The sequence below is a fragment of the Shimia thalassica genome, from assembly GCF_001458215.1.
Classification (GTDB): Bacteria; Pseudomonadota; Alphaproteobacteria; order Rhodobacterales; family Rhodobacteraceae; genus Shimia; species Shimia thalassica.
The window spans coordinates 1,317,722-1,375,392 of the sequence record NZ_CYTW01000001.1; the positions used below are offsets into that span (position 1 = coordinate 1,317,722).

Annotated in this window: 36 protein-coding genes (2 of these 36 running past the window's edge); 25 read left to right on the plus strand and 11 right to left on the minus strand. The window is 55.2% G+C overall.

The window, feature by feature from the left end; all coding sequences use genetic code 11:
- From PH7735_RS06105 to PH7735_RS06130, 6 genes are all read left to right on the plus strand, one after another.
- A protein-coding gene (locus PH7735_RS06105) for an efflux RND transporter periplasmic adaptor subunit (protein WP_158503186.1) crosses the window boundary here: on the plus strand, positions 1 to 801 show its 3' portion. The gene continues 30 nt to the left of window position 1, outside the view; 801 of the gene's 831 nt are visible here — the last part of the coding sequence; its start codon lies beyond the left edge, outside the window; the stop codon is at positions 799 to 801.
- 185 nt (positions 802 to 986) lie between these two features.
- Entirely contained in the window at positions 987 to 2,123 is a 1,137-nt protein-coding gene (locus tag PH7735_RS06110) for an ABC transporter substrate-binding protein (RefSeq protein ID WP_058310392.1), read from the plus strand.
- A gap of 51 nt (positions 2,124 to 2,174) precedes the next feature.
- Entirely contained in the window at positions 2,175 to 3,092 is a 918-nt protein-coding gene (locus tag PH7735_RS06115) for a branched-chain amino acid ABC transporter permease (RefSeq protein WP_058310393.1), read from the plus strand.
- A 1-nt stretch (position 3,093) separates the two neighbouring features.
- Positions 3,094 to 4,077 (plus strand): branched-chain amino acid ABC transporter permease, encoded by a 984-nt coding sequence (locus tag PH7735_RS06120; protein ID WP_058310394.1) that lies wholly within the window; start codon positions 3,094 to 3,096, stop codon positions 4,075 to 4,077.
- A complete protein-coding gene (locus PH7735_RS06125; RefSeq protein ID WP_058310395.1) occupies positions 4,070 to 4,819 on the plus strand; it encodes an ABC transporter ATP-binding protein in 750 nt (249 codons plus the stop codon). The genes PH7735_RS06120 and PH7735_RS06125 overlap by 8 nt, the downstream gene beginning before the upstream one ends.
- Complete coding sequence (locus PH7735_RS06130) at positions 4,816 to 5,505, plus strand: ABC transporter ATP-binding protein (protein ID WP_058310396.1); 690 nt, start codon at positions 4,816 to 4,818, stop codon at positions 5,503 to 5,505. The genes PH7735_RS06125 and PH7735_RS06130 overlap by 4 nt, the downstream gene beginning before the upstream one ends.
- A gap of 3 nt (positions 5,506 to 5,508) precedes the next feature.
- Here PH7735_RS06130 and PH7735_RS06135 read toward each other — a convergent pair whose 3' ends face one another.
- A complete protein-coding gene (locus tag PH7735_RS06135; protein ID WP_058311170.1) occupies positions 5,509 to 5,967 on the minus strand; it encodes an Lrp/AsnC family transcriptional regulator in 459 nt (152 codons plus the stop codon).
- 138 nt (positions 5,968 to 6,105) lie between these two features.
- Here PH7735_RS06135 and PH7735_RS06140 point away from each other — a divergent pair, with 138 nt between their 5' ends.
- Together PH7735_RS06140 and PH7735_RS06145 are read left to right on the plus strand one after the other, a co-directional pair.
- On the plus strand, positions 6,106 to 9,531 hold the full coding sequence (locus tag PH7735_RS06140; RefSeq protein ID WP_058310397.1) for an indolepyruvate ferredoxin oxidoreductase family protein: 3,426 nt from the start codon (positions 6,106 to 6,108) through the stop codon (positions 9,529 to 9,531).
- Positions 9,532 to 9,703: 172 nt separating this feature from the next.
- Positions 9,704 to 11,383 (plus strand): mechanosensitive ion channel family protein, encoded by a 1,680-nt coding sequence (locus tag PH7735_RS06145; protein WP_233488271.1) that lies wholly within the window; start codon positions 9,704 to 9,706, stop codon positions 11,381 to 11,383.
- Here PH7735_RS06145 and PH7735_RS06150 read toward each other — a convergent pair.
- Together PH7735_RS06150 and PH7735_RS06155 are read right to left on the minus strand one after the other, a co-directional pair.
- Positions 11,380 to 11,745, minus strand: coding sequence for a DMT family transporter (locus PH7735_RS06150; RefSeq protein ID WP_058310398.1), 366 nt, complete (start codon positions 11,743 to 11,745; stop codon positions 11,380 to 11,382). The two genes, PH7735_RS06145 and PH7735_RS06150, sit on opposite strands and share 4 nt — an antisense overlap.
- Positions 11,742 to 13,196 carry a UbiA family prenyltransferase gene (locus tag PH7735_RS06155; protein WP_058310399.1) on the minus strand — a complete coding sequence of 485 codons (1,455 nt, stop codon included), beginning with the start codon at positions 13,194 to 13,196 and terminating at the stop codon, positions 11,742 to 11,744. Before PH7735_RS06155 ends, PH7735_RS06150 begins: the two co-directional genes overlap by 4 nt.
- 146 nt (positions 13,197 to 13,342) lie before the next feature.
- Here PH7735_RS06155 and PH7735_RS06160 point away from each other — a divergent pair, with 146 nt between their 5' ends.
- Both PH7735_RS06160 and PH7735_RS06165 read left to right on the plus strand, forming a co-directional pair.
- On the plus strand, positions 13,343 to 15,043 hold the full coding sequence (locus PH7735_RS06160; RefSeq protein ID WP_058310400.1) for a phospholipid carrier-dependent glycosyltransferase: 1,701 nt from the start codon (positions 13,343 to 13,345) through the stop codon (positions 15,041 to 15,043).
- Positions 15,044 to 15,346: 303 nt separating this feature from the next.
- The gene (locus PH7735_RS06165) at positions 15,347 to 16,441 is read left to right on the plus strand and encodes a response regulator (RefSeq protein ID WP_058310401.1); all 1,095 of its coding nucleotides are present in this window, start codon (positions 15,347 to 15,349) and stop codon (positions 16,439 to 16,441) included.
- A gap of 52 nt (positions 16,442 to 16,493) precedes the next feature.
- On the opposite strand, the gene PH7735_RS06170 is transcribed toward PH7735_RS06165, so the two are convergent.
- Entirely contained in the window at positions 16,494 to 17,081 is a 588-nt protein-coding gene (locus PH7735_RS06170) for an acyl-homoserine-lactone synthase (protein ID WP_058310402.1), read from the minus strand.
- Between the two features lie 556 nt (positions 17,082 to 17,637).
- Between PH7735_RS06170 and PH7735_RS06175 the strand changes: the two genes are divergently transcribed.
- The 3 genes from PH7735_RS06175 to PH7735_RS06185 are packed head-to-tail and all read left to right on the plus strand — an operon-like array spanning position 17,638 to position 19,871.
- Positions 17,638 to 18,018 carry a hypothetical protein gene (locus PH7735_RS06175; RefSeq protein WP_058310403.1) on the plus strand — a complete coding sequence of 127 codons (381 nt, stop codon included), beginning with the start codon at positions 17,638 to 17,640 and terminating at the stop codon, positions 18,016 to 18,018.
- A 24-nt stretch (positions 18,019 to 18,042) separates the two neighbouring features.
- Entirely contained in the window at positions 18,043 to 19,500 is a 1,458-nt protein-coding gene (locus PH7735_RS06180) for a sensor histidine kinase (protein ID WP_058310404.1), read from the plus strand.
- A complete protein-coding gene (locus tag PH7735_RS06185; RefSeq protein WP_058310405.1) occupies positions 19,497 to 19,871 on the plus strand; it encodes a hypothetical protein in 375 nt (124 codons plus the stop codon). The genes PH7735_RS06180 and PH7735_RS06185 overlap by 4 nt, the downstream gene beginning before the upstream one ends.
- 7 nt (positions 19,872 to 19,878) lie before the next feature.
- Here the strand turns inward: PH7735_RS06185 and PH7735_RS06190 are convergent, their stop codons facing one another.
- Positions 19,879 to 20,265, minus strand: a complete 387-nt coding sequence (locus tag PH7735_RS06190) for a response regulator (RefSeq protein ID WP_058310406.1) — start codon at positions 20,263 to 20,265, stop codon at positions 19,879 to 19,881.
- Positions 20,266 to 20,641: 376 nt separating this feature from the next.
- On the opposite strand from PH7735_RS06190, the gene PH7735_RS06195 reads away from it, so the two are divergent.
- The 5 genes from PH7735_RS06195 (at position 20,642) to PH7735_RS21265 (ending at position 32,067) form a co-directional block, all read left to right on the plus strand.
- On the plus strand, positions 20,642 to 22,585 hold the full coding sequence (locus PH7735_RS06195; protein WP_058310407.1) for a matrixin family metalloprotease: 1,944 nt from the start codon (positions 20,642 to 20,644) through the stop codon (positions 22,583 to 22,585).
- A 156-nt stretch (positions 22,586 to 22,741) separates the two neighbouring features.
- Positions 22,742 to 25,222 carry a calcium-binding protein gene (locus PH7735_RS20515; protein ID WP_058310408.1) on the plus strand — a complete coding sequence of 827 codons (2,481 nt, stop codon included), beginning with the start codon at positions 22,742 to 22,744 and terminating at the stop codon, positions 25,220 to 25,222.
- Between the two features lie 113 nt (positions 25,223 to 25,335).
- Positions 25,336 to 27,555 carry a calcium-binding protein gene (locus PH7735_RS20965; RefSeq protein ID WP_058310409.1) on the plus strand — a complete coding sequence of 740 codons (2,220 nt, stop codon included), beginning with the start codon at positions 25,336 to 25,338 and terminating at the stop codon, positions 27,553 to 27,555.
- A 162-nt stretch (positions 27,556 to 27,717) separates the two neighbouring features.
- Entirely contained in the window at positions 27,718 to 30,288 is a 2,571-nt protein-coding gene (locus PH7735_RS06210; RefSeq protein WP_058310410.1) for a calcium-binding protein, read from the plus strand.
- Between the two features lie 237 nt (positions 30,289 to 30,525).
- Positions 30,526 to 32,067, plus strand: a complete 1,542-nt coding sequence (locus PH7735_RS21265) for a BspA family leucine-rich repeat surface protein (protein ID WP_503167626.1) — start codon at positions 30,526 to 30,528, stop codon at positions 32,065 to 32,067.
- A 69-nt stretch (positions 32,068 to 32,136) separates the two neighbouring features.
- Here PH7735_RS21265 and PH7735_RS06220 read toward each other — a convergent pair whose 3' ends face one another.
- The gene (locus PH7735_RS06220) at positions 32,137 to 34,287 is read right to left on the minus strand and encodes a choice-of-anchor I family protein (RefSeq protein ID WP_058310412.1); all 2,151 of its coding nucleotides are present in this window, start codon (positions 34,285 to 34,287) and stop codon (positions 32,137 to 32,139) included.
- 143 nt (positions 34,288 to 34,430) lie between these two features.
- Entirely contained in the window at positions 34,431 to 34,901 is a 471-nt protein-coding gene (locus PH7735_RS06225) for a MaoC family dehydratase (protein WP_082645196.1), read from the minus strand.
- Positions 34,902 to 35,224: 323 nt separating this feature from the next.
- Here PH7735_RS06225 and PH7735_RS06230 point away from each other — a divergent pair, with 323 nt between their 5' ends.
- Positions 35,225 to 36,502 carry an NAD(P)/FAD-dependent oxidoreductase gene (locus PH7735_RS06230; protein ID WP_058310413.1) on the plus strand — a complete coding sequence of 426 codons (1,278 nt, stop codon included), beginning with the start codon at positions 35,225 to 35,227 and terminating at the stop codon, positions 36,500 to 36,502.
- On the opposite strand, the gene pdxR is transcribed toward PH7735_RS06230, so the two are convergent.
- From pdxR to PH7735_RS06245, 3 genes are all read right to left on the minus strand, one after another.
- Positions 36,486 to 37,931: a MocR-like pyridoxine biosynthesis transcription factor PdxR gene (gene pdxR, locus PH7735_RS06235; protein WP_058310414.1), complete on the minus strand. Its 1,446-nt coding sequence runs from the start codon at positions 37,929 to 37,931 to the stop codon at positions 36,486 to 36,488. The genes PH7735_RS06230 and pdxR overlap by 17 nt on opposite strands.
- A 70-nt stretch (positions 37,932 to 38,001) precedes the next feature.
- Positions 38,002 to 38,385 (minus strand): nuclear transport factor 2 family protein, encoded by a 384-nt coding sequence (locus PH7735_RS06240; protein WP_058310415.1) that lies wholly within the window; start codon positions 38,383 to 38,385, stop codon positions 38,002 to 38,004.
- A gap of 88 nt (positions 38,386 to 38,473) precedes the next feature.
- Positions 38,474 to 40,144, minus strand: a complete 1,671-nt coding sequence (locus tag PH7735_RS06245; protein WP_058310416.1) for an amidohydrolase — start codon at positions 40,142 to 40,144, stop codon at positions 38,474 to 38,476.
- Between the two features lie 481 nt (positions 40,145 to 40,625).
- Here PH7735_RS06245 and PH7735_RS06255 point away from each other — a divergent pair, with 481 nt between their 5' ends.
- The 3 genes from PH7735_RS06255 to PH7735_RS06265 all read left to right on the plus strand — a co-directional run bounded on the left by PH7735_RS06255 (position 40,626) and on the right by PH7735_RS06265 (position 45,967).
- Positions 40,626 to 42,809: a dehydrogenase E1 component subunit alpha/beta gene (locus PH7735_RS06255; RefSeq protein ID WP_058310418.1), complete on the plus strand. Its 2,184-nt coding sequence runs from the start codon at positions 40,626 to 40,628 to the stop codon at positions 42,807 to 42,809.
- The gene (locus PH7735_RS06260; RefSeq protein WP_058310419.1) at positions 42,806 to 43,843 is read left to right on the plus strand and encodes an ACP S-malonyltransferase; all 1,038 of its coding nucleotides are present in this window, start codon (positions 42,806 to 42,808) and stop codon (positions 43,841 to 43,843) included. The genes PH7735_RS06255 and PH7735_RS06260 overlap by 4 nt, the downstream gene beginning before the upstream one ends.
- Before the next feature lie 231 nt (positions 43,844 to 44,074).
- Positions 44,075 to 45,967: a calcium-binding protein gene (locus PH7735_RS06265; RefSeq protein ID WP_058310420.1), complete on the plus strand. Its 1,893-nt coding sequence runs from the start codon at positions 44,075 to 44,077 to the stop codon at positions 45,965 to 45,967.
- Positions 45,968 to 46,047: 80 nt separating this feature from the next.
- Here PH7735_RS06265 and PH7735_RS06270 read toward each other — a convergent pair whose 3' ends face one another.
- Entirely contained in the window at positions 46,048 to 48,093 is a 2,046-nt protein-coding gene (locus PH7735_RS06270; RefSeq protein ID WP_058310421.1) for an FAD-dependent oxidoreductase, read from the minus strand.
- 121 nt (positions 48,094 to 48,214) lie between these two features.
- On the opposite strand from PH7735_RS06270, the gene PH7735_RS06275 reads away from it, so the two are divergent.
- The 3 genes from PH7735_RS06275 to PH7735_RS21195 all read left to right on the plus strand — a co-directional run.
- Complete coding sequence (locus tag PH7735_RS06275; protein WP_058310422.1) at positions 48,215 to 48,832, plus strand: TetR/AcrR family transcriptional regulator; 618 nt, start codon at positions 48,215 to 48,217, stop codon at positions 48,830 to 48,832.
- Positions 48,833 to 48,997: 165 nt separating this feature from the next.
- On the plus strand, positions 48,998 to 50,221 hold the full coding sequence (locus PH7735_RS06280) for a calcium-binding protein (RefSeq protein ID WP_058310423.1): 1,224 nt from the start codon (positions 48,998 to 49,000) through the stop codon (positions 50,219 to 50,221).
- 255 nt (positions 50,222 to 50,476) lie between these two features.
- On the plus strand, positions 50,477 to 57,671 hold the 5' portion of the coding sequence (locus PH7735_RS21195; protein ID WP_058310424.1) for a calcium-binding protein. Its footprint extends 5,141 nt past the window's final position; only the first 7,195 of its 12,336 coding nucleotides appear in the window; its start codon is at positions 50,477 to 50,479; its stop codon lies off the right edge, out of view.

Here is a 57,671-nt window from a genome sequence, read left to right on the forward strand (position 1 = left end):
GCCATCCTTGTGGGCGGGCTTGCTTTTGTCTCGCCAAACAATGCCGCCGCCCAGAACGAGACCAGAGTTGCCAAAGGTGTCGTGACCGCGGCACGAACGTGGGAGGTGTCCTCGGCAATTGACGGGCGCATATCCGCCATACACTTTTCGGAAGGCATGTATGTTCAGGAAGGCACGTTGCTTGTCGAAATAGACGACACCCAAAGCCAGCTTGAGCTTGCCCTCGCAAGAGCAGAGTTGAAACGCGCCGAGGCCGTTCTTGCCCAAAGTCTTGAAGATCTGCAACGGCACGAGGAACTGATCAAACGGAATGCCGTTTCCGAAGCCGTTTACAGTGACGTGAAATTTGCGCACGAGATGGCGGTTCTTGGTCTTGAAGCGGAAAAGCTCGAACTGGGCATCGCCGAGAAACGCCAGTCTTTCCACAGCATTCACGCCGGATTGTCGGGCATGATTTCCGCCCCCAAGGTCCATTCCGGCACAAACTTTAGCGTGGCACTGAGCGGCGCAATTGCAAGTATTGTGCAGCTGGATCCCATTCATGTGCGTATGAAAGTGGCGCTTGATACAGCTTTGGCGCGGCTTCAGGCCGGAAACTATTCTCTGGAAGATGTGCGCAACCTCAAGTTCGAGTTGTCTTTGCCAGACGGCGCAACCTTCGAACATCTGGGCAAACCTGTTGCGGTTGGATACGAGCTGAACCCCGAAACGGGCGAAGGCTCTGTTCTGATCGAATTCGCAAATCCATCTGGCGTTTTGCGTCCCGGACTGCCTGTCAGTCTCAAGATTGCAGGGAACTGAGGCAAAAACTGTGCAACGCCCCAAGGCAATCCCATTGCGGGGCTTCTCGCGTTGTGAATCAAATCGAAATGTTTAACAGTGTCGGCGATACCCCCGCCCGATGTGCCATGGCACAGCGGGATTGGGACATACGACAAGAACAATGCGAAAACGCATGTACTAATAAGACAATTGGGAGACAAAGAATGAAGCTAAAATCCATTGCATTGGCAGCCGCCATGTCTGCGCTGGCTATTGGGGCCCACGCCGAAGGTCTCAAGGTTGGTATGATCACGACGCTTTCTGGTGGCGGGGCCGGTCTGGGCATTGATGTGCGCGACGGGTTCATGCTGGCGATGAAGCAATCGGGCCGCGACGACATCGAAGTTGTTATCGAAGACGACCAGCGCAAACCCGATATCGCGGTGCAACTGGCCGACAAGATGATCCAGTCCGAAAAGGTTGATGTGCTGACCGGTATTATCTGGTCAAACCTCGCCATGGCCGTTGTGCCTGCGGCGACGGCTCAGAACAAATTCTATCTGTCGCCGAACGCAGGGCCATCCGCGTTGGCCGGCAAACGCTGTCACAAGAACTATTTCAACGTGGCATGGCAGAACGACAACCTGCACGAAGCAGCCGGCGCCTATGCCAAAGGGGCAGGGTACAAAAATACCTTTATCCTCGCGCCAAACTATCCTGCAGGCAAAGATGCGCTGACCGGATACAAACGCATGTATGGCGGCGATCTGGCGGGTGAAACGTATACAAAGCTGGGACAGACAGACTATGCCGCCGAGATTGCGCAAATCCGTGCATCCGGCGCAGATAGCGTGTTCTTCTTCCTGCCCGGCGGCATGGGGATCGCCTTCCTGAAGCAATATGCAGACAGCGGTGTTGACCTGCCGGTTGTGGGGCCTGCGTTCAGCTTTGATCAGGGTATCCTGCAAGCCGTTGGCGAGGCCGCTTTAGGTGTGATCAACACCAGCCAGTGGAATAAAGACATCGACAATGCCGCCAACAGCGCTTTTGTCGACAGCTTTCAGGCGGAATACGGGCGCCTGCCTTCGCTTTATGCCTCGCAAGGGTTTGATACGGCCAATCTTTTGATCTCGGCCGCCGGCAAGGCAGACGTCAAGGATCAGGACGCATTCCGTGCGGCACTGGAAGCCGCCGAGTTCGACTCGGTACGTGGTGATTTTGCCTTTGGGCCCAACCACCATCCCGTGCAAAACATCTATGTGCGCGAGGTCATCAAGGAAGGTGACGTCTATACCAACAAAATCGTTGGTACTGCTTTGGAAAACCATGCGGATGCCTATGCAGGCGACTGCAAGATGTAATGCGAAACGCCGCTGCGCCTTTTGGGGCGCGGCGGCAACCGGAAGATCCCCATGCCAACTTATCTGATTGTTGAACAGCTTCTGAACGGGCTGCAATTCGGCGTGATGCTTTTTCTGTCCGCTGCAGGGCTGACGCTGATTTTCGGCGTGATGGGGCTTATCAATCTGGCGCATGGATCGCTTTATATGATCGGCGCCTTTGCGGCGGCTGCGGTTGCCGGTGCGACAGGATCGTTTGTGATGGCGCTCGCGGCCAGTCTTGCAGCAGCGGCTGCAGCAGGGGCTCTTGTCGAAATACTGGTGATCCGGCGCCTTTATGATCGCGACCATCTGGATCAGGTTCTGGCGACTTTTGCGCTTATCCTTATTTTTTCCGAAGGCACACGCTGGATGTTCGGGTCTTTCCCGCTGTTTCTTGATGTGCCGTCATATCTGTCTGGTCCGGTGACATTGCCCGGTGGCATCCAGTATCCTTTGTATCGATTGACCATCATTGGCATTGGTCTTGCGATTGCTGCGGGTCTGTTCCTGTTGATTGCCCGCACACGCATCGGCATCCGCATTCGCGCAGGTGAAGCTGACCGGGAAATGATTGCGGCGCTGGGCGTTGATATTTCAAAGCTTTATACGTTGGTTTTTGCGCTTGGCGCGGCGCTGGCTGGTCTGTCGGGCGCGCTTGTGGGTGCCATCCAGTCGGTGCAGGTCGGTATGGGCGAGCCTGTTTTGATCCTGGCCTTTGTGGTGATCGTGATCGGTGGTATCGGGTCCATCAAGGGAGCCTTGGTCGGCTCGCTTCTGGTGGGATTGACAGACACCTTTGGCCGCATCCTGTTACCCGTCGCCTTTGGCACCTTTATGGAGCCTTCGGCCGCAAATTCGGTTGGGGCGGCTTTGGCCTCTATGTCGATCTATCTGTTGATGGCGGTTGTTTTGATTGTCCGGCCCACCGGCCTTTATGGGAGAGCCTGAGATGCGGCGCGAGACTTTCGTCAATATCGCGGCCCTTGCTGCCCTGTTTGTTTTGCCGGTCTGGGCAAATGCCACGGGCGAGACTTACTGGGTAACACTCACCACCAAGGTTGTGATCCTTGCGATTGCTGGTGTCGGGCTTAACCTTGCGCTTGGGCTTGGGGGATTGGTCAGCTTTGGACATGCGGCGTTTTTCGGGGTGGGGGGCTATGTCATGGGCATTCTGGCCTCGCACTTGCAAGACTATGTCCCGCTGTTGACGTGGCCGTTCCTGTTCGAAGGCAGCAACCAGATGCCGGTTATCTGGCTGGTGGCGTTGGTGTTTGGCGCGCTGACGGCTTTGTCGATAGGCTTGCTCAGCCTGAGAACATCCGGCGTCTATTTCATTATGATCACGCTCGCCTTTGGGCAGATGCTTTTCTACTTTGCCATCAGCTGGCCCGCTTATGGCGGAGAGGATGGCCTTTCGATTTATGTGCGCAACGAATTTCCGGGGCTGAATACGTTGGTGCCCATTGAGTTTTACGGACTTTGCCTGACTGTGCTGGTTGCGGTGTTGTTCCTTGTTTGGCGCATCAGCCTGTCGTCCTTTGGTCTTGCGCTTGGTGCGGCGCGCCAGAACGCGGAACGCCTTCAGGCCGTCGGGATCGAACCCTTTCGGATCCGTTTGACGGCATTTGTGATTTCAGGCGCGATCACGGCACTGGCAGGGGCGATGTACGCAGATCTCAACCGTTTTGTGAGTCCGAACATGTTTAGCTGGCAAACCAGCGGAGAAATCATGGTGTTCGTGATCCTTGGCGGCGTTGGCCGACTGTTTGGTCCGGTTCTGGGGGCTGCCCTGTTTATCCTTATGGAACATATTCTGGGGGGCATGTCCGAGTTTTGGCATATCTACCTCGGGTTCGTTTTGTTGGGGGTGGTTCTGTTTGCGCGTGGCGGCCTTATGGGGCTGCTGGCAGGACGCGAGGTGTCCCATGACTGAGGTTGTTCTGGGCATCAACGGGATTTCCAAAGCCTATGGCGCGCTGCAGGCCAACAACGACATCACGCTTGACCTGCGTGCAGGTGAAATTCACGCCTTGATCGGGCCGAACGGTGCTGGAAAGTCCACATTCATCAAACAGGTTTCAGGCGCGGAACAACCTGACCAAGGTGCGGTGACTCTTCTTGGCGATGACATCACGCCGCTCGGGGCGGTGGCGCGGGCGCAAAAAGGGCTGGGCCGTACCTTTCAGATATCTTCACTGGCCATGGAGTACACGGTTCTTCAAAACGTTGTTCTTGGGGCAATGGGGCGGCGTGGTCGCGTGATGCGGTTTTTCGCACCGGTCCTGAAAGACGCCGCGCTTTTGAATGCTGCCATGCGGGCGCTTGAACGTGTTGGATTGCAGGATGTCGCCCACGTCGAGACAGCGGTTCTGTCGCATGGTCAGCGGCGCCAGCTTGAGGTGGCGGTCGCCTTGACCCTTGAGCCAAAAGTGTTCCTGATGGATGAGCCCATGGCAGGGCTTGGCGCGGAAGGGTCGCAGGATTTGATCCGTGTCCTCGACGCGTTGCGTCATGAGGCGCCGATCTTGCTAGTCGAACATGACATGGATGCGGTCTTTGCCCTGGCCGACCGGATCAGCGTTCTGGTCTATGGGCAGATCATTGCAACGGGGGCACCCGAAGATATCCGTCACAACGCCGATGTGCGCACCGCGTATCTGGGGGATGATGCATGAGCCTGTTAAACCTCTCTGGAATTTCTGCCTTTTACGGCACATCCCAGGCCCTGTTTGATGTGTCCCTTGAATTGGAAGCAGGAGAAGGTCTTGCGTTGATGGGGCGCAACGGGATGGGGAAATCCACAACGGTCAAAGTCATCTGCCGGATGTTGCCCCACAAGGATGGCACGATCCATTTCGACGGACAGGACATGGCGCGCGTGCCCAGCTACAAGGCCGCGCAGGCCGGGATTGGTCTGGTGCCAGAGGGGCGTCGCTGTTTTGCCAATCTAACGGTTTACGAAAACCTGATCGCCGCGGCGCGCAAGGGCCATTGGACATTTGCCACTGTGACAGATCTGTTTCCGCGATTGGCCGAACGGCATGATCAACTGGCAGCATCACTGTCTGGCGGGGAACAGCAAATGCTGGCAATTGGCCGTGCGCTGATGACCAACCCACGTTTGTTGATCCTTGACGAAGCCACCGAAGGCCTTGCACCGGTGGTGCGACAGGAAATCTGGCAGGCCATTGCCACCCTGCGACGGGAAAGCGGACTGTCCATCCTCGTGGTGGACAAATCCCTGAAGGAACTTGCCACCGTTGCAGATCGGGCCGTCATTCTGGAAAAGGGGCGCACGGTGTGGGCGGACCGCTTTGATGCCTTGGACGAGGCTACGACGACGCGGTATTTGGGCATATAACCGTTACGGAATGATGGCCGCTTCTTTCTTGATCGCGCGCAGGATCACATTTGTTTGCGCGCTTTCGACGGCGGCCATGCGAAACAAGAAGTTCTCGAGAAAATCGTTATAAGCTTTCAGATCAGTGCAGATGACCCGCATGTGATAATCGGCTTGACCCGTTGTCGCAAAACACTCGAGCACTTCTTTTCTTGACTGGATGGCCTGAACAAATTCATCGAGCTTTTCCGAGTCATGGCGTGTCAGTTGCACGTGAACGATAGCCTGAAAGCTGAGACCAGCGACTTCGGGATCAAGCACGGCACCATATCGGGCAATCAATCCCTGATCCTCAAAGGTGCGCACACGCCGCCACAGAGCCGAAGCCGACATGTCGACCTTCTCGGCGAGATCTGCGTTGGAAATACGGGAGTCGCGCTGGAGGCTTTCGAGAATTTTGCGGTCACGGTCATCAAATCGCATGGTCATTGGTTTCACCAAGTTGAATTATTCTGGATAATGTATTCGATATTTAGGCTCATCGCCACAAGATTAGGTCAAATTTGTCACCATAATTGGTTCAGACTTGCACAAAGCCCGCCATAACTCACGAGCAAGCACATGACCGACCAGACCCACGACTTTCAAACCTACCAACTGTCGCACCGGTATTCGCAGGAAACCGGACGTGTGTTTCTAACCGGTACCCAAGCGCTTGTTCGGATCATGTTTGACCAGTCGCGTCGGGATCGTCAGGCGCAAATGAATACGGGCGGTTTCATTTCGGGGTATCGCGGTTCACCTCTGGGGGGGCTCGATCTCGAATTGTGGCGCGCACGAGGAGAGACCGAAAAAAACAACATCACCTTTATGCCGGCGGTCAACGAAGACCTTGGCGCCACAGCGGTATTGGGCGCACAACAAGCCAGCCTTGATCCGCATTGCGAGGTCGAAGGCGTGTTTTCCATGTGGTACGGCAAAGGGCCGGGCGTGGACCGTTCGGGCGATGCCTTGAAACACGGGAATGCCTATGGATCGGCCCCTAAGGGGGGCGTTTTGGTTGTGGCGGGCGATGACCATGGCTGTGTCTCGTCCTCTATGCCGCACCAATCCGATGTGGCGTTCATGTCCTGGTTTATGCCGACGCTCAATCCCGCTTCTGTGGGCGAGTATCTGGAGTTCGGGGAATACGGCTTTGCACTGTCGCGCTTTAGCGGAACGTGGGTCGGGTTCAAGGCTATTTCGGAAACGGTTGAGTCCGGTCAGTCCATTGAGCTGCCTCGCGACAGAACCTTTGTTCAGCCGGATTTCACGGGTCCTGCGGGTGGGCTGCACGTGCGCAGCGCCGATTTGCCAAGCCCCGAAATTGAAACGCGGATCGAACACAAATTGCGCGCGGTCGAGGCCTTTGTCGAGGCCAACCCGATCGACAAGCGCATCTATGATGTGCCCGAAGCCAGCTTTGGGATTGTCACCACAGGCAAGGGGCATCTGGATCTCATGGAAGCCTTGCGTCTTCTGGATCTGGACGAGACCAAGTGTCGGGCGCTGGGCATCGATGTTTACAAGGTGGGCATGGTCTGGCCCTTGGCACGCCGCGACGCGCTGGCGTTTGTGCGTGGCAAAAAGGAAGTGCTGGTCATTGAGGAAAAGCGCGGCATCATTGAAAGCCAGTTCAAGGAATACTTCTATGACTGGCCGGGCGACAAGCCGGAAAAAATGGTGGGAAAACACCGCGCCGCAGGCGATGCGCTGATCCCGTGGACCGGAGAATTGACGCCTTTGTCTTTGGTGCCCGTTGTAGCCGAGCGTCTGAGCGGTTTCTTTCCCGAAGAAAACCTGTTGGTCAAATCAAAGGCATTGACGGAGAAACCACCCGTTTTGCTGCAAGTAGACGGCGCAACGCGGACCCCGTATTTCTGCTCTGGGTGTCCGCATAATACCTCGACAAAAGTGCCCGAAGGATCAAAGGCCGCAAGCGGCATCGGCTGCCATGTCATGGCCAGCTGGATGGATCGGGAAACCGTTGGATATGCCCAGATGGGCGGCGAGGGCGTGCCGTGGGTCGTAGCCTCCAAGTTCAACGGCGGCAAACACATTTTCCAGAACCTTGGTGAGGGCACATGGTACCACTCCGGTTCTCTTGCAATCCGGCAGGCGGTCGCGGCAAAAACGAACATCACCTACAAAATCCTGTATAACGACGCGGTTGCGATGACGGGCGGACAGCCGGTGGATGGCCCCGTTAGCGTCGATGGAATTGCACAGACCTGTGCCGCAGAAGGTGTGGGGCGTATCGCATTGGTCTCGGATGATATTTTCAAGTTCAACAAGGCAGACTTTCCCGCCGGTACAACGTTTCATCCGCGTGAAAGCATGGATGCGGTTCAACGCGAATTGCGCGACATTCCGGGTGTGACGGTTCTGATCTATGAGCAGACCTGCGCCACGGAAAAACGCCGCCGGCGCAAACGCGGCAAGATGGATGATCCGCAAAAGTTCGCGGTGATCAATCCTTTGGTCTGTGAAGGCTGCGGTGATTGTTCGGTGGAAAGCAATTGTCTTAGCATCGAGCCGGTTGAGACCGAATTCGGTCGCAAACGCATGGTGAACCTGTCGAACTGCAACAAGGATTTCTCGTGTCTGAATGGGTTCTGCCCGAGTTTTGTGACCGTGGAAGGGGCCGCGCGAAAGGCAAAATCGGTGCGCGACCTGAATGTCGCGGCGCTTCTATCGGATGTCCCTGCACCCGATCTTCCGGCACTGTCCCAACCTTATGATTTGTTGGTCACAGGGGTCGGGGGCACAGGGGTTGTCACGGTCGGGGCCTTGATCACAATGGCTGCCCACCTTGAGGGCAAAGGTGCGAGTGTGCTGGACTTTACCGGATTTGCGCAAAAGTTCGGAACGGTTCTCAGCTATATCCGGCTGGGTGCGGACCCTGACAGTATTCATCAGGTCCGGATCGATACCGGATCTGCCGATGCGGTTGTCGGTTGCGATATTGTCGTGTCGTCATCGCCCAAAGCGTCGCTGCATTATCGCAAGGGAACACAGGTGGTGTTGAACCGCGCGGAAATGCCGACCGGTGATCTGGTCTTGCGGCGTGATGCACAGCTGCATGTGGACCAACGCGAAGAGGTCATCCGGCGCGCCGTTGGAGACGCCTGTGTCAATGGGTTTGATGCAAATAAGCTGGCCGAAGACCTGTTGGGGGATGCCGTTTTCGCCAACGTGATGATGCTCGGGTATGCCTGGCAAAAAGGGTTGGTTCCGGTTAGCGAGGTTGCCTTGAAACAGGCGATCCTGCTCAATGCGGTCGCGATCGAAGCCAATGGACGGGCCTTTGATCTTGGGCGGTTGATGGCCGCGTCTCCGGAAAAAGTACCGGGCATGAGCGTGCCCGAAGATCTGGCCGAAACATTCAAGCAGGTTCGGAGCCATCGCGCCGAATTCCTGACCGGCTATCAAAACGCGGCCTATGCACAGCGCTATACCGATCAATTGAACCGCTTTGTCTATGCCGTGCCTGTGCATCTTCAAGAAACTGCAGGGATCGCAGCCGCGAAATCCCTGTTTAAACTCATGGCCTATAAAGACGAATACGAAGTTGCGCGCCTGTTCACGCAAACCGGTTTCGATGAAGGTTTGAAAGAGCAGTTCGAGGGGCCGTTTTCGGTGAACTATCACATGGCGCCTCCGGTTCTGAGCGTGGGGCAGGATGCCCGCGGGCGTCCGCGCAAACGCCGATTTGGCCCATGGATGCGCCCGATGTTATCCGGTCTGGCGCGGCTCAAGGGGCTGCGGGGAACTGTGTTTGATCCATTTGGCTATGCACAGGAACGCAAAGACGAAATTGCACTTATCGTTTGGTTTGAATCTCTGTTGGATCAGCTTGCATCACTGTCTCATGACATGTCGCCAGAACTGCTGCTTGAAATCCTGAAGGCCCCGATGGATATCAGGGGATACGGCCCTGTAAAAGACAAGGCCCGCCAAGAGGTTATGGAAGACATTGCAGGTAAACTGAACACGGTTTCCGCTTAAATCCTAGCAAGCCAGAGTTTGGCCCCGTTTGAAAATCGGGAAAGCCACAGGTGTCGTCCCGTGACACCTGTGGTCTTTTCAGTGTTGTCTTTGACTTACGGGGCTTTGTGAAACCCGTTTGACCATGTAGCATCCCTTGAAAACCGGTTTTCAAAAGTGGGCAGGGGCGTAAATGGGGATGTTTATGGACAGGGTGCGCTGGCTTGGCCTGATGCTCGTCTTAACGCTTGGTGTTCTTGCCGCGCCCGTGTTGGCACAAGAAGCCAAAGAAGGCGCTGCGCAACGCACCGAGGAAGAAGAAGAGATTTATGCACATCCGGTGAGTGTGGATGGGCAGGAATTATTCAAGGTGCGCGGGTCCAGTGCGCTTCCTGCTACGGACCGCGCGGCCCATGTTGCCCAACGCATTATCGAAGTTGCGGAAAAATCCGACGACCGGAAAGTCTTCATGGAAATCAGGCCCGGTGAATTGGGCCTCAACATTTACGCCGATGGTGAACTGGTATCTGTGACAACGCAGGCGGACTCGGATTTTGAAGAATTTGATCTCGAAATTCTGACGCAACTCCAGCTCGAAGCGATTGAGCGTGCCATCAACACCTACCGGACAAGCAGAACAGATGAGGCGTTTACCGCGAATGCCATCACAGCCGCAGTCTGGACCTTGGTTTTTGCAGGGTACTGCGCCTTGTTCTTGTTTTGCCGAAAGCTTTTCCCGAATTGGGTAGCGGGTCTTGCGCGGCAACGCACGCGTGGGGTTGGACAGGCCACCGGGGATGTTCTGAAAAGTGATGCGATTGCAAGCGTGGTCCGGTTTGCCGTGCGTGGTCTGTTTAACCTCGTGTTGCTTGTCGGTTTCTATTATTACCTCTCGCTTGTTCTGCTGTCTTTTCCCCAAACCAAACTGTTTGCGCAAATCCTGATCCAGTATGTCACCGATCCCGTGATTTCGGTGCTCAAGGCCTTTGTCAGCTATTTGCCAAACCTGCTGACTATTGCGGTTTTGGCTTTCCTCGCTCGGGCCCTTCTCAAGACGATCAGGTTGTTCTTTGAAAACCTCGAGGCCGGGGTGATCAAATGGTCCAACTTTGAAAAGGAATGGATTTGGCCGACCTATAACCTCATCCAGATCACGGTCATTTTGATGACGATGGTGATTTGTTTCCCCTATGTGCCCGGTGCAAAGTCCGCCGCGTTTCAGGGGCTGACGATCTTTTTGGGTGTGGTCCTGTCACTTGGGTCAAACACGGTTGTCGCCAACGCGCTTGCCGGTCTGTTTGTACTTTATAAACGCAGCATGCGGGTTGGTGACCGCATTCGCGTCGGGGAACACTATGGGGATGTGATCGAGATCAAGCTGATGGAAACCTATATCAAATCCATCAAAAACGAATTGATCTCCATTCCGAACTCGACCCTGATTTCTTCCGAGGTGCTGAACTATAGCAGCAAGATCGACGGGCGGGGGCTTCTGCTGCACTCGACTGTGGGGATCGGATACGAGGAACCCCGTGAAAAGATCGAGGCGATGCTGATCGAAGCGTCGCGGCGCACCAGCGGTCTCAAGAAAAATCCGCCCCCGTTTGTTTTGATGGAAGGCTTGGGAGATTTCGGGATCAACTATCAGATCAACGCGTTTACCACGCGCGGGTCCAGCTTGCCCTTGTTGCGATCACAGCTTCACAAGAACATTGTGGATGTGTTCAACGAAAACAAAGTTGCAATTATGACGCCGGCATATGAAGGGGATACAGAAGACCCCAAAGTTGCCCCCGCCATTTGGGAGGGCGAACTGGCGCCGAACTCTCGCGCGGGCGATACATCTGGCGACGCCAAAGACAAAAAAGACTAGGCGCGTGCCAAAACCAGTGTTCCCAGAATGATGATCGCCAGCCCCGCGATTTTCGTCGCGTTCACGCTTTCGCCAAGGCCAATGACTCCGACCAGAAACACAATCACAAAGCTGAGGGCCACAAAAGGATAGGCCAGAGACAGTTCGGTCTGGCGTAGGGCCAAAAGCCACACAAAAGCGCCGACGCCATAAAAGCCAAACCCCAAAAGGATTGTGGGCGACAATGCGAACCCCAGCAATTTGTCCGTGACCGTGCTTCCGTCTTCAAAGCTGAGTTTATCAACCCCGATCTTGAACGCTGTCTGACCCAGGGCCGACAGGGTAATGCTGATCACAATCAGGATAAATCCGTTCAGGGTCATTGGAACCATGCTCCGATATCAAGGTATTTTGCTCCGATCACGATGGCACAGGTCAAAAGCAAGGTGGATCGGCTCACGCTGTCTTTGAGGGCAAAGACAACCGGATCGCTGTGAATGAGGCCGCGCAAGGCCCGTATCCAGGCCCTTTGCACCCAAAACAGGATCAGCGGAGCCACCAGCCACAACAGCATGGGGCTGGTGTAGGTGTCTTTCACGTAATCGCTATTGAGATAGAGCGTCAGTGTGAGAACGGCCAAGCTTCCATTGGCAATACCCGCAGCAAGGATTGCAGGCAGATCGGTCACCAGATACCCGCGAGAATGATCCCGACCTTGTTCCTTCACATCATTCAATTCGACATATCGTTTCATCAACGCGAGGCTCAGGAAGAAGAACAGGGAAAAGTTCAAAAGCCATGGCGATGGAAGAATATCGATTGCCACACCCCCGATGAAGATGCGCAACGTATAAAGACAGGTCAGCACGATCACATCGATGGTTGAATAGTGTTTGAGCCATCCCGAATAGAGGAATGTGATCGCCAGGTAGAGCAACAAAAGAACCGTGATCGGGGCGCCAAGGCAGACAGCAGACAGCGACAAGGCCACAATCATCAGAAAGCCTGCGCTCATCAGACCTTGTTTTGGTGACAGGGTTCCGGCGGCAAAGGGGCGGTTTCTTTTGGTTTGATGGGCGCGATCGGCTTTGAGATCCTGAAGGTCGTTGACCAGATAGACCGACGAGGCGAGCAAGCTGAATGCGACAAAGGTCAACATCGCTTGGGTCACCAAAGCGCCGTCTGAATAGCTGTGCGAGAAGAACAGAGGCAGGAAAATAAGGGCGTTCTTGACCCACTGATGCGGCCGCATGGCCCGAAGCAGGGCAGACCCCCATGAGGGTTTGTTGTTGACCTCGAGGGCGACGGTCGTCCCAGAGGAGACCTGCGCGCGCACGGCAGATGGAACATTTACATAACCAACACGTTCCGCGTCTTGCCAGATCGGAATGTCCGCCGCGCAGTCCCCCAGATATTCAAAGGGGCCCTGTGCCAGTTCCTTGATTTTGGCAAGCTTTGCCGTGCCCTTGAGGTTTTGCCCCGGTGTAGAGGCGATAATGTCATCAAACAGGCCCAGATGCGCTGCCACTGCATTGGCAACGGTGATGTCTGCGGCCGTTGCCAGAATAATCCGTCGCCCCAAAACCTTCTGCGCCTCGAGATAAGAAACAACTTCTGCATTATAGGGCAGGTGAGTGGCATCAATCGAAACCTGATCAGACAAATACCGCTTCAGGTGCGACCGCCCTTCACGCCCCGATGAGATCAGGCCACCATAATGGTCTGGCCGAAACACGAGGCGGGTCAGCTGCTCAAGAGCGAGGTCAGTCTTGACCAATGTCTCATCCAGATCGACAAAGACCGGAATGCGGGTTGGGTTTGTACCTGATGTCATTCGATAAGGTTTTTTGAACTGTGCTTGTTGGTCTATTCTGACTAGATTGCAGGGCAAGACATCAAAAATATGGTCGAATTGTGCAGGTTTAAGCTCTTTTCGCGGCGCTGTTGCGCCAATACGCATAAATCCAACGGGGCAGGGCGTTGAACAAGACGGATTTTCTCATTCTGGCTCTTTTGTTTGCGGTGGGGTTTGCCCTGCGTACGGTGGGCCTGGATTGGGGATACTTTCACGGGGACGAGCGTATCAACGATGCCGCCCGGGTGCTGACAGGTGATCTTGTTCCCGGACAACATTTTTACCCGCCGTTGTTCAACTATATCAACGGTGTGGCCTTCGCAGGTTTGTTTCTGGTTGGGAAAGTCGCGGGATGGTGGGCAGACAGCAGTGCGTTTCGAGATGCCTATTTCACGGATCCGACCGTCTTTTATCTGACGGCGCGGGGCGTAACCGCAGCGTTCGGGGCGGCAATGTCTCCTTTGTTCTATTTGTTAGCCCGCACCTTTTCCCAACCCAGATTAATGGCAGGTGTGACGGCTGTTTTGGCGGGTATCGCGGCCCCCGCGATCACGTTTTCCTATATTGCGAAAGGGGATACGCCCCTTGCCGCGGCGACGGTCCTGACCATTCTCGCGTTCAGCTTACGAGTTCTGCACGGCCAGAAACGCTATGATGTGCTGCTGGGGGTGGCGGCCTGTCTGGCGCTGAGTTTCAAGCAATCCATCGTGTTTCTTCTGGTGCCGTTGCTTGTGGCGCACATCGTTGTTTTGGCGCCCAAAATGGGTTGGAAAGGGTATCTGGTCAGCCTTGGGCGCAGCCTGGCCGTTATCGTCGTGCTGTGGCCAATTTTGAACATTGGCATTGTTCTCGATCTGGAGAATTTCATCGGATACCAGAAAATCCAGATGGTGATGTCCATCCAGAATGATGCCTCTTGGCAGGGAGGGCTGCGCCAATGGTTGGCTTTGGCGACGCACCCGCATTGGGGCATCGGATGGGTGATGTTGCTTGGCTTTCTGCTTTATCCGGCGGTTGTGTTCAGCCCGATCTTTCGCAGCCAAGAGCGTCAGCTTCACATTGCGCTTTGGGCCGTAGTGCTGGTCGGCATGGCGATCACGCTTTTTGTGGTTCGTGAACGCCAACCTGAACATCTTTGGATCAGTTTCTTTGTTTTGATGCAGTTTTTTGCGGTGTTCGGTTTGACCGAGATCGCTGGTCATGCGCGCAATCCTCTCCGGTTGGGGGCAGCCGGGGTTCTGGCTGCAAGCGGGATCGTTTCGGTGGTCGCGTTGATCGGCCTGTGGGAGCAGGCCCGCGCCGTGCCCATGTCACATAAGGTGTCTGACATCCTGCACAGGCATTTTGCAGATGACCGCATATTGTCGTTGCCTGCGCTCGACATCCCTAAGCACCCGATGGCCCAAGAGATTGAACGTAAGCGGATCGATCGATTGGCAAAAAAGTATGAAGTTGTCATGCCGCAAGAAGCCACGCCTCGTCCCGACGAGACGGAGGAGGACGCCCTTTTCTGGATGTCCACGCCAGCGGTGATGTTTGGTCTGGAAAATGCCACGGAGGATGAGCTTCGCGAGGTGATAAAGCCACATGCCTGGCCGCTTCAACCCGAAGAATGGACGTTGGAATACTGGGCCAATCAGGGCGTTACGGTGTTTGTTGTCGCGGATTTGCCTTACCTGTTGAATGAAACACCGTCGCGTTTGTTCCGGTCCTTCTATGCCGAGATCAACAACACCTGTGAGCGTGCATATTCAGTTCCCGCGGTCAAACCACTGTTCCTTGAACGTGATGTCGTCGTTTTCAAATGTCCGGCACATCCAGAATAGCTGAGAAATCAACTCACCAATAAATCTCTCCCGATTTGATGCAGTTTTTCCGAAAAAATTAACCTTTTGGGCACATTTTGCGTGGATTATAAAATGAAATAATACACCAATTCATATTTAACTATCTGAAATTATTTAATTAAAGTCAAATACCTAAAAAAACTAAAAATTTCCTAACTTCGCCCCTTTCTCGTCGCAATGCATTCGTAGCCTTGAACGTGGGATGATCCGAAGCGTCACTCGATTTTTGGGTGAATGGTTCGAACAACGAACGGAGCCCAGACATTTGTTGGGGGTAGTGAAATGAAAATTCTTGCGGTAGACGACGACGAAAACATCAGAGACCTTTTGGAAGCTTCGATGGCGGCCGAGACTAAGCATGTTCTCACCACAGCCTCATCTGGTCCTTCAGCGCTCAAGATTGTGTCGGAAGAAAGCACGCCTTTCGATTGCTTCCTTCTGGATATCCAGATGCCGGTTATGAACGGTATCACGCTTTGCGAGAAGTTGCGCCGGACGAAAGGGCACGCCCGTGTGCCCATCATCATGCTGACAGCGATGTCGCAAAAGAAATACATCGACCGCGCGTTCAAAGCGGGCGCAACGGATTATGTGACCAAGCCTTTCGATTTTCTTGAACTGTTTAGCCGCATCAGCAACGCCGAACGTTTGTCGAAAGAACAGGTTCTTTCAAAAGAGGGACGGTCAGAAGTGGCCACCCTGAAACGCGACCTGGAACGCAGCTTTGCCCACAGCCTGAGCGAGCCGGTTGAAATTGGCGGCGTCGAAGGTGTGGTTGGCTATGTGACGTTTGAAAACTATATCATGCAGCTTTCACGCACGAAGCTGATGCGCAGTCATGTGTTTGCCGTGAAAATTGTGAATGTTGAAAAGGTACACCGTTCGCTGAGCCACATCGCGTTTCACCAGTTGCTGACGGATATTGCTACGACATTGTCGGTGACGATGAGTCAGAGCGAAAACCTGATCACCTATCGTGGCAATGGTGTGTTCCTGTGCACGACCAATGCAAAGTCTGACCATTCCCAGCACAGCTTCGAGATGATGCTGAATGGACAGATGGCCGAAACGGTGGCCGCCCGTTTCAACAATGAACGCGTCAACCTGAGCGTGGGTGAAGCGGTGTCATTGATGTCACTAACCCGGGCCGGTGCGTTGTTCTCGCTGCAAACCGCCGCGACAAGTGCGGAGAACCGGGCGACAGACCGAAAAGAAGTGCTGCAAAAGATGCAGCGACTGGTTCGGACCCGCAAACGCAGCGGGCTGCAAAACGACATGGAGCGGCGCGCGTATGAAGTGCTGTTGCGTGATGCGATGAAAGACGAACCAAAGAAAGGACTCTTCGGTTTATCCGGTGTCGGACTTCGGTTGCGGTAAGTCTCTGTTGGTAAGAAAAAAGGCCCTCAAGCGAGGGCCTTTTTCTGTTTAATCAGTGAACTGCGTCGTTCAGATCCATCATGGCAACCTGGACTTTCATCCCCTCGATTTCCATGACCGGCCCTGCGGGTTCTGCCCGAAGTCCCAGCCTTCGGATCCAGCGCGGCCATAGGGACGGGACCATACCCAAAAGCTGTTCAGCGCCCTGATCACGGGCAGCTTTGATCAGCTCTTGCATCAATTGCACCTGAACCTGAAAGCGTTTGTCAGCCGGAATGTCCCGGGACACAAACACCCGCGAGCTTTCCCAGATTTTCTGGTCCACGGGGGCTTCGAAGTTCAAAAGGTTATCTGGAATGTCTTCCAACATCCCTTTTTGGGCATCCCTGATCATATAGGAATACATCCCGCAACGCGCTGTTGTCGGGGTAAGGCGAATGCCAGCCAGCACTTCGCCATCTTCATGGATTGCAATCCATCGGCTCGCAGGAGTGTCATACTGATCGTATTCCATCCCTTCCGCTTCGGGCAAGTCCCACTTGCGCTCGACTATGAAGGTCTGTCGCCTGGCCTTGAGGAGTTTGACGAGTAAATCCCCATGGATATGCATGTTTCCAAAGGAAAGTGTCGTTGCATGCATTTATTCTGTCCTGCTCGAATTTCTATTTACCAGATACCGATACGACTCTTTAAAACGCGGCCCTTTTTACAAGCCATACACCAGAAAAAGACCTCTTTGCCTCACGACGTGGCGTTGCGAAAACGTTTTTCACACTACTCAAAAAGAGTGGCTGAAAACCCGGTTTCTTGGCGTGGTTTGCCCACTGTTGAACAACGTTCCTTCGTGAAAACAAGTCTGCTCTCATCCTTTTCAATAATAGACTCATACAACTACACATCGTTCCACAAAAATCTTTGTTCTATCTCAAATAATTTTGGATGTGTTGTTAAAGCATCGCATTAAATAGTGGATAACCTTAGGTAAGCTCATGTTATTTTGACATAAAATTTTCACGTGACGTAAAAATAGGCGAATTCCCCCGTGGTCTGTGGCGCTTCTTCAAGGAAAGACCTTGGTGAGGACAAGATTTTGCCAGTTTGCGGGATCATCACTGTTTACGAAGTTTCAGTCTTTGCCTGTCACGGAAATTCTGCCGCGAGACAGAGCGGACCACGCTGCCACGAGGTGAAACAAGATGACCTACTTTATGCGTTTCCAAGTTGTTGGAGAAGTTGCCGAAATGTTGCTGTTGGAAAAACCCGAAAGACGTCTTTTGGTTGATATTTCAACAGACGCAATCACCGGGGATCACGGAATTGGTCGACGTTACGAAAACCGGACGTCGTTTTCGATCCGTTGCCCCTTGCTGATTGATGTCTTCCGCTGCGAAGTGTCTGTTGGCGATGTTATTCAGGCCGCGGGAACCTTTTCCCAGACCGACTATGTGCCTCATAAAACCAGTTATATCGATACGACGTTCCTGATGCAGGACTTCTCGAAGTTCCATCAGGAAACGGCGCGCTTCCGCGAGAGCCACTCTGTGCATTCGGGATCCCCCTCAACCTTCTTACACTAGACGCTGCGGCGAAAGGCCAAGCTGATGATGAAATCCGATCCAGATTCCAACCTGACAGAAAGCCGGATGGCTTTGTTTTCGTTGGCGCCTCGGGCTTTGTTCGAGAAGATTTCATCGCGTCGCGACTCTCCACCCAAAATGACGGTTACCGAAGCCAAGCGTCTGCAAAAGCAAATCAAGGACTTTGCAGGCGGCGGCATTGCCCTGCTGCCCCAGCGGCAGGCCATCTATATCGGTGCGTTTGTTTTGTGTGCGTTCTTTTACAGTTTCTGGATCGCACTGTTTTGCTATCTGTTCTGCCAGTTCACCGAAGTTCTGGATTACGTGGTGTCGAAACGTGTGATGGAGTGGAAAGACGCCTCGCCACGCAAGGCGCGCCGGTTTCACTTTCAACTTTTGGCGACATCAACATTAAGCAGTATCGCGGTTGCGATCTTTGTGCTGTTGGTCGCCAAGATTGAAGGACCTTCGGAACATCTGGCCTCATTGTTCTTCTTGTTTGCGGCTGGCCTGTTTGCTGCGGTCAACAATCACCAGTTGCCCAAAGTGCTTTCTGTCCGGCTTTTGATCTATAGCGCGGCCTTCGTGTATGTGCCGATCAGCGATATCCTGGAGGTGCGTCCACCCCTGCGGTCCGAGTTGTATCTCAACCTTGCGACAGCTGTTTTCGTGCTGTTCTTCGTTTTGGAATGTTCGATGATCTTCTTACGGCTGTATCAAAAGGGGTTGGATCAGTTTGAAGAGCTTCGCATCGAGCGGGACCGGGCAAATGAAGTTGCCGAGCTGAAGTCGCAGTTTGTTTCGATCGTGAGCCACGAGCTGCGCACGCCTTTGACGTCGATCATCGGTGCACTGGGCCTGATGAAAACGATCGATAGCGCAGAAAACCCCGAAGGGTTCGAGAAAATCCTCGGTATCGCGAGCAAGAATGGCGCTCGTCTGTCGGCCTTGATCAATGATCTTCTGGACTTGCAAAAGCTCGAGTCCAACCAGATGACCTATGGCTTTACGGCGCTGGACCCGACAGATGTTGTTCAGGACTCGGTCGAGGCGATCTCGGCCCATGCAGACAGCCGCGGTGTCAAAGTGAAGATGGAAAAGTCAGACCATGATTTGTGCGTATCTGCAGATTATGACCGGCTTATTCAGGTGGTGGACAATCTGCTGTCGAATGCGGTCAAGTTTTCGGACAGCGGGGACGTGGTCACGGCAAATGTGGTCGCAAAAGGCACGCAAGCCCACATTTCGGTGAATGACGAAGGAACAGGAATTCCAGAGGGATCAAACGATCTTGTCTTTGGTAAGTTTGCTCAAGTTGATGGGTCGGACCATCGCGCGCATGAAGGCACGGGGCTTGGCTTGAATATCGTCAAGCAGATTGTTCAGGCGCACGGTGGCACGGTCAGCTATGAGAGTGAATTTGGTGTTGGTACGACATTTTTAGTCACGCTGCCTTTGTGCAGCTCTGAGGAGTGCTCATGATGGATGGGTCCAAAGTTTCACAAGACGGCGCGGGAGCGCTTGAAAAACATCTGATGGCGTTGCGCTCGCGTTTTCTGGGCACGCTGGTCGAGAAAGAGCAAACGCTCGAAGATGCAATCTCGTCGCTGGCGGCATATGGTCAGGACAGACAGATCATGTCCAAAGTGTATTATGTGGCGCATAACCTTGTCGGGATTGCGCCGATGCATCGGCTCAACTCTCTAGCCGAAGCTGCGAGACTTACGGAGGTTCTGTTGGCCAAGGCCATCTTCCCGCCACATGAAGTTGTCGAACTGGATGATGTGCTGATTGCAATCGATGATCTTGTTGAAGAGATCAGAACAAACCTCGAAACACATTTAGACGGTTAAAGCCGACCTAGCTCTGCGTCGTTGCCCAGAGGTCATTGACCTGCTGGGGCAGGCTTGTTGGGTCGAAAGGTTTCTGGATCGCACCAATGGCCAGTTCTTCGATCGAGGCGCGGTAGCGTTCGGCTGTGTCCACAGAGGTGACGAAAATCGCTGGTGTATCGGCTTGGGACTCTTGTGCGCGCAGCGCTTCCAAAGTCTCAAGTCCGTTCATCCCGGGCATCATCATATCAAGCATAAAAAGATCCGCCCCGAAAGACGGAGCCGCGTCCAATGCGACCTGGCCGGACTCGCATTGCAAAAGCGTAAACCCGCCAAGGGTTTCCAGACAAATCTTGACGATTTCACGGATGTCAGGATCATCTTCGACGTGAAGGATTTTCTGTAGGTTGCTCATTGGCCAACTCCGGTAGTGCCAGTCAAATATCGTACAACCCAAACGGTCGAGATTGGTTTATTCTGACTATCTTTGGAACGAAGGTCGAGCCGGAATGCCCTTAAATGAGCATTTAGCAAGCCAAAGTGGTGGTGTAATTTGGACAAACACCCATAACATGTGAAATGTATCAAAGTGCTGCAATAATCAGAAAAATTGGCCGATATTGTAGGCATCATAGCACAAATCAACCTACATTCATAGGTTGAATGAGATCACCCTAAAGGCGATCAGGTGCGGTTTGCCAGAGTTGCCCGGAATCGCCAAACATGAAACCATTAAGTCAGTTCGGAATTGAGTTGCGATGACGGCGGTCTCATCGCGAAAGGAGGATAACATGAGTTTCAATATTACGTTTGACTATCGGTTTGACTCTACCGGTTTCTTTGACACCCAAGACGTGCGTGATGCGCTGGAACGTGCCGGCGAAATTTGGGAAGGCGTGATCCTTGACGAATTCGATGATGTCGCGCCGGGGCTGGAATTTTCGATCACGAACCCCTCAAATTCAAGCGTGCGCGAAACCGTGGTTCTGGAGACGCCCATTGATGATCTTTTGATCTTTGTGGGGGCCGAGGAATTGGGCGGTCCCTTGGGCCGTGGCGGATATTCCGCAACGGACATCGGGGGCGATCTGTTTTCAGCGCGGATCGACAATGATTTTCGTGGCACAGGGCCGGTAACCGATTTCGAACCTTGGGTCGGTGTCATGCGCTTTGACCCCACCGTGAACTGGAGCTTTTCTCTTGGCGATCCGGCCAGTGACGAGTTTGATTTCATTTCGGTCGCGCTGCATGAAATTGGCCATGTTCTGGGAATTGGAACATCAGAGATTTTTGACCAGATTGCACAAGGCGACTTTGATGGGCCCAATGCTCTGGCTGCAAATGGCGGCACGCCTGTTCCGATCGAGTCCGATCACAGCCATGTCGAAGACGGACACAGCGGCAACACGGTGCTGATGGACCCGACAACGTCACGAGGCGTAAGGACCCTGCCGTCACAGATCGACCTCGCTCTGTTGGCGGACATTGGATATCAAACCGTCGGCTTTACCGCCCAAGGGACGACCCCGCCGATTGCAACAGAAGGGGCTGACGTGACCATTTTTGGCACGGGGCTCGCTGATGTGATTGACGGGTTGGGGGGCAATGACCAGATTCAGGGCGAAGAAGGCGCAGACATCCTTTTTGGCGGCGCAGGCAACGATACCCTGTTTGGACAAATCGGGGATGACCGGCTCGAAGGGGGCACCGGCGATGATCAGCTTCAAGGCGGCGATGGGGCCGACACCATCGTTAGCACGGGCGGCGCCGACAACGTGTTTGGTGGCGATGGCATCGATGTCTTTGAATTACAGGTCGGGGGCGGCAGCATGCGTGTGTCCGATTTTGACCTTGGGACAGAAGTGATCCATTTGGTGGGCTCTCAATTTGCTTCGGAAGCAGAAGCCGTTGCAGCCATCACCAAACCGTTTAGCAATGTGTCGCGTATTACCCTTTCGGATGGATCGTTTGTCGATGTGTTCCATAGTTCGCAATCCGGATCACCCTTGACCGAAGCCAATTTGCGTCTGGGTGCGACCGCGCCCCATCAGACCCTCTATGGTCAAAGCGGCAATGACACATTGTTGGGCGGCGACGGTAATGACACGCTCTATGGGTTTGACGGAAGCGATACGTTGAACGGGAGCAGTGGCAATGACGTTATTCTTGGCGGCGCAACCAGTGATGACCGCCGCGACGTCGTGTTTGCCGGAGCGGGGGATGACTCGATTGATGGCGGATATGGCAACGACGAACTGCGTGGAGACGCCGGCAATGACACGATTGCGGGCAATTTCGGCGCAGACACCATCATCGGCGGAGCGGGCAATGATACACTGACCGGTAGCGCGTTTTCGGACATCGTTTTCGGAAGTGATGGCGATGACTTTGTGAATGGTGGCTTTGGCCATGACCGTGTGAATGGCGGAAACGGTGCTGACCGCTTTTTCCATATCGGATTGTTTGATCACGGTTCGGACTGGATTCAGGACTATAACGCCGCTGAAGGTGATCGGCTGATGTTTGGCAACACCTCTGCCACCTCGGATCAGTTTCAGGTCAACACGACACATACTTCAAGCTCTGAAGGCGAACGGTCAGGCGATGACAATGTGGAAGAAGCCTTTGTCATTTACCGACCTACCGGACAAATCATGTGGGCGCTTGTGGATGGTGCCGGAGAAAGCTCGATCAACCTGCAAATTGGAACGCAGGTGTTTGATCTATTGGCGTAATTGGGCGTTTTTTCGGGGCAATGACCAAGGCCTTTGCAGGATTTGACGTATGATCAATCTCGGTCGGGATTGATCCTAAAGTCTTTGACTAAACACGACTAACCGTTAACCTGTCGCCTAATCGCAAGAACAAAAGAGTACTGGGGAGCACTGTCTATGACATATTATACTCTGCTAGGATATCAGGTCGTCTATGACCTTGATGACAATGTAATTTCGGTAACGGACACATCGCTGTCTATTGAGATGCCGGACGGCACGCTGCCGAATTTGACCTACACATTCGAAACACCCGGAAACCCTGTTCCCAATCCGGATGACGAAGGCCTTCCACTGGTGAACCCCGACATTCCGGGCAATCTGGACGTCGAGCTTTTGACACTGGATCTCGATCTGGTGGACGAAATGTACCTCGGATATGTCGATTGGGATGGCAACACATCTTACATACTGAGCTTCTATTACGGTCCCCCCGGGATCGCAGCACAAGACTGGTATTTTGTGATCGGCGGGGATGCCTTGCCCGAGTTTACAAACAGCACCGATCCGATTGCTGAATGGAACGAGTTCGCAGAAACCGATGACCACATCACAGACGTCGGGCATGTGACAAGCGGACCCTATGCGCCCAACAGGTCGATCCCGCTGGCAAACCTGCCAGACATGGTCGCTCATACGGGGCAAATTATTGAAAGCCACGATGCCGCCGATAACGAGATCACAACAGGCGCGGGCAACGATGCGGTTGATGTGGGCGGCGGTGGCTTTGATGTCGTGCGTACCCTTGGCGGCGATGACTTTGTGATCGTAAACGGCGACCACGGCTATACCGAGGCCAGTGTTGATCTGGGAAGCGGCAACGACATCCTTGATTTTGCGGACGCTGGGCAGGGCAGCAACGGCGGCCCTTACGCGCAACTTGTTCATTTCGATCAACTGACATCCGGCATCACCGCAATTGTGAACGGCCAGCAAAACATCGGGCGGGTCGACAAGGGCGCGTCGGGTGAAACGGTCATTCTGGAAGTGACCAACGTCATGACCAGCGATGGTTTCGGCTTGTACGGCACGGCCTTTGACGACGTTATCCATGCGACATTGGTCGAAGGCGGCTTTTTCCAAGTGCGCGGCTTGGGCGGCGATGATGAACTTCATCTCACTCAGGTTGAAGGCGGGACGCTTCGTCTGGACTATCGCGGCGATGCTGCGGGTATCAACGCCAACCTTGAAACCAACGTTGTTCTGGACGGCTTTGGTGGCACTGACACCCTGATCGGGAGCGCGGACGAATTGCGCGGCTCGATGTTCAGCGACACAATTCTTGGGTCGGATGCGGACGAGCGGTTCATTCTGATGGCGGGTTCCGACACGCTGGACGGGGGCGACGGTGTTGATCTGCTGCGCTATGACCGTTCGGGTGTTGAGGCCGTCACGGTTGACCTTCAAAGCGGAACCGCATCAGGTGTTTGGCGCACCGAAAGCTTTACCCACACTATCAGTGGTATTGAAGATGTTCGCGGGTCGCGTGATGACAACGATATGCTGGCCGGTAACGGTGGCGGGAATAATCTGCGCGGGAATGGCGGGAATGACACCCTGTTAGGCCGGGCAGGCGAAGACACCTTGGAGGGTGGGCTCGGAAACGACTCTCTGGATGGGGGCGACGGGTTTGATGTTGCGGTGCTGTCAGGTGTTTTTGAAGCAGATACAACCATTACCGAAGTGTCGCCGGGCGTGATTCAAGTGGTTTCGGCGCTGGGAACAGATACGCTCACCAATATTGAAGAGATCTGGTTTGATCATGATGTTCCCTTTGTGATCAGCGACTGGTTCCCCGTCGACAACCAGCTTATTGGCACCTCTGGACCAGACAATTTGGCCGGTGGCGAGAATGCAGACACCATTGTCTCCGGCGCTGGCAATGACAACGTAAATGGCAATGGCGGCAATGACTCGATCGACGGCGGCACGGGCAATGACATCCTGCGAGGTGGCGTGGGCCATGACACGTTGATGGGCGGCGATGGCACCGACACGCTTATTGGGGGCGAAGGCAATGACTCGATCATTGGCGGAGACTCTGAAGATGACCGTCGCGACGTGGTCTATGCCGGTGACGGCAACGACAACATTGCGGGGGGCTATGGCAACGACGAATTGCGCGGCGATGCAGGCAATGACACGATTGCAGGGGGCTTTGGCGCTGACACCGTGATCGGTGGCACCGGCAATGACACGCTGACCGGCAGCGCGTGGGCGGATCAGATCTTTGGCAGCGACGGGGACGATTTCGTCAATGGCGGCTTTGGACATGATCTGTTGAACGGCGGCACCGGCGCAGACCGTTTCTTCCACATCGGGATTTTTGACCACGGTTCGGACTGGGTGCAGGATTATAATGCGGCCGATGGGGATATCCTCCACTTTGGCAACGGCAGTGCCACCGCCAGCCAGTTTCAGGTCAACACGACCCACACCGCAACGGCGGCCGGCGAACGTTCGGGCGACGATGATACCGAAGAGGCCTTTGTGATCTATCGTCCCACCGGACAGATCATGTGGGCGCTTGTCGACGGCGGCGGTCAAAGTGAGATCAACTTGCAGATTGGCTCTCAGGTGTATGATTTACTTGCATAAAGCACTTAAGGGCTGCCCGCTTCCGAGGAATTGGGCAGCCCTTTTTTTGTTGACGTAGGGTCATCTCGGGGTAAACTTTTTCTCAATTGCTTAAGGAATTGGGGGGAAGAACATTGGCGACAGGTTTAGGGGGGACTGTCTTTTACGGCCCGGAGGGGCTGGCGCAATTTGGCCGTCAGATCCGCTCGGTCGGAGATGTTAACAATGATGGCTTAGCTGATTTTGCAGTTTCGACGCTGAATGCGGGAAATGGCTATGGAAATCCGGATGACAGCGTTGATCGCGTTGGTATCACCTTTGTTATCTATGGCCGGCAGGGTGATTATGCCGCGACCACTGACTTTGCCTTTGACACAGGAACACAGCCGGACGGAGCGCTATACTCTGTCTTTCAGGGCGATATTGCGACTGGATTGCTGGGCGAAGCGCTGAATGCGGCGGGCGATATCAACGGTGATGGCATCGATGATATTATCATTGGGTCAGACCGGTATGATGGCACAAATGGTGGCGCGTTTGTTGTTTATGGTCAGCAAGGTGGCCTTGCCCCGATCCTTGAACCCGGAGATTTGACCACGGCCACCGGCGCGGCACTGACAGGTGCCAGTGGGGTTCAGTTTTCAATCATTGTTGATGGCATTGGCGACTTTAACGGGGACGGTTTTGACGACCTCTATGTCGGAAGCCAGAATGACAATATAACCTACATTTTATTCGGTGATGGCAACCCTTTACCAGCGGCTGTTGACCTGACCAGCGACCTTGCGGGTCGTGTTCATACCTTTACGAATACCGATACCCGTGGCGAGGGCATCGGGGATATCAACGGCGATGGCTTGGGTGATATTCTGATCCGTAACGGGGCCGGTAACGGGCTGACCGTAATTTTCGGAGACGCAACCCTGACCGGCGGCACAACGGATCTGGCGACCTTTGTGCCGGATGGCACCGACGGGTTTGTCATGGATTTCGGCGGCATCTGGCGCGCGACGGAAGCGGGCGATGTGAATGGCGACGGCCTCGATGATTTCATCGTGCTTGGCTATAGCAGTGCACATATCGTCTTTGGACAGACCTCGGGCTTTGCCGCGTCGTTTGATCCAACCACTTTGGATGGGACAAACGGCTTTAGCCTTGCGGGCGGTGTTTCGTTCAACATCGGCGGTGTCGGCGACATGAACGGCGATGGTATCGACGACTTCGTTTTGGCAGATCGAAACGCCAACACGGGGCGTGGTCTGACCTATGTTGTCTTTGGCCAAAGCGATCCGTTTTCGGCGAATGTCGACGTTACAACATTGGATGGCAGCAACGGTTACCGCCTGACGGGCACAGCGGATTATGACAATCTGGGCGGTGGTACGCTGTCCGATGTCAACAATGACGGCTTTGCCGATCTGATCACCGCGGCGCAACGGTATGATGTGCCAAGAGAGGGCAGCTTCCCCATCTATGATGTCGGCGCCACCTTTGTGGTTTATGGCGGACCGGGGCGACTTGCAGCGTTTGATGCACAGGATGGCGCAACAGACGGGGCACTTGATCTCACGCTCATTGGTGAGTCACTGACCTTTGACGACAGTCTGTCTGGCGTTGACCTTGTGGGCACGGTTGGCGCGGACACTCTGGAGGGCGGCGCGCGTGGTGATACGCTGGACGGCGGGGATGGCAACGATGTGTTGCGCGGCAAAGGGGGCGATGACAACCTGCTTGGCGGGGATGGTGTTGATACCCTTGTTGGCGGTGACGGCGATGACACGCTTTTGGGCGGCACCAGCGAAGACGATCTGCGCGACGTGATCTACGCGGGCGCGGGCAATGACCGAATCGACGGTGGCTATGGCAACGACGAGCTGCGCGGTGACGCGGGCAATGACACGATTGCGGGCGGCTTTGGTGCGGATACCGTGATCGGCGGCACCGGAGATGATACGCTCACCGGTTCGGCCTTTGCGGATCAGATTTTTGGCGGCGATGGCAATGATTTTGTCAACGGCGGTTTCGGGCATGACCTTTTGAACGGCGGAGCGGGCGCGGATCGTTTTTTTCACATCGGCATTGCCGACCACGGATCGGACTGGGTTCAGGATTATGACGCCACCGAAGGCGACATCCTGCAGTTCGGCATCGCCTCGGCGACCCGCAGCCAGTTCCAGATCAACACCACACATACCGCAACGGCAGCCGGAGAGCGGTCAGGCGACGATGTTACAGAAGAGGCTTTCGTGATCTATCGCCCCACTGGACAGATCATGTGGGCGCTGGTGGATGGCGCAGGGCAGTCGTCGATCAACCTGCAGATCGGCGGCGATGTGTTTGATCTGTTGGCTTGAGTAGAATTTCTCTTCTCGGGATAACAGCGTTTGCAAGGTGAAGACGGCTGCATAGCCGTCGTGCGATGACGCCTTTTGACGATTGATTTGGCCGTGAAGGCGGAAATAATTGGCGCGAGACCAAGGCAATTTTTACGTATTTCATTTTAGACGGAGTATACGATGACAAATTTCGATTTTTTTGGCCCAAATAGTCTTGTGTTTACAAATGCCTTCTTCGGCACGTCCGGGCTTGATGTTGTGTACGAAGTCACGACACCGACGAGTGTCGTTACCCGTCAGGTCGAAACGGGCCATCGCACAACCATTTCCGGAACCGGAATGTCCCTGAACAGTCAGACGGGTGCGGCGACAGGCACCGTCACGGGGATGAGTTTCGAGGATAATTCAGGCAATGTCATTGCCACGCTGACGGACTTAAACTGGCCCACCCAGTCGTTGTTCAATTCTCTCGTCGAGATCGATACAACGGGAGACTTTTCCTCCTTTGCCACACTTTTGTCGGCGGCACCGATAACCATTGATGCCTCGGATGCCGTAGAACGCTTCACGATGAGTGAGTGGTGGGACTTCATTGCGCAGATCACAAGCCGCATGAGTATCACCGGTTCGCCATTCAGCGATATCCTGTATAGCGGAGCAGGAAACGATACGATCGTGCCCGGGCAGAACTCCGACTATGACTTTATCGTTGGCTCCCGAGGCAATGATACACTTGATTTTACAGGGGCGAGCGGGAGTAGCTTTTACGAAATCAGCTACGGCTATGTGCCGGGTTTGGGCAATGCGCAACCATCCATAGCCGTTGATATCGATGTCGACCAGAATACGGGTACGGTCACGGGGCCGGGGTTCGTGGACACGCTAGTGAACATTCAGGACGCGGTGCATGATGCCTATGGGTTCTATTTGACTGGAACTGTTGGACGAGACACGTTCAACTTTAATGCCAGTGAAGGGTCTTGGTGGAACTTCCGTGGGGGTGAAGGTGTTGATACCTATACTATTCAGACCGATGTCAACGGGCGGTTGAGCTTTCATCGCGGTGTTGAGGACAATCCGTCTCAAGGTTTGGTCGTCAACATGAACACTGGTGTGGTGTCCAATGATGGGTATGGCAACCGCGAGCAGATCAATTTCCTTGGGGGCACCGGGCGTGTCGAAATCCGCGCCACCGATTTTGCAGACAGCCTTACGGGAAGTGACGCGCGCGAGAGCTTTATTGGCGAGCAAGGCAATGACACGATTGACGGAGGCGGGGGCGTTGATCGCGTCCGGTATGATCGCAGCGGCGTGGGGGCGGTTGAGGTCGACCTGGCCGCCGGTCGCGTTACCGGAACGTGGGACGGGCATAGCTTTACCGACACACTTTTGAACATCGAAAATGTCTCGGGGTCCTATTTCGCGGATACCATGATTGGCAGCAGTGGCGAAGACACGCTTTATGGATCAAGCGGCAATGACAATATCGTTGGCGGGGAAGGGCGTGACCATCTCTATGGGGGTACGGGCGATGACACGCTTGATGGATCTCAAGGTGGCGGCTATGGCGATTACATCAGCCCCTATACCGGTGCAAACACGATCATAGGCAACGCTCAGTTGTGGATGGACGGCAATGGCATCGATATCAGCTATTACAACGTCAATGGCTCTGGTGGGCTGGTGATCACACAAGGCGCGGACGGTTCGGGCACCGTGACCAGCAACGTTCTTGGGGTCGTGAACGATACCTACACCTATGGCCATGTTCTGTCGGGTACACACGATGACGATGCGTTCGTCGGGGCCGCAACGGACAGCGGGCAAATCTCGCTCTGGAATGGTCACGGTGGCAATGACACGTTCACTGGCAGTGCCGGCATTGATGGGTTGTTTTATCGTGATGATGACAGCAGGGATGGTGAAACCGGTGTTGAAATCATTTTCTCTGGTGTTGGCGCGGGCACGGCCATCGATCCGCACGGGGATACAGATAGTTTCACAGGGATCGAAGGCGCCATTGCAAGCGACTTTAACGATGTTGTGCGCGGCTCGTCGGCGGATGAACGGTTCGTCGGAGAAGCGGGCAACGACCTTCTTGTGGGCAATGGTGGACGCGACACCCTCGAAGGGGGGGATGGCAACGATACCTTGAATGGCGGTGATGGCGATGACGAAATCATTGGCGGCACCAGCGAAGACGATATTCGCGATGTGGTGTATGCTGGTGCAGGCAATGACGACATTGACGGCGGCTATGGCAACGACGAGTTGCGGGGCGACGCAGGCAACGACACGATTGCGGGCGGTTTTGGCGCGGATACCGTGATTGGTGGCGCCGGAAATGACACCCTCACCGGATCGGCCTTTGCGGACCAGATGTTCGGCAGCGACGGTGACGATTTTGTGAACGGTGGCTTTGGGCATGACCTTTTGAACGGTGGCGCGGGTGCGGATCGCTTTTATCACATCGGCATTGCCGACCACGGATCGGACTGGGTGCAGGACTACAACGCCACCGAGGGCGACATCCTTCAGTTTGGCATCGCCTCAGCAACCCGCAGCCAGTTCCAGATCAACACCACACACACCGCTACCGCAGCCGGAGAGCGGTCCGGCGACGATGCCACGGAAGAGGCTTTCGTCATCTACCGCCCGACGGGCCAGATCATGTGGGCATTGGTGGACGGTGGTGGTCAGTCGTCGATCAACCTTCAGATTGGCGGCGATGTGTTTGACCTGCTCGCCTGACGCGCGCTTTGTTATTTTGAACGTCTGCACACCCGGCACTGCCCCAAGGCAAGGTCGGGTGTCGGCGTTTTATAGCCGTCCGGAAATGCGCGCATAGGGAATATCGTTGAACAACGCACAACCCTAGGGGATGGTGGGTGTAGTGGTTTTACCGCGAATCTCGGGAAGTGTTAGGTGGGCCTGCCTCTGATGCGCCCGAGCCCTGCCCAAGAATATGAATACAGGATTGAACTGCAAATGATTCCCGCACCAAGCACCTCTTTAGATGGCTACTTCTACGTCTTTGAATACTATCCTCATCTACCGATTCCGAGTGAAATTATTTATTGGGACACAAGTTCTGTAACTGATATGGATCGCACATTCGGTGCTCCGACCGGTTTCTCTAATCAAATGAACTGGGATATCGGAAATTGGGATACCAGTAGCGTCCTTACTATGAATAGCACGTTTGACCGCGCAACTGTGTTTAACCAGGATATTGGGAATTGGGACACCAGTAGTGTGGTCTCATTCACTAATACATTCCACGAAGCCTTTTCCTTTAATCAGGATATTGGCGACTGGGATGTTAGCAGTGTGGTCTATATTAGTGCTATGTTCTTCAAGGCCTCTTCCTTTAACCAGGATATTGGGAATTGGGACACTAGTAGTGTGGTCTCATTCAGTAGTATGTTCTACGGGGCCTCTTCCTTTGATCAGGATATTGGCGACTGGGATGTTAGCAGTGCGCGAAATATGAATAGCATGTTTGAGTCTGCCTCTTCCTTTGATCAAAGCCTTGAGGATTGGGACATCTCTTCATTGACCCGTGCAAGTTCTATGTTTAACGAATCTGGAATGAGTATGGAGAATTTTGACGCTACTCTATCTGGGTGGTCGACTTTAGACCCGTCAGAGACACGCATTCCAACAGATATCACCCTTGGAGCACGTGGTGTCGTTTATTCAAACGTTGAAGCATTTGACACTCTTCAAAACGCCTATGACTGGAGTATTGAGGGTGCTCGCTACTATTTAGACGGAACAAATGAAGATGACGTTCTGGATGGATCGCAAGAGGTTTCAGGTGCAACTTCAAACGGATACCTTGGCGACGATTATATCATCGGTAGTAATTTCGCAGATCGTCTTCTTGGCCATGAAGGTTCTGATACGATTTTAGGAGGCCTGGGGCCTGACGTTTTGGTTGGTGGTGAAGGAGATGATTTCCTTTACGGGAACCAAGTCGTCGAAGGGGTTGAAGCGGATCTCGCCGACCGGATTTACGCAGGCGGTGGCAATGATCTCGCGCGCGGCGGCTATGGCAATGACGAGCTGCGCGGCGATGCGGGCCACGATACGTTGGTGGGCGAGCAAGGCTCGGACAGCCTCTATGGCGGCACTGGCGACGACGTGTTGACCGGCGCGGCGCTGTCCGACCTGATTTTTGGCGGCGACGGGGATGACTTCCTGAACGGCGGTTTCGGCTATGATCGCCTGAACGGCGGCACCGGTGCAGATCGGTTCTTTCACAGCGGCGACACGGGCCACGGCACCGACTGGGTGCGGGATTATGCTGCGACAGAAGGCGACGTGCTGCACTGTGGCGGGTCAGCCACAGCCGACGACTTCCGCGTCCGCTTGGCCAGCACAGACGGCGCAGGCGCCGGCGACACCGCCGAAGCTTTTGTCATCCACCAGCCCACCGGCCAGATCCTCTGGGCCTTGGTCGATGGTGGGGGGCAGTCTTCGATCAATCTACAGATTGGCGGCGAGGTCTTTGATCTGCTCGCCTGATGGAGAAACGGCGCGAAATGAAAAACGGCCCCGCAAAGTGCAGGGCCGTTCTTTTGGTCTGATGCGGTGTTATGCCAAGAGGTCGAAGCTTTCGCCAGTTGCGGCGATTGTCATGTTCAACTCGGTCACGTTTGAACCGTCAACAAGCGCAAACAGAACCTGACCTGTTGGGGCATAGGTCACAAAGGCCTCGTCAACGCCTGCATCGCCAGCACCATCAACCGATGCCATCTGGACGATGAAGTCGTCAGAAGTTGCGATGCCGCCACCGAAGACAAGGCTGTCTTCAACAGAGAAATCCGCAACCCAGTCTGTGCCGTGACCTTCGTCGCCTGCGTGATAGAAGCGGTCGGCGCCAGCCCCACCAATCAACTGGTCAAAACCGTAGCCGCCATTCAGCAGGTCATCCCCGTCGTTGCCATACAGAATGTCAGCGTTGCTGCCGCCAGACACGGTGTCATCGCCATTTTGGCCAGCGATCATGTCGTTTCCGGCATCACCTGTCAGCTGGTCGTCGCCGTCCATGCCATAGATCAGGTCATCACCTTCGCCACCAGTTGCGGTGTCATTGCCCGCTCCGGCAAAGATCACGTCGTCTCCGTCGGCAGCACTTGTTCCGCCAACCAGAAGGTCATCTCCGTCGTTGCCGTTCAAGGTATCCGCACCGTCACCACCGTTCAGCTGGTCGCCTGCGCTGGTGCCTGTCAGACGGTCATCCGCGTCCGTGCCGGACAGGTCCAGCGCTTCTTCCAGATCATAGACCGCAGTGTTGCCGTCGCCTTCGTAAGCGATCAGGATCTGTGCGTTGCCTGAAGTGCTTTCTTCTGCTGGAATAAAGGCGATTGTTTCGGGGCTGATGTTGCCTTGAAGCGAGCCATCGATGTAGTTGACATAGGTCGGGTTTGCCGGATCGGTGGCATCCAGAACAACCACGCCGCTGTCACGCTCGAGGCCGACAAACAGCAATGTACGGCCATTGACTTCGCCCACGGCAACCGCCTCAGGCTCGACGCCCTTGTCGTCAGAGCGGTCGTCAAAGTCGCCATCATCGTGGTTGAACAGCTCGGGACGGATTTGCGCGATCAAACGCGAGAACATCGAGCCGCTTTCGAAAACGATGTCGCCTGCGTCGTTATAGATGGTGAAGCTGCGGCCACCATAGACATACAGCATGTCATAATCGCCGTCGCCATCGATGTCGCCAAGGTCCGTGCGCACCTTCAGGCGGCCAAGAACGTCGTCTTCCTGCAGGGCCTCTGCATCGGGGAAGATGGTTGGGTCCAGATCCAGATCCTTGATGCGGCCTTCTGTGGCGTCGCGCGCGTCGCCTTCGTTGGCGGTCACGAAATAGGTGTTTCCGTCCACTTCGAAAGAGGTGATCGCGTCGGGCTGGCGCATGCCATAGACGTTGTCATAGTTGACCATGTTGATGGCATCGTCACGGTTTGAGGCGTCAATCTCGAAACCTTCGAGGCTGCGGTCGATCAGGCCCAGACCCATGATATCGGTCACGGTGTTTGTGCTCAGGTCCAGAATGGCAACGGCGTTGGCTTCCTGCAAGGTGACCCATGCGGTGGTGCCGTCGGGCGAAACCGAAATGTACTCAGGCTCAAGATCCTGGCTGACGCTGCGGCCCGGCTCGATCAGAACACCCTGTGCGCGCAACGCGTCTTCCTGACCGTCAAACGCGGTGAAATCAAGAATGGTGGCTTCGTTGCCGATCACGCCATTGGACAGGTCAAAGATGCTGATGGTGCCAATCGGGTCGCCGTTATCGGTTTGCTCGCCTTCGCCAGCAACCAGAATAGTGTTTCCATCAGGTGTGAACGTCACCATGTCGGGCAAATTGCCGACTTCGAAAGTGCCAAGATACGTGCCTTCGTCCGTGAACAGCGCGATCACGCCATTGGTCGGGGCAAGTACACCGTCCTGAACCGAGTCTTCGATCGAAACGGCCGCAGCAATAATGCCGTTTCCAACGGCAACAGATTGAACGCCATCGAACCCTTCGATCCCGCCGAGGTCCAGCGTGTTGATCAGGGTTTGTGTGGCAACATCAAACACGTCGATGCGGTCTTGGGCACCGTTAGTGACATAGGCAATGCCGTTTTCGGTGCTAACAACTTCGGAACCGCCTGTGAACAGTTCGGTTTCGCCGCTCTGCAGCTGGCCTACTGCCGAAATGCCAATGCTGGTGTCGGGTGTGAAAATAGTGGTCATGGAACATCCTGCCTCTGGGAAATGGGTCTGAGGCAGCGGCTAACAATCCGATGTATCGGAAAGATAACGGACAGGTGTCGAATTTGTAACGGTGCAGCCCGCGATCTGCGACGTGTAGACGCCGCAGCAGCCTTCGATGTCTTTTAGCTTTGCGAACGGGGGAAAATGCCCTTGCTGACAAAGCTCATGACCGGCTCGTCCTTCTGGTTGTTGACGGTGACTTTGTTCACGACAAATCCGATGGTCGGACGGCTTTTCGAAGGCAACAGATCCATGACTTCCATTTGGACGCTCAAGATATCACCGGGAAAGACAGGCTTAAGCCAGCGCAATTCATCAAGCCCCGGAGACCCGAGACCCCGGCCGGTTTTGTCCATGTTTTCGACAAGCATTGCCATCGTCATCGAGCAGGTGTGCCAGCCACTTGCACAGAGCCCGCCGAACAAAGATTGTTTTGCGGCTTCTTCATCGAGATGGAAAAACTGTGCGTCGTATTTTGATGCAAACTCGATGATCTCTTCTTTGGTCACCTCATATGCGCCAAAGTTCTGTATCTGGCCGATCTCGAAGCTTTCAAAAGGAATAAACGGGGGCTGTTTGGCGGCGCTTGTCATGAAAGGGGTCCTGATAAAATTGAGGCTAACACCAGACTGAAGTGTCGAACGGCCCGTGAGCAACGGAAAACGGTTGTAACCTTGCGTTACCAACGGGGCAAAGCCACGCCAGTTTGCAGCACGACTCATTCCGCAATGACACAGAAGGTAGGCGTGCTGGGCAGGTGCCGTGACGTGCGCCCGCATCATGAATCTGTGACGAAAAATTGGCCAAATTGATTTGTCAGAACGGGAACATTTCACGTTGCATCAAATCTGTATTTACAGTTTCCCAACAAGGCGCGAAAACAATGCCAGAGATTGACCGTCAGGGGTAAGTAAATATGACCGAAGATCTGGACAAAAGCCTTTGGTATCATAGCTGTGCAGAGAGTGTGACCGCGCCGTCCCTGATGGGGGAGGTCGTGGCGGATCTTGCAATCATCGGCGGTGGATTTACGGGATTGTCTGCAGCCCTTCATGCGGCAGAGGCCGGAGCATCGGTGTGCCTGATCGAGGCGCATACCTTTGGCGCCGGAGGGTCCGGGCGCAACGTGGGTTTGGCCAATGCCGGACTTTGGTTGCCACCCGAGGATATCAACAGCCATTTGGGCGCGCGTGTCGGTAGCCGCCTTTCGGGGCTTTTGGCCAACGGGCCAAATATGGTTTTTGACTTGATCAACAAGCACCAGATCGCGTGCGAGCCCGTGCGGAACGGTACGCTGCATTGCGCCCATGCGCCCTCGGGTATGAAGGATCTGAAACGTCGCCATGCCCAGATGACGGCCATCGGGGCGCCGGTGACGTTGCTGGATCGTGATGCGGCTGTCGCACGCGTTGGATCGGATCAGGTTCACGGGGCCTTGTTCGACCCGCGTGCGGGGACCATCCAACCGCTGGCCTATGCCAAGGGACTTGCGCGGACCGCTCTAGCGCAGGGGGCCAATCTGTTTGAAAACACGCCGGCAACCTCTCTCGCACGCGAGGGCGACCGCTGGATCATCGAAACACCACAGGGGCGGATTTCTGCACCTGCGATGATCGTGGCCACGGGGGGCTACACCCGAAAGATGGCCGGACTGGACACACCGAAGGTGGTGCCGGTGCATTATTTCCAATCGGCCACCGCGCCATTGTCCGAAGAACAACGCAGCAAGATTCTTCCGGGTCTCGAGGGATGCTGGGATACGGCTTTGGTGATGTCATCCTGGCGTCTTGATCAGGCGGGCCGTCTGATTATCGGCGCTATGGGCGAGTTGGGCCACATTGGCAGTTTTGTCCATCAAGGCTGGCTGCAACGTAAATTGGTGCGGATGTTTCCAGAGCTTGCGGATGTGTCGCTTGAGCATACGTGGCACGGACGGATCGCCATGACAGTCGAGCATTTGCCCAAAATTCTGCAACCGGACCCGTCGGCGATGGTGTGCTTTGGGTACTCTGGCCGGGGCATCGCACCGGGCACCTTGTTCGGAAAACACATGGCTGAGGCATTGCTCACAGGGGGCACAGATGGATTGCCGGTTCCCCCCGTCACATCACATTCCCTGCCTTTTGCGGGTCTTCGCGGAGGATACTACGAAACGGGCGCGACGTTGATGCATTTGGTCAAAGATCAGCTTTAACTGCGTCATGGCCATTGGCCGAATGGCTTGCCCTTTGAAAGCAGGTTAGCAACGCATCCAGTGCGGGGCCTGTTTCTTCTTCGGAAAAGGCGCAATACCCAAGGATCAAACCGTTGTGGTGGCTCGCGTTCTGGCAGAGGCGGGACAGGGCCTGCGCGTGCAGACCCGCGCGATTCATTTCTTTTGCGATATCAATGTCTTTGAGGCCTTCATGCAGGTGGAACACAACCTGCATTCCTGCTTGGTGATCAGCGCAATATCCCCATTCGCCAAAGTCACGCGCAAGCCGGTCCAAAAGGTATTTGCGCCGGTCTCCATAGAGGCGGCGGACTCGGCGAATGTGACGATAGAATTCGCCTGCGAAAATGAAATCGGCAAGGGCCTGTTGGGGCATCAGGCTGGCTTTTACGCCGAACCCTTGCAACGTAGCGGCAAATTGTTCGGTCAACCCTTTGGGCACAATCAGATAGCCAAGACGCAACGCGTTCGAGAACACTTTGGAGAAACTGCCGACATAAATCGTTCTGCGCAGTTGGTCGAACCCTGCCATTGCGGGGATGGGGCGCCCCGCATATCTGAATTCGCTGTCGTAATCGTCCTCAATGATCCAGGCATTGGTGCGGTCTGCCCAATTCAGGAATTCAAGCCGCCTGTTGGGGCTCATGGCGCCGCCCAAGGGATACTGATGGGACGGGGTCAACACCACCAGCTCTGGCGGTGTGTCCGGTGCGGGCAATTCTGCGCCGTCCCCGGTTACATTCAGAAAAGTCGGGGACAACCCTTGCGAGGCGACAAACCTGCGCAAGGGAGAATATCCGGGGTCCTCAAGCCCAACCAATGCGCCAGCGCTAGCCAAAGTGCGCATGCAGATTTCCAAAGCATCCACCGCGCCCGCAGTGACGATAATCTGGTCTGACTCTGCTTTGATGCCGCGCCATTCGGCAACATGGTCTGAAATCGCCCTGCGCAGGTCGGGGTTCCCAAAGGGGCTGGTGTTAATCAACATGGATTGTGGATTTGTCCGGCAAACACGGGCAACAGATCTGGCCCATTGCCGATGGGGAAACAAACGCATGTCGGGCAAGCTGGCTGCAAAGGGACGTGGTTTGGGCGCGAGCGGTGCGTCTTGCGAGGGAGATTTCGGGTTTTGGGGGCGTGGAAGCTCGACATCCCCAAGCGCGCAGATGGTATAGCCTGCGCCTTGAACGCTGCTGAGATACCCCTCGGCAACAAGTTGTTCATAGGCGGTCACAACCGTGGAGCGCGATACGCCAAGGTCCACGGCAAACCCTCTGGTTGGCGGCAGTTTGGTGCCCGCTGTCAGGTCGCCAGCATGGGCTTTGTCACGAATGGCCCGACAAATCTGTTCGAAAACAGGTGTCTTTGCCCCGCGGTCGATGGAAAAGGCCAGCCACGGCGTGAGGGTCATTTTGGTTTGCTCCTTTGGTCCATTTCTGAACGCTAGGAGAAAACCAATTCAGGCGCAATTCGCAGCGGGGTCAAAACATTCCGTTTTCATGCGCGCTTGTCTCTGGCAGTTCCTGAAGCACATCCCAATGCTCGACCACCTTGCCGTTTTCATCAAGGCGAAAGATATCGATCCCCGCGTATTCAAGACCATCGGGCCAGATCTGGTGGCAATGCAAAATCACATGATCCCCTTCCGCAAACGCCCGTTTGACCTCAACCCGTTTGCCGGGATATTCGGCGGACATTTTTTCGAAATACTCGATAAACCCGATCTTGCCGTTGGCTACATGCGGGTTGTGCTGGATATAGTCATCCCCCACGAACGCGGTGATCGCCTTGCGTGGTTCGCAAGCGTTGAACATCATTTCGTAAAACGCGATGACGTTTTTCTTGTTCTGTTCCAAATCAGGCATGTGAAAATCTCGCTATGAAGGAAAGTTGCACCAACCTAGGGTCGAATGCCGGTCGAGGCTACGTTTACTTTTGGGGTAAGGCTTCGGCTTATGCGCTGAAGGTTTCTTCCCCGTCGCATAGGGTCAGCACCGCTTTGGCGTTTGCGAGGTCTTCGGTCGGTAGGTCGAACAGGTTTTTGTCCATGACCGCAATATCGGCGAGGTATCCGGATTTCAGAACGCCTTTTTGGTTTTCTGCAAATTCGACCCAGGCATTGTCACGCGTATAAGAGGCAAGGGTGTCCATCAGGCTTTGGCGGTTGTCCTGCCACGGGGCAGGCAGGTCCTTGCCATGTACCGCACCGGCCACCGACACCATGACATCAATGGGAACGATCGGCCAATCCGTGGAAAAACACACCCGTGCGCCGCTGGCGCGCAGGGCACGCCAAGCAAAGGCTTGTCCGATCTGCGCAGATGTCAGGATGTCCCCCGGTGCATAGGCTTCGAAAATCCCACCTGTCGGCGAATGCAGGGGTTGCACAGACGCGACCGCGCCCAATTGTGCAACGCGCGGCAGGTCGGCGGGATCTATGACCTCGATATGTTCAACGCGGTGGCGGCTGTCGCGCGCCCCATTGGCGTTTCGGGCCGCTTCGTACCCATCCAGAACACGCCGCACGGCGCCGTCGCCAATGGCATGCACGCTGATCTGCAACCCCATTGCATCGGCACGAATACAGGCCTCGTTAAAGTGGTCGGCGTCAAACACGGCGTCGCCCGATGTTGCCGGATTGCCGGGATAGGGGGACAGCATGAACGCGGTATAGCTGTCCAAAACCCCGTCCATGAACATCTTGACCCGACCGGAATACACCTTGTCGCTGTTGAAGCGGTCGCGCATTTCCACGGCTTCCTGCAAGCGGTCCAGCGAGTCATAGTTCTTCAAGTGCATAGGCATCTGAACACGGATGGGCAGGCGGTTTTCGGCTTCGAGTTCTGCCAGCAACTCGAGTTGGTAAAAATTACCGTCCATATTGTGCAGGCCCGTGATCCCATAAGAAGCACAATGGGTGAGGCCGCGCAGAATGATCTCTTTGTCGTGGGCACGTTCCTCGGGTGTGGCCGCCGGTTCCGGCTCTGCTCCCGTCACATATCCAAGCAGATCACGCCCTCCAAGGGCAGACAGTTTCAGAACCGGCCCAAAGGCTCCGGTCTCGTTGAGCTGCCCTGTGGCCGTGCCGTCCGGCCCCATGACAATTTCGCTGCCCTCAGGCACAGGACCGCCATGCAGAATACCCGCCTTTTCAAGGGCCGCCGTATTGGCAAACACGGTGTGGTGGTCCGACGTCATGAGCGCCAGCGGGCGATTTGGCATGATGGTGTCCAGATCGTGACGCGTCGCCTTTGTGCCGGGGGCGATGATGTCATAGTGGGCCGCAACCCCCATGATCAACGGATCGTCAGGCCGCCCGGCCGCATAGCCCAGAACCGCATCTTTCAACCGGTCCAACCCACGCAGGCCCATCAGGTCAAGCATGTCCAACTCGGCCGAACCCGCAAACAGATGCACGTGGCTGTCGATAAATCCGGGCAGAACGGTGCTGCCTTGGGCATCAATCACGCGGGTTGTCGGACCAACCAAGCCTTGAATGTCGGTATCGCTGCCAACTGCGGTGATCTTGCGACCGGAAATTGCAAGGGCCTGTGCCGTTGGACGTGTGGGATCAAAGGTGCAAAGCGCACCATTGAGAATGACAATATCGGCGGTTTGGGACACGGGGTATGACTTTCTGAATCTCAAAGACAGGTTTGACGAAGGCTTTGCCGCATATGAACGCGATTTTTCATAAACTTCCAGTGCGTTTTGCCACAGCTACCTCAGAGAAGGTGACCTTCGCAAACAGGCTTTGAACGGGATTTCTCATGGCGTCTTGTCCGCAAAAACATGGCCCGCTCCCAAGGCTGTTTGACAATTTGTTTTGCGCAAACCCGAGCGTCTCAAAGGCCAGATCAGAGGATTGATGCAAGGCGCGCATAATTTCGGTTGCCACAACCAAAACGCTTGTCTAACGCTTACGTAACCGGCCTGGACACGCGGTCAAATCCGCCTGTCCGACGGAGGTTGAATTGGAACTGTTTTGAATTGGCATCCCGTGGCACCATACCTGTCATTTTTGAATGTCACGTCAAAAGACGTGTTCCTTTTGGGCAACTTACCGCGCCGGCGCATATCTTTTACCATTTGTTAGAGGCAAAACATGGACCGTGCAGACGTTGTCGATAAGGCATTCCGTGAAAGGGTCAAATCAGGGGATTTTCCGTCAGGTGATCCGGCATCGGGGCCTCTGACTGCGCATGACGCGATGGCGATTTATCGCGCCCAATGCCTTAGCCGAAATCTGGACCGCCGGTCGCGGAAAATGCAGTCGGAAGGACAGGGGTACTATACCATCGGATCTTCCGGGCACGAAGGCATGGCAGCGGTGGCCGCAGCGCTGCGTCCGGATGATATGGCCTTTCTGCATTATCGAGATGGCGCGTTTCAGTGTATGCGCTCGGCGCAGGTGCCCGGCACAACGCCAGTCTGGGATATGTTGCTCAGCTTTGCGACGTCGACCGAAGATCCGCTTTCGGGCGGTCGCCATAAAGTGTTGGGATCAAAGGCGTTGAACATCCCGCCCCAGACATCGACCATCGCAAGCCATTTGCCCAAAGCGGTTGGGGCGGCCTATTCGGTGGGCCTTGCTCTGCGCCATCGTCCGGAGCATCAGGTGATGCAGGATGACAGCATTGTCATGTGTTCCTTTGGCGATGCCTCGTCCAACCATTCAACGGCACAAGGGGCCATCAATTCGGCCTGCTGGACGGCCTATCAGTCAGTGCCGCTGCCATTGCTGTTTGTGTGCGAAGACAACGGTATCGGTATTTCGACGCGCACCCCCAAAGGGTGGGTTGCAGCCAATTATGCGCAAAAGCCCGGATTGAAATATTTCCACGCCAATGGACTGGATCTCTATGACACCTATCGTGTGGCACAAGAGGCCGCCGACTATGTGCGCAAGCGCAAGAAGCCCGCGTTTTTGCATGTGTCTCTGGTGCGCCTTTACGGGCATGCCGGATCGGATCTGCAACAGGCCTATCTCAAGAAGGACATTTTCGAAACGTGGGAGGCCGACGACCCCTTGCTGCATTCTGCGCGGCTTTTGAACGAGGCGGGGGTTCTCGCCCCAGAAGAAGCGCTCGCCATCTATCAAGAGATCGAAGACCAGTGCACACGCGTTGCCGCAGAGGTCATCACCCGACCACGTCTTGAAACCGCAGAACAGGTCATGGCTTCGGTTATTCCGCCGGAACGCCCCTGTGCCACGACAAACGGGCCCTCGGAAGAAGAACGCGCAGCCTCTTTTGCAGGAGACCTCAAACAGCACCAAAATCCGCAACCCATGTCGCGTTTGCTGAACTGGGCGTTGACCGATCTGATGCTCGAATATCCCGAGGTGGTCATGATGGGCGAAGACGTCGGACGCAAGGGCGGCGTTTACGGCGTGACACAAAAACTGATTGATCGCTTTGGTGCCGACCGGATGATTGATACCTTGCTGGACGAACAGTCCATCCTTGGATTGGCCATCGGCATGGGCCACAACGGATTTGTGCCGATGCCGGAAATTCAGTTTCTGGCCTATCTTCACAACGCCGAGGACCAATTGCGAGGTGAGGCGGCAACATTGTCGTTCTTTTCAAATGGCCAATTCACGAACCCGATGGTGCTGCGAATTGCCGGTCTTGGCTATCAAAAAGGGTTTGGCGGACATTTCCACAACGACAATTCCCTTGCGGTTTTGCGTGACATCCCCGGTATCGTGATTGCCTGTCCCTCGCGCGGAGATGACGCCGCCATGATGATGCGGGAATGTGTGCGCCTTGCCAGAGAAGAACAGCGCGTTGTTGTGATGGTCGAGCCAATCGCGCTTTATCCGACGCGCGATCTTCTGGAAGACAAGGACGGGGGATGGATGGCGACCTATCCGGCGCCTGACCGACGGATCGCGCTGGGCGAGGTAGGCGTGAAGGGACAAGGCCCGCTTGCGATCCTGACCTATGGGAACGGGCGGTATTTGTCGACACAGGCGGCGGCCGATCTGGCCCGGGAAGGGATTGAAACGCGCGTGATCGATATGCGTTGGTTGGCGCCCTTGCCGGAAGACGGCATTTTGGCAGCCCTAGAAGGCGCCGAAAAGGTTTTGGTTGTGGACGAATGCCGAACCACAGGCAGCCAATCCGAAGCATTGATGGCTTTGCTGCATGAGAAAACGGATGTGCCCCATGCCCGGCTTGCGGCAGAGGACAGCTTTATCGCTACCGGACCCGCCTACGCCGCAACGATGCCATCGCGCGACAGTATTGCCAAGGCCGCCAAACACCTTTGGAGCGCGTCATGAAACAAACCGCAGTTGTGATCGCACCGGGACGCGGCACCTATAATCGGGAAGAACTGGGATATCTTGCGCGTCATCATGGTGATCAGGCCGCGTTGATCCGGCAATTCGACACCATCCGCCAGCAGGCAGGGCAGGATCATGTGTCAGACCTTGATGCGGCGGCGCGATACTCGGCGGCAAAACATCAACGGGGTGACAATGCCTCGGGGCTGATCTTTGCCTGCGCCTATGCCGATTTCCGTGCGATTGATCGGGATCGGTTCGATATCGTCGCGGTCACTGGAAATTCAATGGGCTGGTATACGGCGCTGACCTGTGCAGGTGCGTTGTCACCCGAAGACGGGTTCAAGGTTGCCAACACCATGGGCACCTTGATGCAAGAGCACATGATTGGCGGGCAGCTTATATATCCATTTGTGGACGAGAACTGGTGCGCAATTCCGGGTGCACGTGCCACGATTGAAGCCAAGATGTCTGATATCAACCACCGAAGCGGCCATGTTTTAGGACTGTCGATTGATTTGGGGGGCATGCTGGTCTTGGCCGGAAACGAAGCGGGACTTGCTGCGTTCGAGGCTGAAATGCCCAAACTGCAATCGCGTTATCCCATGCGTTTGCCGGGCCATGCCGGTTTTCATACCGCGCTTCAGCAACCTGTGTCCCAACAAGGGTTGGCGCGTCTCGGGGTGGACCTGTTCAGCAACCCAGACATAACACTGGTGGATGGGCGGGGTGCTATCTGGCCAGCGGGGGCGACCCATAAACCTGCATTGCACAGCTATACTTTGGATACGCAAGTGGTTGCGCCCTATGATCTTTCTGCGGCCATTCGTGTGACGGCGCGGGATTTCATGCCGGATGTCTTTATCATTCTTGGGCCGGGAAACACATTGGGCGGGGCCGTGGCCCAGAGCCTGATCGCGGCGCACTGGCGCGGCCTTGAAAACAAATCCGACTCCAAAGCGGTGCAACAGAACTCACCACGGATTTTGGCGATGGGGACGCCGGATCAGCGCGCACGCGTCGTGCGCTGATCAAAGAGTGTGAGAGGTGTTTGTCCGGTGCCGATGCGGATTGTGCTGTGGAACGTTTCGGTGAACAAAACAGCAAATTCTTGATTTTATTGCGATACACGGCAACAATCGGACCATTCAATTGTTTCGAGGGCAAATCGCCCGGGTCAAAAAAAACAAAAAGACACACTCCCCGGTTCTGTTGCAGTCAGAACAGCGATGTAGTCAGCCCTCTTCATGGGAGGGAAAACTATGGCCATTTACTTTGCTCCGAGCGGCGCTCCACAAGCGGCAAACGAACCGATAGACAGCTTTCTTGCCGATGCTTTCATCGAAGCTTTGCCCGGAGGGGGGTACGTTACCGTTTGGAATGACGGCATTCGCGATGGTGATCAGGACGGGCTGTTCGGGCGTGTGTTCGATGCATCGGGGGCTCCGGTCGGGACCGAGTTTCAGGTCAACACACTCTCAGCAAGCAATCAGGCCTCTCCCGAAATAATAGGGCTGTCTTCGGGCGGCTTTCTTGTTGTCTATGATAGTTTCGGGATCGATGGCAGCCTGCACGGCATCGCCGGTCAGCAGTTCACGGCCAATGGTGGCGCGGTTGGGGACGAGTTTGTCATCAACACCACCACCAGCAGCATTCAGAGCATACCCGCTGTAACCGAGCTCACCAATGGCAATATTGCCGTCACATGGGCGGGCTTTGGCAGTGATGGCAACAACTATGGCATCCAGGGTCAGGTCATTTCCGCCGGCGGAGGTTTGATTGGAGATGAATTCATCGCCAACACATTTACCCTTGGAGGACAGTACTGGCCGGATGTTGCGGCCCTGTCGGGTGGCGGGTTTGTTGTCGTCTGGGATACCGATGGTCAGGATCGCCACTCGTTCGGATCGTATGGACAACGCTTCAACGCGGCGGGCGAGGCCGTCGGCGATGAATTCCAGCTTCACACGTCAGATGGGTTCGCCCAAACCCGACCCAAGGTTGTGGGGCTGGATGACGGTGGCTTTGTGACCATTTGGGAAAGCAATCACCAGGCTGGCATTTCCAATTATGGCCTGTATCTGCAGCGCTTTGATGCCAGCGGAAACAGGGTTGGAGGCGAAGAGCAGATCAATTCCCATGGCAACAGCACTATTCGCTCGCATGAGATTACAGAGCTGGACGATGGTGGTTTCTTTGTCAGTTGGTCCGGCGGGTCCTTCAACAGCACCGAATATCCGCTGGGATTTTACGGGGCGCATTTTGATGCGTCAGCCAATCAGGTCGGGGACCAGATACTGATCACAACTGATCTGAATTCGTCGCGTGGCAACATGCCTGTCACCCAGCTCGATAACGGAGATCTGATCGGGGTTTGGCTTACGGCACCGGAATCCGGATCAAGCTTTGCCGACATGAACACACAAGTCATCGGCCGCTTTGGTGAGATCACCGGCACCGCTGCAGGTGAGGCGCTGACCGGGGCCTTTGGCAATGACAATATCCAAGGCCTGGGCGGTAACGATACGCTGTTGGGGCTTGATGGAACCGATACTCTGATTGGCGGAGACGGCAACGACGTGTTGGTGGGGGGCAGCAGCGAAAACGACTTGCGCGACCTTGCCTATGGGGGTGCCGGTCATGACTCGCTGGAGGGCGGATATGGTAACGATGAATTGCGCGGCGATGCGGGCAACGACACCATCGCGGGTGGCTTTGGGGCTGATACGGTTATCGGCGGGACGGGCGACGATACCCTCACAGGGTCGGCCTTTGCGGACCAGATCTTTGGCGGGGACGGGGGCGACTTTGTAAACGGCGGCTTTGGCCATGACCTTCTGAATGGCGGGGCGGGGGGGGACCGGTTCTTCCACATCGGCATCGCGGATCACGGATCTGACTGGATTCAGGACTATGATGCATCCGAAGGCGATATCCTGCAATTCGGGATCGGCTCGGCCACGGCCAGCCAGTTTCAGGTCAATACAACCCACACCGCCACAGCGGCCGGAGAACGCTCGGGTGATGACAGCATCGAAGAGGCCTTTGTAATCTATCGCCCCACTGGCCAGATCATGTGGGCCTTGGTTGACGGAGCAGGACAATCGTCAATCAATCTGCAAATTGGTGGTGACGTGTTTGATTTGCTGGTCTGAGAGTTGACAAAATTCACCCTCCGCAAGGTTTGTCCTTGCAGGGGGCGTTACAGACGCAGCGTTGTGAAAAAATTTCGTAATTACAAGTCTTTAACCAACCTCAGGGCGTCGTAGATGGCCGCGTGTGTATTGCGCGCCGACACCGCATCTCCGATGCGGAAAATTTGAAACGCGCCTTCGTCATTGCGCACCACGGTCTGGGGCGCCCCTGCGATCAAGGCGTCATAGTCCACGGCGCCACAGTTTGAACTCTGGGGTTTCAACTCGTGATACAGATCGTCCAAGGGCAATGTGCCATAGTTAACCACGACCTGATCATACTCTTTTTGCTCGGTATGGTCGCTATAATCAGTGCCGATTGTCGCTGACAGCTTGTTCCCAGACCGTGTTACATCCATCAGCCGGCGCGTGACCGTGAAGGTGACGTCCTTGTCTTGAAGGGAGCGCATGTAGGGCACCAGATTCATTGCCATCACATCCGGTGCAAACACGCGGTCCGGTGTCATGATCTCGACCTGTGATCCCGCCGCTGCCGCAATCTCGGCGGCTTGAAGGGCAGGGTGGTCCCCGCTTTCATCATAGATCAAAACGTTTTGCGCCGGTTTGACATCGGCGGAAATCAAATCCCAAGTGGTGACCACATGCGGGGTGTCCTTGCCCGTTTCAAACAGTTCCGTGTTGGGAAGACCGCCCGTTGCAATGATCACCACATCGGGGTTCAGCGCGGTCACATCTTCGGCTTCGGCCCATGTGTTGAAATGAAAGACAACATCCCGCGCCGCGCATTGGGCCATACGCCAATCGATGATCGACATCATTTCTCGGCGGCGGGGGCTTTGCGAAGTCAACCGGATTTGACCTCCGGGATCGGGCTGGGCCTCAAAGACGGTCACGTCATGTCCGCGTTCCGCCGCAACGCGCGCAGCCTCAAGACCGGCAGGACCAGCGCCCACGATGACAACGCGTTTCTTCTCATTGGCAGGCGGAATGTCGTGCGGCATGGACAACTCGCGACCCGTGGCCGCGTTGTGAATGCAAAGCGCATCGCCAGCCTGATAAATCCTGTCAAGGCAATAGGTTGCCCCGACACAGGGCCGGATGTCCTCTTCGCGACCTTCCATGATTTTGCGTACCACATGGGGGTCGGCCATATGGGCCCGCGTCATGCCGACCATATCCAGAAGACCGGCCTCTACCGCATAGCGGGCGGTTGCCACATCCGGAATTTTTGATGCGTGGAATGTTGGCATGCCGGTGGCTTTTTTGACCCGTCCGGCAAAGTCCAGATGGGGCGCGTTTGCCATGCCCTGAACGGGGATCAGGTCGGTCATGGCAGGATCAGTATGGATACGTCCACGGATCACATTGAGGAAATCCAACTGTCCCGTTGCCGCGAGACGTTTCGAGATTTCGATCCCGTCTTCCTCTGTTATGCCGCCCTTTTGGGCCTCGTCCGCGGTATAGCGAAAGCCGACAATAAAGGACTCTCCGACCCGTTTTCGGATGGCTTCCAAAACATCCATCGGGAACCGAAGCCGGTTCTCGAGCGTGTCTGCGCCGTAAGGGCCAACGAGGTCGTTCGTCAGAGGAGACCAGAACTGGTCAAGCAGGTGACCATAGACCTGCAACTCGATCCCATCCATGCCACCGGCCTGCATGCGTTCGGCCGCATCGGCAAAGTCGGTGATGATCCTCTCGATATCCCAATCTTCAATCAGCTTGGGAAAGGCACGGTGCGCCGGTTCACGGTGTTTAGAGCTTGAGACTGAAGGCAGCCAGTTCCCTTTGTTCCATGTTGTCCGGCGGCCAAGGTGGGTGAGCTGGATCATTACCGCACAGCCATGTTCGTGGCATCCATCGGTAAGGTTTTGAATCCACGGGACAACCTCGTCCTTATAGGCGAGGATATTGTTGAACACGGGCGGGCTGTCTTTTGAGACCGCCGCCGATCCTGCCGTCATCGCGAGGGCCACGCCTGCTTTGGCCCGCTCTTCGTGATAGGCCCGATACCGGTCTTTAGGCATGCCATCTTCGGGATAGGCGGGTTCATGGCTTGTCGTCATGATCCGGTTTTTCAAGGTCAGATGCTTGAGCTGATAAGGTTGTAGAAGTGGATCTTTGCTCATGAGTAGGCGCGCCTTCCTAAAACAAAAGGGTCTAAAAAGCCCCGCTCGGGGTTCTTGACATGTGTGTCAAGTTGAAGCCTATGTGAATTGACACATATGTCAAGTTCCTTATGGTGACCGCATGACAACACCTTCCTCTCCCCGCCAGCGCGGGTCGCGCGACCTCTGGCTTGATGCGGCATATGATTTGCTGATTTCCGGTGGGATCGAGGCGGTGAAAATCATGCCGTTGGCGAAACACCTCAACATGACGCGGACAGGGTTTTATTGGTTTTTCAAAGATGTAGCCGAACTTCACGCGGCAATGATCCTGCGTTGGGAAGAACAGAATACGGGCATTCTGATTGATCGTTGCAACGCCGAAGCCAGCAATATTTGCGAGGCATTGTTCAACCTTATGGATTGCTGGCTTGATCCCACATTGTTTGATGACAGGCTGGATCTGGCAATCAGAAACTGGGCCCGGACCGAGCCCACGCTTCAGGCGCGTCTGGATAAGGCGGACAGTCTTCGCATTGCGGCGGTGACGCGGTTGTTTGCGCGTTTCGGGTTTACAAAAGAACAGTCCGAAGTGCGCGGCATGACCGTGATTTACACGCAAATTGGCTATATCTCGATGCAGGTTGCAGAGAATGCAGAGGACCGGCTTGAGCGTGTTCAGCACTATGTCGAACTCTTCGCAAACCGCAGACCTTCTTCACAAGACATCGCCACGTTTGGACGTCGCCACAAAGCATAGGCCGCCTGTTCAGGGGGCATGATGCACGCCAAACACCCACCCCGTTCCCGTCGTTTTGATATCTCTATTTTGATATGTGTCAGGGCGTATCGGTGCGGTTTGTCGTAGAATCTAAAGTATAGGGCGATGGCATGGTGCCTTAGCGACGCCCGAGAGGAGGGAAAGATGTCTACACATACGTTAACCGGTTTTTCTGTGACACGTCCTTGGGGCATTTCAACCCCTGTGTCGGTGGTCCCATCCACGTTGGAGATTGATGCATTAGGGGGTGACAGCGCCTTTTCCTATGTGATCGATTTTGAATTCTTCGAAGATTTCCCAATGGTGATCATTGACGACATCGGAGACTGGAGGACGACGCTTAACGGGCAGTCTGTGATCATGGACTATACCAATCCGGCGCATGACTCTATCGAAGTTCTCTTGGGCCAGATCGTCTGGGGCTCAGGAAACGTAAGTTATGCACTGAAACTGTTTCCCGTTACGGGGTCACAAGAGGTGCAGCACTATTTCCTTTTGGGAGGGGACCCGCTTCCCGATATCGTGGATTTGGCATCCTATAGCGATTTCAACGGTTTGGTCACCTCCATGGAACCGATACCGTCAGGACCGTTTGCACCCAATATGGAAATCGATCTGTTTGGCCTCGCCTCGTCGACGTTTTCCAGTGAAGTCGATGACATCACCGGAACGGATGGTGCGGATTCATTCCACGGCGGGGATGGCAATGACATACTGCGAGGCGAAGACGGCGATGACGTTCTGCAAGGCGGTAGAGGTGTGGACACCCTGATCGGAGGAGAGGGCAACGACACCCTGCTGGGCGGCGACACCATGGATGACCTGCGTGATGTGATCTATGCCGGAAACGGCGACGATTCACTGGACGGCGGTTACGGCAATGACGAACTGCGTGGGGACGCCGGCAATGATACGATTGCAGGTGGGTTTGGAGCCGACACCGTAATTGGCGGAACAGGGCATGATGCGCTCACGGGCAGTGCCTATGCAGACCAGATTTTTGGTGGCGCTGGCGATGACTTTATCAATGGTGGATTTGGTCATGACCTTTTGAACGGTGGTGCAGGGGCGGACAGGTTCTTTCACTTGGGAATTCTCGACCATGGCTCGGACTGGGTACAGGATTACAACGCGGCAGACGGGGATGTTCTTCAGTTTGGAAATGCCTCTGCTACGCGCAGCCAGTTTCAGGTGAACACCACGCACACGGCAACCGCTGCGGGAGAACGCTCGGGCGATGATGACGTGGAAGAGGCCTTTGTGATCTATCGTCCAACCGGCCAGATTATGTGGGCGCTTGTGGACGGCGACGGGCAGGCCTCAATCAACCTGCAGATTGGTGGTGATGTGTTTGATTTGCTAGCCTGATCTTGTGATTGACATGAAACGAGGCCCGCTGGAAATTCCGGCGGGTCGTGTCTTGAGAGCGTGGCAAATTGCTTTTGTGGATGTGATGGGCCTCTGAAAGTGGGACATGCTGCGGGAGGCGATAAAGGGGCGATGCAAAGACATTTAATGAAATGAATAGGTTGTCCGGTTTTTTAAATGTGAGTTTAAATTGCCTTTATTTCGCCATAATCCCCCAAGTGCGCTACAGTTGAGGTCTCTCGGGAGGAGACTGCTATGCGCGTTCAGAATACTTCGGTCACTTTTTCCACTGAAGGACAATCGCTTTGGCGTCCCGGACCGGCGGAAAGTTTTCGCATAGATACAGGTGATTACCTGATTTATGACACCGGAGAGCTCACCTATAATTTTAGCGCCGATGCCGGTGTGGTGGAGTTTTCAGCACAAGCCTATTTCGGGATGCGATTCGGGCTTGTGGCGTGGGCAAATCTTGGAGAAGGCGGCAGTTGGGGCGCAACTTACGAGCTTGATCTGCAAGTGGGCATCCCAGATGCTCAGACTGTTTCGCTGCAAAATCCGGATCTGTCCTACCAGCCGCGCACCATGATGCATTTTGATTTCAGTGACTATGAAATCGTGTCTGCCGAGATCGTTTCTGAGGGTTTTGAGATCGGCGTCGACGGCACGATTTCGGCCGGTCTGGATATGATCATTGATGTGTCTGCAGGGGTGCGCAATATCGAAGTCGAAACCCTGTTCAAGGACTTCAGCTTTAGCGACCTGAACATTATCAATGTCGATGAAACCATCAACCTGATCACGGTTTCTGCCGAGCTTCCCGAATACACGGTAGAGTTGTTTTCAGGTGTCGAGCTGACGGCTCGTGTGCCACAGGGCGCAGATACCGAAGGGTCGTCCGAAGGCAGTGGAGTTGTCAGCGCGCGCGGTTTCTCGGATACCGAGTTTCTGGCGCTTGACGCTGATCTTGACCAGTTGATGACAGAACTTCTGAGCAAGGCCGGCCCACAAGCGGCAGCCGTTGCAAAAGCCTTGCAGAACACGGTCTTCCTTGAGCGCAGCTTTGATATCGGTCCGGTGGATGTCGACGTCACGGTTGTCGATATTTCTGCACATCTTGGCCTTGGCCTGACTGAATCGGTGAATTTGGATATTCGGGACTATAGCCAGAGCTTTGATCACAATGATCCGACTGCAGGCCGACCAAACGTTAATATCCTTTTGACGACGGACAATGGTACGCCTGACGATACGTCTGATGATCTCTCGGTTCCTGCGCGCCTTGGCGATAGCAATGTGGCGATTCCGGCACCTTACATCGGATCGAATTACGGCACCGCGACGGTGACAGCCGAATACAGCGTTGACCGCGCTTTATTTGGCCACACGGTGGGTCTTGGTCTGAATGCCTTTGTTGCGATTGAAATCCTCAAGGTGTCCGTGGATGTCTGGGGGCTTGGCGATAGTTGGGGACCGTTGTTTTATGAGCAGTTTCCAAGCGAAGAAGATGCCGTCATTGACCTTGGAACGCTCTATTCAGACTCGTTTGTTGTGGATGGCTCGATTTTTGGAACAGACTCGGATGCCTACGAAGTCTTTTTTGTTGAAGAGCGTATTGCACCTCCGGGGTGGGACCCAACCCTGCCGTCAGCCGAGCAGGCGGTTTACGGGTATTTCGAAGCCAACAATCAACAGCTTGAGGCGCTCTTTGCGTCGCTCAATGAGTTGTTTGAAGACCTGTATCCCGGGGATCCATTCCTGAACGAGCGTCCGGTACCCGTTGATCCCCAAAACCCGCCCCTCGCCGAATATGATTTTACCGGCGAAGTGGGGAAAGTGCATTTCCTCTGGCAGGGGGCCTACAGCACCGAAGTCACGCTTGCCCATGGGGACGGAAGCCGCGTCACCATCGCAACGCCGACATCCCTTAATGTGCCGAATATTCCGGGGGCGACACCGGCAGCCCCGACCTATGGCGCTTTGCGGGTCAAATTGGATTCCACCGATGTCATTGCGTATTTCTCAACGCTGGATGAGAAGTATCGCGGGTTGTTCCATTCTGCGACCTCTCAAGAGGTGCGCTATAGCTATGCGGACCGTGACGACAGTCAGCTCGACAAGACCATTATAACCGGCAACGTGACCAATGTATTGGGCGGTGATGGCGCGGATGTGATGATCTATCACTACGACCGCAGCACCAGCGACACGCGTGGCGGTGAATTCTTCGACGGTGGCGACAACTTCGATGTGGACAGTAGCCTGAACCTGCGGCCCGATATCAACATCGGTGACCTTTTGATCGCTGACCTGTCGCACATGACTACGACGATTGACATGAACGTGGCAGAATCCGTGCGGCTTGAAAGCCTTGGCACGGGGCTGGGCGGCATGATTGTCCGCACCTATCAGCACGACCCGGTGACCGGCGACATTCTTGTTGATCCGGTGACGGGCGAACGTCTGATCGCAGAGGTTGTCAGAGATCCGTCGAACCCAAGCATTCTGTATGATCCCAATCAGGTGATTGTGCGCAATGTAGAAGCCTTGGCTTTGCGCACGGGCAGCGGGGATGATTATCTCGTTGGCGGCACCTTTACGGATATTTTCCTTACGGGTGCAGGCGACGATGTGGTGCGGTTTGTCGACTCGATCGATATCGCTGGGGTTCTCGAGGAAGACACCTATTTCGATGTCGATGATGACTTTGCGCATCTCGGCGATGGTGATGACGTTGCGATTGTCCAAATGACGGATATGCCCGGCGCAGAGCATAATCGCCAATTTACCGATCATATCATGGGTGGTCTTGGCGTGGATCACCTGTTTATTCAGGCGGGTAATCAGGGTCTGCGCTATGACATTTCAACCGACACCACTAGTTATGTTTTTGGTGGAGAAGGTATTGGGGCCCTTGGCGACCATGATGACTTTGCTCGACTTCTGTCTCTCATCGAAGAGACTCGCAGCGAAATGTGGACCTCTGACCGGTTTGGAAACGAACAGTCCTTTTATGGATACGCTGACCAACACATCTTGATGCTGAACGGCACTGGCAATCGCGGTGCGGTGCGGTTCTCGCGCGATGTCGAGCAGGTCAGCGTTATTCCCGAAACCGTCTATGACAGCAACGGCGACCCGCTGCCCTCGAACACGGGCGTTGGCGATGATCTTTTGGTCTATATGGGCGGCAGCCGGTATGATGGTGGCATCGGCGGTATTGATACCTTCCTTGCCGATTTCAGCACATGGTCAAGCTATCAGTCGCTTGGCCGGACTGGGGAAGGCGTCGCCATTTCTCTGGCCAATACGGAATCCTATTTCGGATCGACTGTTATCCAGAATATCGACCGGTTGCACGTGCGCGGCACGTTTGATTTTGATGTCATCATTGGCGGCACGCTGGATGACTACATCGACGGCGGTGACGCAGACGATGTGCTTTACGGGGGGGGCGATCAATCTTCCGACACTTTGATTGGTGGGTCGGGGAACGACCTGTTTACATGGGCGGCGGATGGCGATGATTTCATCGACGGCGGGTTCGGTATCGATACCCTCAATATCTACGAGGGCGGGCGCGGGGGCGGGCATACTATTGCGCTGTCCAATGCGGACGGGCGGATCGACCTGAACCTGACAACCAATGTTCACGCCGGTGAAACAGACGCCGAGATCACCGAGTTCTTTGATGCCATTGCGACCGCGACAACCTATGATGCGGGTTTCGGCACCAACACGGTCCAGTACACAAACGTCGAACATGTCAACATCACGGGCAACGTGTATGCGGACGATGTTTTGCTTTACCAAAACGGTAACTACTACAATGGCGGCAACAGTGCGGCTGATGGCGACCTGTTTATCGCTGACTTCCGCGGACAGCTGTCTGGTATCAATTTCGAAGTGCGCGATACCCGCTCGATTGGGGAAAGCAACGGCTACTGGCTTGGCAACGAGGTTTACATCGACGGCATCGACCGTGGTGTGATCTTTGGTGGCGAGGCATTCGATACGTTCGCGGGCGGTATCTACAATGATATGTTCCACGGGGGTGGTGGCAACGACATCCTCTTTGGGCGCGGCGGCAATGACACTTTGGTTGGTGGCCAAGGCAGCGACACGTTCTTTTATGACAGTCAGGGCCACGATCTTGTTCTGGGGGGCACTAATGCGGGCAACCAGTATATCAACGGCTTATTGGTGCGCAGCGTCGCCGAAGAAGACCGCCTGAACATTTTGAACAGCACCGGCCCGCTGCGGGTGGCCATCAAGGACGAAAACGGCGATTTCATTCTCTCGAGCCGCCATGGCATGGCCCTTACCAACAGTTCGAGCGAAGTGCTGCATGAGCTTGCCCTGAATTCCCACACTGCCGCGCGCTGGCAGTATCATACGAAAAACAACTCGAACCTTGAATCGACCACATCGCCGGATATCGTTTACGCCGAGATCGAAGCGGTCGATATTGCAGGTTCGGACCTCTATGATGATCTGATCGTCTATCAGAATGGCATGGCCTATGTCGGTGGCGAGAGTTACCGCGACGAAGACATGTTCCTGGCCGATCTCAGGACCTTTGACGAGAATCTGACATTCAACGCCGACCATACCGTAGGCGAGGCCTATGATATTGGTCAGGGCACACAGATTGCTGATTTCGAACAGTTTTACCTCTTGCTGGGCAGCGGCAACGATTTGGTGCTGGGCGGTGATCTGGGCGATACGGTCTATGCAGGCGATGGCGACGACCGTCTTGTGGACGGGCGCGGAGATGACCATCTTGTGGGCGAAGGCGGCAATGACTTCTTCGAACACACTGAAGGCAACGACACCGTTGATGGGGGTGCCGGAGCAAGTGATACGCTTCTCATCGGTGGCACGGGTACATCGTTCCAGGCGTCGTTCTTTGATGCGACTGGGGCACAGCTGGGCACCACATTGTCCATGGCGGGCGGCGCGCCCGGTTTCGCCGACTTTGCCGCGGCTTACAGCCATTCAACCCTATCTTACACGGTCATCACGCATGGCGAAAACTCGGTCGAATTCCGGGGGGTCGAGAACCTCAACATGTCGGGCAGTTCCGGCAATGACGTTCTCTTGGCAGGGTCTTCTCAAAGCGTTCTGTTCGGCGGTGCCGGAAATGACGCGCTTATCGGCTTTGAGGGCGATGATTTCCTTTCGGGCGGGGAAGGGTCTGACGTCTATGTCTTTGGCAGCGACTTTGGCGATGACGTCATCTTTGGCGAAAGCTTTGGCTCGAGCAGGCTTGTCTTTACGGCATATTCCTCGATTGACCTCAGCTATTCCGCGACCGGTTTTGACCTCTTGGTTTCTGCTGGAAGCAACTCTGTCAGGGTGGTCGACTATTTCGCGACAAACACCTCGTTCGGGCTGAACTTCGTGTTCGAGACAACGGATGGAACGGGCACGCGTGACTTCTCGTCATTGGGTGTGACCGGAAGAAGCAACGAAACGGTTGGACAGACCTATCTGGGGACAGATGGCGCCGATCTTATCGAAGCAGGCACAAGTGAACGCGACACGTATCGCGGCTTTGACGGTCAGGACGGTTTCCTGTCCAGCGCAGGTGCAGACCTTTATGACGGCGGCGCCAGCGAAGATGTTGTCGACTATGGCCAGTCGGCCGGTCCGGTCAATGTCAACCTTGCAACCTTCAGCGGAACAGGTGGCGACGCAGAAGGAGACTTCCTTGTTTCCATCGAGGCGGTGTCGGGAACGCGTGGCAATGACACGCTCTCAGGCAGCCGGTTCAATAACACCCTGAGCGGTGGCTTGGGCGACGATACGCTGTTCGGATTTGATGGCGACGATGTTCTTCTTGGTGAAGAGGGCAACGATACCCTTGGTGGCGGTAAGGGGGCTGATACGCTCTTGGGCAGCGATGGTTCTGATAACCTCTGGGGGGGTGCCGGTATTGACCTTCTTGTCGGGGGCGACGGAAACGATACGCTTGACGGTGGGGGCGATGGTGACCTTCTGGATGACGGCTTGGGTGATGACATCGCGCGGGGTGGCGCAGGTGACGACATCTTTGCCTATCGCGGCGGGCTTGATGACTGGGACGGTGGGGCAGGCAGCGACTATGCCAACTTCTCGAACCTTGAATACGCGGTCGGGATTGATCTTGCGGCTGCTGACACAGCGGTCACGCGGGATGCCACGACAATAAATGACGGGGCTGGTTCCCTGCGTACACTGGTGCGTATGACCAACATTGAAAACGCACGCGGGTCTTTCTTTGACGATGATCTGGCCGGCGACGGACAGGCGAACCTGCTGGACGGGAACGCGGGCGATGACATCATCACAGGTCATGCGGGTGCCGATACGCTGACCGGTGGTGCGGGCATCGATACGCTGGACTACAGCCGTGAAACGGGCTCTGCGGGCGTTGATGTCTGGATGGACATCGAAGGCGCGGAATACGGCGTTGATTCACACGGGCACCGCGACACGCTGCAAAGCTTTGAAGTTGTGATTGGCACCGGCCATGCCGACCAGATCACCGGCAATGCGGCGGACAACGTGATCTTTGGTGGCGGTGGTAATGATGATGCTCTCGACGGGTTCGAAGGCAATGATGCGCTTTATGGCCAAGCGGGCAATGACACCATCTATGGCGGCGACGGCTCTGACACGATGAGCGGCGGCGACGGCAACGACTATGTTTATGGCGGCGCGGGCAATGACGTCTTCATCGGTGGCGGCACAGATGATGCGATTGCAACGTTCAGCAGTGGCCTTGGCAACGATACCTATGAGGGTGGCACAGGCGTGGATATCATGTCCTACTCCACCACCACGGCCGGTATTTCTGTTGATCTGACCCTGAGTTCGGGACAGGTGAACGGGACCGAAATCGGTGTCGACACGTTGTTCTCGATCGACAATATCGTGGGCGGTCTTGGCAATGACCTGATGGTCGGCAACGCGCAGTCCAACACCTTCTCGTACTTTGGCGGCACGGACTCATACGTGGGCGGCGGGGGCGACGATGTTGTCAGCTTCCTGATGTTTGATGCTGCGGTTCTTGTCGATCTCGACAACCCCAACGAAGTGCGCACGGCGGATCGCGCCGATGTGTTGACGGGGCCATTCCGCACGATTGCCCAGCTGTCGGGCATCGAAGGCATCTGGGGGTCAAACTATAATGATATCCTGAGCGGGAACAGAGAAGCCAACATCATACTCGGTGGCGCAGGTAACGATGTCATCGACGGCGGCCTGTCACCTTCTGAAGGTACGGACAGTGACCAGCTCTATGGCGGAGACGGCGACGACCGCTTTATCGGTCGCGCGGGTGATGGCTCTGACACCTTTGACGGGGGCGCAGGCACCGACGCCTTGGATTACTCGGCCGAAACCTCAGGCGTGAACGCCAGCCTGACCACGGGCAACGGCGGAGATCGCGTCATAAACGTCGAACGCC

Coding starts and splice junctions, on each gene's coding strand:
- PH7735_RS06110 (WP_058310392.1), top strand. CDS start 987: ATGAAGCTAAAATCCATTGCATTGGCAGCCGCCATGTCTGCGCTGGCT.
- PH7735_RS06115 (WP_058310393.1), top strand. CDS start 2,175: ATGCCAACTTATCTGATTGTTGAACAGCTTCTGAACGGGCTGCAATTC.
- PH7735_RS06120 (WP_058310394.1), top strand. CDS start 3,094: ATGCGGCGCGAGACTTTCGTCAATATCGCGGCCCTTGCTGCCCTGTTT.
- PH7735_RS06125 (WP_058310395.1), top strand. CDS start 4,070: ATGACTGAGGTTGTTCTGGGCATCAACGGGATTTCCAAAGCCTATGGC.
- PH7735_RS06130 (WP_058310396.1), top strand. CDS start 4,816: ATGAGCCTGTTAAACCTCTCTGGAATTTCTGCCTTTTACGGCACATCC.
- PH7735_RS06135 (WP_058311170.1), bottom strand. CDS start 5,967: ATGCGATTTGATGACCGTGACCGCAAAATTCTCGAAAGCCTCCAGCGC.
- PH7735_RS06140 (WP_058310397.1), top strand. CDS start 6,106: ATGACCGACCAGACCCACGACTTTCAAACCTACCAACTGTCGCACCGG.
- PH7735_RS06145 (WP_233488271.1), top strand. CDS start 9,704: ATGGGGATGTTTATGGACAGGGTGCGCTGGCTTGGCCTGATGCTCGTC.
- PH7735_RS06150 (WP_058310398.1), bottom strand. CDS start 11,745: ATGACCCTGAACGGATTTATCCTGATTGTGATCAGCATTACCCTGTCG.
- PH7735_RS06155 (WP_058310399.1), bottom strand. CDS start 13,196: ATGACATCAGGTACAAACCCAACCCGCATTCCGGTCTTTGTCGATCTG.
- PH7735_RS06165 (WP_058310401.1), top strand. CDS start 15,347: ATGAAAATTCTTGCGGTAGACGACGACGAAAACATCAGAGACCTTTTG.
- PH7735_RS06170 (WP_058310402.1), bottom strand. CDS start 17,081: ATGCATGCAACGACACTTTCCTTTGGAAACATGCATATCCATGGGGAT.
- PH7735_RS06175 (WP_058310403.1), top strand. CDS start 17,638: ATGACCTACTTTATGCGTTTCCAAGTTGTTGGAGAAGTTGCCGAAATG.
- PH7735_RS06180 (WP_058310404.1), top strand. CDS start 18,043: ATGATGAAATCCGATCCAGATTCCAACCTGACAGAAAGCCGGATGGCT.
- PH7735_RS06185 (WP_058310405.1), top strand. CDS start 19,497: ATGATGGATGGGTCCAAAGTTTCACAAGACGGCGCGGGAGCGCTTGAA.
- PH7735_RS06190 (WP_058310406.1), bottom strand. CDS start 20,265: ATGAGCAACCTACAGAAAATCCTTCACGTCGAAGATGATCCTGACATC.
- PH7735_RS06195 (WP_058310407.1), top strand. CDS start 20,642: ATGAGTTTCAATATTACGTTTGACTATCGGTTTGACTCTACCGGTTTC.
- PH7735_RS20515 (WP_058310408.1), top strand. CDS start 22,742: ATGACATATTATACTCTGCTAGGATATCAGGTCGTCTATGACCTTGAT.
- PH7735_RS06210 (WP_058310410.1), top strand. CDS start 27,718: ATGACAAATTTCGATTTTTTTGGCCCAAATAGTCTTGTGTTTACAAAT.
- PH7735_RS21265 (WP_503167626.1), top strand. CDS start 30,526: ATGATTCCCGCACCAAGCACCTCTTTAGATGGCTACTTCTACGTCTTT.
- PH7735_RS06220 (WP_058310412.1), bottom strand. CDS start 34,287: ATGACCACTATTTTCACACCCGACACCAGCATTGGCATTTCGGCAGTA.
- PH7735_RS06225 (WP_082645196.1), bottom strand. CDS start 34,901: ATGACAAGCGCCGCCAAACAGCCCCCGTTTATTCCTTTTGAAAGCTTC.
- PH7735_RS06230 (WP_058310413.1), top strand. CDS start 35,225: ATGACCGAAGATCTGGACAAAAGCCTTTGGTATCATAGCTGTGCAGAG.
- pdxR (WP_058310414.1), bottom strand. CDS start 37,931: ATGACCCTCACGCCGTGGCTGGCCTTTTCCATCGACCGCGGGGCAAAG.
- PH7735_RS06240 (WP_058310415.1), bottom strand. CDS start 38,385: ATGCCTGATTTGGAACAGAACAAGAAAAACGTCATCGCGTTTTACGAA.
- PH7735_RS06255 (WP_058310418.1), top strand. CDS start 40,626: ATGGACCGTGCAGACGTTGTCGATAAGGCATTCCGTGAAAGGGTCAAA.
- PH7735_RS06260 (WP_058310419.1), top strand. CDS start 42,806: ATGAAACAAACCGCAGTTGTGATCGCACCGGGACGCGGCACCTATAAT.
- PH7735_RS06265 (WP_058310420.1), top strand. CDS start 44,075: ATGGCCATTTACTTTGCTCCGAGCGGCGCTCCACAAGCGGCAAACGAA.
- PH7735_RS06270 (WP_058310421.1), bottom strand. CDS start 48,093: ATGAGCAAAGATCCACTTCTACAACCTTATCAGCTCAAGCATCTGACC.
- PH7735_RS06275 (WP_058310422.1), top strand. CDS start 48,215: ATGACAACACCTTCCTCTCCCCGCCAGCGCGGGTCGCGCGACCTCTGG.
- PH7735_RS06280 (WP_058310423.1), top strand. CDS start 48,998: ATGTCTACACATACGTTAACCGGTTTTTCTGTGACACGTCCTTGGGGC.